This is a genomic window from Rothia sp. HMSC068E02 (assembly GCF_001813565.1).
In the GTDB taxonomy this organism is placed as follows: domain Bacteria; phylum Actinomycetota; class Actinomycetes; order Actinomycetales; family Micrococcaceae; genus Rothia.
On record NZ_KV812891.1, the window covers coordinates 4,212 to 45,405 of the forward strand.

Here is a 41,194-nt window from a genome sequence, read left to right on the forward strand (position 1 = left end):
GTCTCTGTATATTCAACGCCCGCTTGAAATGGCGAGTTATCTACAGTGATAGTGGAGGTTAGAGAACCTCAACCACCTCGACGCCCTCATCTTCAAGCTCGGCAACCACGTCGTCGAGCTTGTCCTCGTGCACGGGCGCGGTCAGGTCAAGCAGCACGCGAGTCTCGTAGCCTGCATCGACCGCATCGCGAGCGGTTGCCGACACGCAATAATCGGTGGCGATACCGACAACATCGACGAACTCGATACCGCGCTCATCCAGCCACTCCGACAGGGGAGTCTGCGGACCGTCCTCGGACGCATCCGCACCAGGCTCGTGCTCGCCGGTTGCGACTTCATCCTCGGGGGCGAGAAGCCCCTCAAAACCCGAGTAGGCTGCCTCGAAGCGGCCCTTGCGGAAGTACGCCTCAATGTAGTCGGTGTCCAGGTTCTCGTGAATCTGCGCGCCTTCGCTCTTGGCGACGCAGTGCACCGGCCAGGAGTCAACGTAGTCGGGGGTGTCAGAGAAGTGTGAACCCGGATCAATATGCCAGTCCTGGGTGGCGACAATCGCGTCGTAGCGGTGGTGGTTGTTCTCCACGTATTCGCTAATCAGCGCGGCAACGTCCGCACCGCGCTCGGTGGCGAGGGCGCCGCCGGCGCAGAAATCGTTCTGCACGTCAACAATAATCAGTGCCTTAGACATGTCTGTCCTTTACAAGTAGGAATGAGTTTTCACTCTGATTCGCCAGGTGAAGATTCGCCAGGTGAAAACAGTATCTCAGAAGGGTGGTTTAGATGAATTCGGTCGGAATGATCGGCTCACCCTCCGAGAGGCGGTGGGCAGCTTCGGGAAGCTCAGCCAGGGATGCTACGTGGCGGGCGGTTGCGCGGCGCACGCCTTCCTCGCCGGTGAAGCCGGGGAGTAGCTCGCCGTTGCGGACGAAGTCCACCATGAGCGGGCGGGTGTCTTCGAGCAGGCTCGGGTCCTCGTGGGTGCCCAGAACCTCGGCGGTCGCAATGCCCATGCCGTTGAGGCGGCGGGCCGCACGCTTGGCCCCGCCGATGGACGCCTTGCCAGCCGACGCCTTAGCGACCGGTTGCATTTCACCGGCGGAGTTCTCACGCTCAACAACCTTGTACACCATGGAGGAGGTCGGCGCGCCGGAACCGGTGACCAGCTTGGTGCCCACGCCGTAGGAGTCCACGGGTGCTGCCGCCAGGGATGCGATGGCGTACTCGTCCAGGTCGCTGGTGACGGTGATCTTGGTGTGGGTGTTGCCGAGCGAGTCGAGCAGTTCACGCACACGTGCCGCGGTGGCGACCAGATCGCCGGAGTCCAGGCGCACACCGCCGAGCTCTTCGCCAGCGAGTTCCACGCCGAGGCGGACCGCCTCGTCCACGTTGTAGGTGTCGACGAGCAGGGTGGTGCGGGCGCCGAGGGAACGCAGCTGCGCCTCGAACGCTTCACGTTCGCTGTCGTGCAGCAGGGTGAAGGCGTGGGCGCTGGTGCCGATGGTGTGCAGGCCGTAGCGCAGGCCAGCCTCCAGGTTGGAGGTGCCCGCGAAGCCGGCAATCACGGCGGCGCGTGCGGCGGAGACGGCGGCGCGTTCGTGGGCGCGGCGCGAACCCATTTCGAGGCAGGGGCGGTTGCCTGCGGCTGCGCTCATGCGGGAGGCGGCGCTTGCCACGGCGGAGTCAAAGTTCAGGATGGACAGCAGGTAGGTTTCGAGGACGCACGCTTCGGCGAAGGTGCCTTCGACCTGCAGGACGGGGGAGTGGGGGAAGAACGCTTCGCCTTCTGCGTAGCCGCGGATATTGCCGCTGAAGGTGAAGGATTCGAGGTAGGAGAGGGTCTCTTTGTTGACGATATTGCGGGAGGAGAGGAAGGAGAGTTCTTCGTCGTTGAAGCGGAAGTTAGCGAGGCCTTCGAGGAATCGGCCGGTGCCTGCGAGGATGCCGTAGCGGCGGCCTGCGGGCAGGCGGCGGGTGAAGACTTCGAAGGTGCACTTACGGTTGGCTGCGCCGGAGGCGAGTGCCGCCTGGAGCATGGTCAGTTCGTAGTGGTCGGTGAGAAGAGAGGTAGTAGCCATGTGTTTATTGTAGTGGGGTATTAGGGTATTTTTCCTCTTGAATCGGCGTGTCAATCACTACATAAAGTATTCTTGACTCTAAGTACTGTAGTATGACAAATTACCAGCACTCTGTGCGGGAGCAGTACAGGACGAACACCAGAGCAATACAGAGGCAACACAGGGGCAACACATACCCGCCCGTATAATCAAAGGGAACCGGCCGCAAAGGAAACCAATGAACACTACCGCCGTGATCCTCTCCACCGGAACCCTCGAGGACACCGACCTCGACACCGCCCTGGAGAACATCCTCGCCACAGACACCCCCTGGAACGTCATCGTCTGGAACGACCCCGTCAATCTCATGACCTACGTGTCCTACGTCTTCCGCAGCCACTTTGGCTACTCCCGCGCCCGCGCAGAAGAGCTCATGCTGCAGGTACACAACAACGGCAAGGCAATCGTCTTCACCGGCTCGCGCGAAGACGCCGAAAAACACACCCAGGCAATGCACGCCTGGGGTCTGCTGGCAACCTTCGAGAAAGTAGAAAACTAATGGCACGGCCCTTCCGCCGCACCCCCGGAGGCTACACCGCCTCCTTCGAACCCGCCGAACGTGACCTGATTCGCGAACTCGCCGAAGACGTTCGCGCGCTACTGCGCCCGGCAGATACCACCGCCGACGGCGGCACCGTCGACCCGTTGGAGGCGCTGGTCGGCATCACCGAAAACCCCACCATTCCCGCCGACAGTGCCGTAGCACGCCTGCTACCCGCCGCAAGCAGCGACGACGAGGCCGCCACCGAATACCGCCGCTACACCGAACGCGACCTGCGCGAAACCAAACGCGCGAACCTCGCCATGCTCGCCTTCGACATTGAATCCAGCGACCTGCGCCTGAACGAAGAACACGCCCGCGCCTGGGCTGCCGCGCTCGGCGATATTCGCCTGGTGCTCGCCGACCGCCTCTACATTGTGGACGAAGACACCGCAGAAGATATTGCGGCGTTCACCGACCCTTCCGAGATCGAGACCCAAGAAGAGTACATGGCTGTGGTGTACAACTTTGTCTCCTGGGTTCAGGACTCGCTCATGCTCGCCATGCTCGACGGGCTGGACGACGAAGAAGAGGAAAAGTCCGGCGGAGTATTTGGCGGGGCAAACGAGCAAGAATAGAACGAATTTTTCAAATTCCCCCTCAAACTATCGTCATATACAACCACATAATGGTGGTTCTCGACTCATCTAACCGCTCAACGGACTAAAAGGGTAACCTTAGCGAGTTAGCATAGAACGTGGTACCCGACCGATAACGAAGTGTAGGTGACACATGAGTGACAGCATCGACGCAACAAATCCCTACCGTGCCCGCACCCCCTGGGGTAGCCCCGCGCCCGCAGGCCCCACCGCCGCGGCACCCATCGGCGTCTTCGACTCCGGCGTTGGCGGACTCACCGTGGCACGCGCCATCATGGACCAGCTGCCTCACGAACGCATCATCTACGTCGGCGACACCGCCCACGGCCCCTACGGCCCCCTCAAAATCGCAGAAGTACGCGCCAATGCCCTGCGCATCATGGACGAACTCGTCGACTCCGGCGTGAAAATGCTCGTCATCGCCTGCAACACCGCCTCCGCAGCGGTGCTCCGCGACGCCCGCGAACGCTACACCCGCCAGTACGGCATCCCCGTCATCGAGGTGATTCAGCCCGCCGCCCGCCGTGCGCTCGCCGCAACCCGTAACCGCAAGATCGGCGTGATTGCGACGGAGGCGACCGTCACCTCCCGCGCCTACGAGGACACTTTTGCGATTACCCCGAACCTTGAGGTGCACTCGGTGGCGTGCCCGCGCTTCGTGGAGTTCGTGGAGAAGGGCATTACCTCCGGTCCCGAGCTGCTGGAGACCGCCCGCGAGTACCTGCAGCCGCTCAAGGACGCTGGCGTGGACACCCTCGTGCTCGGCTGTACCCACTATCCGCTGCTGGCCGGCGTGATTTCCTACATTATGGGTGAGGACGTTACCCTGGTTTCCTCCGCGGATGAGACCGCGAAGGACGTGTACCGCGAACTGCTCAACCACGCCATTGAAAGCCCGGTCCCCGAGGAAAACCCGCACCACGAATTCCTCGCCACCGGCGAAACTGAGACGTTCTCGCAGCTGGCACGCCGCTTCCTCGGCCCCGAGGTCACCAACGTGCGCCACACCAGCTCCGTGGCGGAACGCTACCCGACCGGCTCGCTGGCGGCACTCACCCCCGAAATGCTTGCGGCACACCGCAGCATCACCCTCGACGAATCGGCAGATCCTGCAGAGGCAGCACACACTGTCGCGGGCACCGAATTTTCCGGCACCACCCCTAAGGACGACACCTCATGCGTCTAACCGTTATCGGTTGCACGGGCTCCTTTCCCGGCCCCGTCTCACCGGCTAGTTGCTACATGCTCACCGCCACGGACTTCGCGGGTCGAACCTGGCGCATCATCATGGACATGGGCAACGGCTCCCTCGGCATGCTCCAGCGCCATATCGATCTGAGCGATATCGACGCGATTCTGATTTCGCACCTGCACCCGGACCACTGCATCGACCTGTCCGGTCTGCACGTGGCGGTCAAGTGGGATCCGCGCGGCTGGCCCAAGGGCCGCATTCCGCTGTACGGTCCCGCCGCGATTAACGAGTACCTTTCGGCGACTCACGGCCTGGACCCGGATCCGGGCATGAGCACCGAGTTTGAGTACCACACCTGGACTGAGGGTGAGCCCGTGCAGATTGGTCCCTTCCGCGTGGAGCCGTTCCGTGTGGTTCACCCCTCGAAGGATCCGTACGCGCTGCGCATCATCTGCAATGACCGCGAGGGTCACACCGTGTTCTCGTACTCGGGCGATACCGACCTGTGCGAGGGCCTGGTCAAGGCTGCGCGCGGTGCTGACCTGTTCCTCTGCGAGGCAGCCTACCAGGAGGGTCGAGACGAAGCCCTGCGCGGTATTCATCTGACCGGCAAGCGCGCCGGCGAGGCTGCCACGGAGGCGGGTGTGCGTAACCTGTTGCTGACCCACCTGCCCGTGTGGAACGACCCGGACATCGCTCGCGCGGAGGCGCGCAGTGCTTTCTCTGGCCCGGTCGGCATTGCCGAAATGGCGGCAAGTTACCGCATCTACCCGCGCCCGACGGAGGCTCACCCGGTCACGTCCACCCTGAACGTGGTGGAGGTGCTTGATCCGCCGCTGAACACCGCGATTGCGCTGCCCAAGCCTGAGCTAGATTAGGCGAAGCCCGAGCTGGACTAGGCTAAACCCGACCTGGGCTAAAACAAACTGGACTAGTGCAAACTGCGCTCAGCCCCGCCCACTTTTTGACATAGATTCAACAGACAGACACAGACCCCGCAGACAGATTCAAGGAGAACCCATGACTGCAACCCGCGAAGACGGCCGCGCCCTCAACGAACTGCGCCCCATCACCATTACCCGCGGCTGGTCCCGCAACGCTGAGGGTTCCGCCCTCATCGAGTTCGGCAACACCCGCGTGCTGTGCACCGCATCCTTCACCGAGGGCGTGCCGCGCTGGCTCAAGGGCGAAGGTAAGGGCTGGGTGACCGCCGAGTACGCGATGCTGCCGCGCGCCACCAACACCCGTTCTTCTCGCGAGTCGCTGAAGGGCCGCGTGGGCGGCCGCACCCACGAGATTTCTCGCCTGATTGGTCGCTCCCTGCGTGCGGTCATCAACATGGACGAACTGGGTGAGAACACCATCGTGCTCGACTGTGACGTTCTGCAGGCTGACGGCGGCACCCGCACCGCTTCTATTACCGGCGCGTACGTGGCGCTGGCAGACGCTATTTCTTGGGCGAAGGAGCAGAAGATTCTGCCCGCTAAGGCGAACCCGCTGATCGATTCGGTGTCCGCAATTTCGGTGGGCATTATTGACGGCACCCCCATGCTGGACCTGCCCTACACCGAAGACGTTCGCGCCGAGACCGACATGAACGTGGTCGTCACCGGCAGCGGCAAGTTCGTTGAGGTTCAGGGCACCGCCGAGGGCGCGCCTTTCGACCGCGACGAGCTCAACAGCCTGCTCGACCTGGCGCTGGAAGGCACCGCAGAGCTGGCTCAGATTCAGCGTGAAGCACTGGCACACTAACCCGTCCCAGTAACTAGTTCCGTCGACAAGGAGAAACTATGGCAGACGCAAAGATTGTTCTGGCAAGCCACAATAAGGGCAAGCTCAAGGAACTGCGCGAAATTCTGCGCGGACGCATTGACGGCCTGGACGTTGATACCCAGGTGGTTGACGCCTCCAGCGTGAACGCCCCCGATGTTCCCGAGACCGGCGTGACCTTCGCTGAGAACTCCCTGCTGAAGGCGCGCGCTGTTGCCGAGGCAACCGGCCTGGTCGCTATTGCTGATGATTCCGGCCTGTCGGTGGATGTGCTCAACGGCGCCCCCGGTATTTTCTCGGCGCGCTGGGCGGGTCGCCACGGTGACGATTCCGCGAACCTGAACCTGCTGCTGGCTCAGCTGAGCGATATTTCTGCCGAGCACCGCGGCGCGAAATTCTGCTGCGCGGCCTCGGTTGCCTCCCCGAACGGTTTTGATGCGGTCGAGTACGGCGAGCTGCCCGGTGAGCTGCTGACCGCACCGGCGGGGGAGGGCGGCTTCGGTTACGACCCGATTCTGCGCCCCGTGGAGCTGAACGGTGAGAACGCCCTGTACGAGGGTCAGTACGCTGGCAAGTCTTGCGCTGAGATTCCCGCCGAGATTAAGAACTCGATTAGCCACCGTGCGCGTGCTTTTGAGGCACTGATTCCTCAGATTGCTGCTGCGCTGGCGTCCTAGAACCGTCGCTGAGGCGCCAGAGCATACTCGCTGTGCCGGTCTGATGGGTGAAAACGCGGGGTTGGGTGCGATTTTTTCGTGCATCCCCCTAAAATCCCCCACAGGGATACCAATTAAAGGCACAATAGGTAAAGAAGTTTTACCTCAAGGTTAGTGACACCAAAGAAACTCGTCTGCTGAAGGTATCTTCGGCAGGCGAGTTTTGCTATTGAAGAGCCTTTCAGCGAGGCATCTGCTCGACGCTTGCTGTCACCGACCGCGGTAGAAAAACCTGCAGCGAAAGAGACACACCGATGCTCATCCTTCTTCTGCTGATGGCACTCGCCCTTGCCGCCGGATGCTGGGCGTACTCCTACGTGTGGCGCGGCCTGAACCGCCGCGTCATTGCCGCCGTGAAGGTGGTCGATCCGATGATTACGCTCGGCCCGTACGTCATGGCTGCGTGGGTGGCGTTCATGGCTCTAATCGCCACGAATATCTGGGCGACCGGAACCCTGCACACTGTGCTGACGATTATCTTCTGCGTGGTTGCCGCAGGGTGCCTCGGCTGGGCTGGATTCTGGCTACTCATGCACTGCCTGGGCGGGCAGACCCCGGGCAAACGCCCGATGTGGTGGCGCGAGGCGGTTGCCGCGAAGTTCGCCTGGCGTAACCTCTCGCGCATGCCCGCCTACCTGGGTGCTCGCACCAGCATCCTGCCGGTGGAGAACCCGCATCTGACCAAGCCGTATTCGGGGTCGTGGACTCGCCCGCTCGGTGCGACCATGCCCGGGTACAGCTCCAACGGTGAGTTTATTGAGGGCTTTGACGAGTTCGGTCGCAAGATGCCGCATATCTACCCTGTAGGCCCTGAACCGACCATTTTTGAGATGGCGCGCTGGGGTAAGTCGGTCAGCTCCGATCAGCTGCTGACGACCTTCCTGCCGACTGCTCCGTTTGAGCGTCTGCGTCTGCCCGGCACCATGACGGGCCCCTTTACCTTTGCGGGGGAGGTGCCGCACGGTGCGGTGACGAAGTGGCCTCGCCGCAGCGGCGCCAACCGCGCCTTCGGCTCCTACGCTCGTCTGGGCGAAATCACCGAACGCAAGGTGGAGCTGCTGATCGACCACCGCATCATTGCGGCGCTGCAGACCACCCGCGAAAGCTACGAACGCCGACACAGCTGGATGCTCGCCTTCACCGATATCGCAGACGGCGACTTCACGATGGACGCCGACGAGAATGGCAACCTGCGCATCACCTTCGGCATGATCACCGAGGGTTACGAGACTCCGTGGGTCTTCACCAGCACTCTGAAAGACAGCCCGCGCCTGCGCCGCAAGGTACGCCACGCCATGAGGGAACGCCGTGTGCTCAAGCAGAGCAGCGGCGAGCTGATGGACTGGTACTTCGTGCCAAAGCTCAGCGAATTCCCGCACGGCCCGGTCACGAATGAGCTTCCCGAAGAGTTTTACTTCAAGTCCAATATCATGGTCACGAACCGTCACGAGAGCTCCTCGCGCGCCTCGGGTGAAGCTCACTAGGGCAGTGCCACTGCTATGAGGCGCCCAGGGCGGACACCTCAGAAGCGACCCCTAAAAATTCAGACATCCACAGATACTCACACGCCGGCTGCTACTCCATAGGGGAGTGGCAGCCGGTGCTTTTCTGCTGTTTCATTCTCTCGGCAGCGTCTAATAACGGTACAGAGAGCCTCATGACGGCGCAGGCAGAAGCGGGCAACAAGCCACGATAGAATAGAAACTTAGAGCACTATGAGCGCAAGCCCGGGGCATTTTTTCTCCCTTCCGCAAGCTTGCCGTGCTGAATACACAGTCATCACTTGCACACAGTCATCACTTGCCGAAAGGATTCCCGTGGCGTCTTCGAACTACACCGCCCGTCACCTCTCCGTGCTGGAAGGTCTGGAAGCTGTACGCAAACGCCCGGGCATGTACATTGGCTCCACCGACTCTCGCGGCCTGATGCACTGCCTCTGGGAGATTATCGACAACTCGGTGGATGAGGCGCTCGCCGGTTTCGGCCAGTCCATCCAGGTCATTCTGTACCGTGACGGTTCGGTTGAGGTGCGCGATGATGGCCGCGGTATCCCCACCGACATTGAGCCGCGCACCGGCCTGTCCGGTGTCGAGGTCGTATTCACCAAGCTACACGCCGGCGGTAAGTTTGGCGGCGGCTCCTATAACGCGTCCGGTGGTTTGCACGGTGTGGGCGCTTCCGTGGTGAACGCGCTGTCTTCCCGTCTGGACGTGCAGGTGGACCGTGGCTCGAAGACCTACCAGATGTCCTTCCGCCACGGCATTCCCGGATTCTTCGAGTCCGGCCGCACCCCCAAGCCCGAAGATCCGTTCACTCCCGCAACCGAGGGCACTGACGCCCTGCAGATTGTGGGTCGCGCTAAGCGTGGCGTGACCGGCACCCGTGTGCGCTATTGGGCTGACCCGCAGATTTTCACCCCCGACGCTAAGTTCAGCTACGAGGACTTGGCTGCTCGTGCGCGCCAGACCGCGTTCCTCATTCCGGGTCTGCGTATTTGCATCCGTGATGAGCGCCGACTGCCCGGCACCCCCGGCGAGCTGGAACCCCACGAGGAAGTTTTCCAGTACGACGGCGGCATTAGCGAGTTCGTCGAGTTTCTGGCGCACGATGAGCGTATTACCGACACCTGGCGTTTTAGCGGCAGCGGATCTTTCACCGAGACCGTGCCGGTGCTGGGTGAGGACGGCCGCTCGCAGCTGACCGACGTGGAGCGCGATTGCGAAGTGGACGTTGCGCTGCGCTGGGGCATTGGTTACGAGACGACGGTCCGCAGCTTCGTGAACATTATTGCCACCCCCAAGGGCGGTACTCACACGACCGGTTTTGAGCAGGGCCTGCTGCGCGTGATGCGCAAGCACCTTGCCGATAATGCCCGCAAGTACAAGGTGGGTAACGACAAGATTGAGAAGGACGACGTGCTCGCCGGCTTGACCGCCGTGCTGACCGTGCGTCTTGCCGAGCCGCAGTTTGAGGGTCAGACCAAGGAGATTCTGGGTACCCCGGCGGTTCGCCAGATCGTGTCGAAGGTCGTGGGCGATGCGCTGAAGGCTCGCCTGGAGTCGACCGCCCGTGCGGAGAAGGCTCAGGCGACCGCTCTGTGTGAGAAGGTCGTCTCTGAGATGAAGACCCGCGTCTCGGCGCGCATCCATAAGGAAACTCAGCGCCGTAAGACCGCGCTGGAGTCTTCGTCCATGCCCACCAAGCTGGTGGATTGCCGTTCGACCAATGTTGAGCATTCTGAGCTGTTCATTGTGGAGGGTGACTCGGCGCTGGGCACGGCGCGTCTGGCGCGTTCTTCCTCGTATCAGGCTCTGCTGCCGATTCGCGGTAAGATCCTGAACACTCAGCGTGCTTCGGTGACTGATGTGCTCGCGAATGCTGAGTGCGCGGCGCTGATTCAGGTGATCGGTGCGGGTTCGGGTCGTACCTTTGACCTGGACTCTGCTCGCTACGGCAAGGTCATTATGATGACCGATGCGGACGTGGACGGCGCCCACATCCGTACCCTGCTGCTGACCCTGTTCTACCGTTACATGCGTCCGCTGATTGAGGCGGGTCGCGTGTACGCTGCGGTTCCGCCTCTGCATCGTGTGGAGGTGGTGCGCCGCGGCAAGCCGAACGAGATGGTGTACACCTACTCGGAGAAGCAGCTGCACGAGCTTCTGGATTCTCTGCGGGAGCAGGGGGTGTCCTATAAGGAACCCATTCAGCGTTATAAGGGTCTGGGTGAGATGGACGCTGACCAGCTGGCTGAGACGACGATGGATCCGCGTCATCGCATGTTGCGCCGTATTCGCATTGAGGATGCGGAGGCTGCCGAGCGTGCGTTCTCCTTGTTGATGGGTTCTGAGGTGGCTCCGCGTAAGGAATTCATTATTGCGGGTGCTCATCAGCTGGATGCCGAGAGCATTGATATGTAGAGCATCGATATGTAGCGTGCGGTACCTTGCGGGGCATTGCGGTGCCTTGCGGGGCAGTGGTGGCTGGCGTGTCACAATCCATGAATTTTGTGTGAGAATAGTCACGCAATTCTCGGAGATTCCGCGTAAATTCCGCATGAAACAGGCAAATTTAAGCTTTGAGCACTACTTGAAGCACCTGTCACAATCACGAAATCTGTCACCAAAATTTTGCAGAAAATATTAAAAACTGCAATATTTCACCAAGGTTCCGAAACTGCTTCTCAACCCCGCAAGGCACCATCGTGTCTCATTCCTCTCACCACCCTTGCATCGAGGGATAACGTCCAAGGTACCTTTAGCGAAACGTCAAACAATAAACGTCCATACTATGCACAGCCTACTCACAGCTTCTTAGGAAAACCCTGTACCTTAGAAGCATGAGAGACACTGTGTCAGTAACTCTCGTATGCCCTCCATCGATGGTGGACTACCCGAAATCTGGCACAAACGCACATTAAGTACACACATAGTAAGGACCTATCAATGGATCCCCTTGATTTTGGTAGGTGGCAGTTCGGTATTACCACCGTCTACCACTTCTTCATGGTTCCGCTGACTCTGGGTCTGGGCCTTGTGGTGACCTACCTGTACATTTGCTACGTTCGTACCAAGAAGGACGAATACAAGCGCATGACGAAGTTCTGGGGCAAGCTGTACCTCATTAACTTCGCTATGGGTGTGGCCACCGGTCTGGTTCAGGAATTCCAGTTCGGCATGGCGTGGAGTGAATACTCCCGCTTCGTCGGCGACGTCTTCGGCGCTCCGCTGGCAATGGAAGGCCTCTTCGCCTTCTTCGTTGAGTCGACCTTCCTTGGTCTGTGGATCTTCGGTTGGGACCGCCTCAAGCCCGCAGTCCACGCCTTCTGTCTGTTCATGGCAGTTCTCGGCTCCTGGATTTCTGCATTCTTCATTCTGGTTGCAAACTCCTGGATGCAGCACCCCGTCGGTGCAGAAATGATTGACGGTCGTCCCCGCATGACCGACATTGGCGCAGTGCTGATGAACCCCCTCGCATGGGTGACCTTCTCTCACGTCATCACCGCATCCATCCAGGTTGCCGGTGGCTTCCTGGTCGGTATTGCCTGGTACAAGCTGTGGCGTCGCCGCAAGGACGGCATCGACAAGGTCGTTGACGGCAAGGTCGTCGTTGGTGAGTCCGACAAGGGCGCACGCGACAAGAAGGACTTCCAGGTTTGGCTCAAGTCCCTGCGCCTGGGCGCAGTGGTGGGCCTCATCGGCTTCGCTGGTGTTGGCGCATCCGGCCACATGCAGGCACAGATGATGATTCACGAGCAGCCCATGAAGATGGCTGCCGCCGAGGCCGCCTGCCACGACGGTACCTCCTTCTCCGTGCTGACCGTTGGTGAGCTTGGCGCTCAGAGCTGCGACAAGATTCACACCATCATCGAGGTTCCCGGCGTGCTGTCCTTCCTGGCATACGACAACTTCAACACCCCGGTGAAGGGTATCCAGACCCTGGTTCCCGAGTACGAAGCTAAGTACGGCACCAACCTGCCCGATAACCCGCTCTACGGTGAGCGTGCAGGTCAGAAGATTGATTACCTGCCCTCCCTCGAGGTCTCCTACTGGGGCTTCCGCGGCATGATCGGTCTGGGCGCAGTCGTCGTTCCCTTCTACCTCTACGCACTGTGGGTTACCCGTAAGAAGGGCGTGGGCACCGTCCCCGAGTCCAAGCTGCTCAAGAACGTTGCCGTCTGGTCCATCCTGGCTCCCTTCTTCGCAATTGCACTGGGCTGGATCTTCACCGAAATGGGCCGTCAGCCCTTCGTGGTTGTCCCCAACCTTGAGGGCGATCCCGCAATCCGCCTGTACACCGCAGCAGCTATCTCCCCGGGTGTTTCCGGTGAAGAAATCCTCTTCTCCCTGCTCACCCTGGGCCTGCTCTACGGCGTGCTGATGGTGGTTGAGGTTTACCTGCTCATCAAGTACGTCAAGGCCGGTGTGGTTGCTGCAATGCCCGAGCTGGTTCAGTCGCACCACGAGGACGAGTCCAACGACAAGTCCAAGCGCGACGTGCTGGAGTTCGCCTACTAGGCGGGTAAGGATTGATTCACCATGAACTTTGATTTCAATATCTTTGCCGGTCAGCCTGGTCTGCCCACCCTCTGGTTTGTTGCCATTGGCGTCTTCCTCATCATGTACATGATCCTGGACGGTTTTGACCTGGGTGTCGGTATGCTGATGGGTTCCAAGTTCGCAAAGAACGAGAAGGAACGTCGTCTGCTGCTGAACATTATCGGCCCCGTCTGGGACGGTAACGAGGTGTGGCTTGTGACTGGTGGTGCAGCTCTGTTCGCTGCATTCCCCATCTGGTACGCAGCCCTCTTCTCGGCTCTGTACATCCCCCTGACCCTCGCGCTGGTCTTCCTGATTCTGCGCGTGGTCGCCATTGAATACCGCGGCAAGAAGAACGACGAGAAGTGGATCCGTAACTGGAACATCGCTCTGTCTGTTTCTTCCTTCTTTATCCCACTGCTCGTTGGTGCTCTGCTGGGTCTGACCTCCATGGGTCTGCCCATCAACGAGAACGGTGACCGCGTTGGCGGCGCCTTCGCATGGGTCTCCCTGCCGGTTCTGCTCGGCGGTCTGGGCTTCGTTGGCTTCTCCCTGGTTCAGGGTCTTGCCTTCATCGCTCTGAAGACCGACGGTGACATCCGCCACCGTGCTCGCAACATCCTGGTACGCTGGGCTCCCGTCCTGCTGCTGCCGATTGTTGCATGGGTTCTGGCACTGGACTTCACCACCGGTAACGGCATTTCCTGGCTGTGCACCATCCTAGCTGTGGTTGCTGTTCTGATTGCTTGGACCTCCGCAAAGGGTGGCCGTGAGGGTCGCGCTTTCGCAGGCCTGTCCGTGTTCCTCGCATTCGGCGCGCTGGCAATCTTCACCGCAATGTACCCGAACGTTCTGCCCTCCACCCTGGACCCGGCATACTCGCTCACCATTGCGAACGCATCCAGCTCCGAGTATACCCTGGGCGTTATGACCTTCGTGACCTGCCTTGGTCTGCCGGTCGTCTTCGTCTACCAGGCATGGACCTACTGGGTCTTCCGTAAGCGTCTGCACGTGGATCACATCCCCGACGCTCACGACGCTACCGAACTGGCTGAACTGCCGACCAAGTAGCATGTAGCTGATTGAAAATCCCCCGGATTTCTCTTTCGAGAAGTTCGGGGGATTTTTCTATGCCACCCAGAGGACTATTCCCTCAGAGGATATTCTCGCAGAGGCTGCAGCTCTCGGCAGATGAGTGGGCGCGCAAAAATTTTTGGTGCACACCCCCCCCGAAATTCGAGCGCGGCAAGGAGCAAAAAGTGTAATGTGGTGAGCAACTCACTCTTATGAAAGGTGTTCAACGATGAAGTCCCTCAACCGTAGCTCCACTGCATCCGCTCCTCGCACCGGAACTACCCCTCGCACCGGCACGCGCCGCCGCCTGCTCGCCACGGGTGCCCTGTTCTGTATCGGCATCATGCCCCTGAGCGCCTGCTCGCTCTTCAACCCGCCGCTGGAACGCGACGAAAGCGTCCACGCCATCTTCGACGCGGAACAGGACATCGTGAAGATGCCCCTGGACGATTACCTCTACTACGAGCGCACCAACTACGAATACACGGCCTTTCAGATTGCCATGAAGCAATGCTTCGCCGAACACGGGCAGAACTACACCATCCAGGCTCCCTATTCTGAAAGCGCACCCCGCGGTGATTTGGGACGAAAGTACGGTCCCTGGAACGTCGAGTACGCCCAGAAGTACGGTTTTCAGAAGCGAGACCCCAACAACGCAGCCGCCCCCATCTCCTATAACTCGGGGGAGAGCATGAGCCCCGAGGACAAGCTTCGCACCGAATGCTACCCCAAGGCCCGCGAGACCCTGGAGGCCGCGGTGCCCGAAGGCAAGAGGCCCGAGAATGAAGGGCAGTCCACATCCAGTCGTATCTCTACTGAGGCGGGTAACGCCGTTTACGGTAGCAAACTGCACCGCGAGCTCGAAGAGAAGTGGAAGCAGTGCGTCTCAGACCGCGGCCTCACCCCTCGCTCGGCAGGCTCCGTCGCCGAGGAAACCCCGCTGGCTGAGCAGCTGAGCAAGAACAACGGATTCAACGAGCCCGCCTCCGAAGAAGAGATTCGCATCGCCACCATCCAGGCCGAATGTAACCAGCAGGTCGGCATGAGCAAGCAGCTCTACGACCTGGAAGCTCAGTACCAGATGCCGCTCATCCGCAAGTACCAGTCACAGCTTGAGCAGGACCGCAAGGCAGAACGTGAGCGTGACGAGAAGTTCAAGCAGTACGTTATGGAGCACCAGTAAACCGGGACGCTGAAAGACAGCACCACAAAAGACAGCGCAAAAACAGCTCAGAAAGACACCGCCATGACCACTCACTCACAGAACCAAAACAGCGGTCACCGCTTTAGCGAGCGCATCGCCCGACCCCGCGTGCTCCTGCTGCTGGCAATCCTCGCCATCGGCTCGCTCATGCTGTCCTTCTACCTTGGCACCCGCTACGCCGCAACAGGCCCCGACCCGACCGTGCAAGCGAAAACCGTGATCCCGGTCTGGGCGAAGGTCGAAGAACGCACCGTCAGCGAGGGACTCGCCATTGCAGGAACCACCAAGGCTGGAGAGACCGCCCCGATTAGCGCACGCACCAACGGTGAGCCGGTGCTCGTCTACCAGAACCAGAAGCCCGGTAACGTACTCAAAGCTGGTGACTTCATCGGCATTATCGGTGCCGACCCCGTCTTCGTGCTGGACGGGCCGCTACCGCTATACCGCGACCTGAACCTGGGCGATAACGGCGACGACGTGCTCGCCTTCCAGAAGGCACTGAACTCCGCCGGGTACGCCACCGCTCAGAGCGGCACCGTCACCGAGGACACCCTCGACGCCGTCACGCGCCTGCACCGCGCGCACCTGACCGGCGTGCCCAGCGAAGGGGTCACCAGCATTGCCCGTAACAACTACGCGATTCTGCCCGGCGGAAGCCACACCGTCACCGCAGTTGCGGCAGTCGGCCAGCTCATTAACGACGGCAACCCCATCGCGAGTGTAGAAACCAGCGAACCCTACGTGGAATCCAGCGTTGAGCTCTCCGTTGCCAATAAGCTCAAGGCCGGCGACCGCGTTAGCCTGCGCACTTCTACCGGCAGCGTGGAGGGCACCATCACCAGCATTGGTGAGCTGCAGAACGACCCCTCCAAGGGTGCGGCGAAGAGCGTGCGATTCAGCGCCGACGACCCGAGCAAGCTCACTCCGGGGCAGAGCGCCTCCATCACCAGCAAGGGCAACACCTCAACCACCCTCGCCGTGCCGACTACCGCGGTACGCCAGGACTCCCAGGGCACCTACGTGCTCGTTGAAAAGGGCGGAAGCTCCACCTCGACCAGCAAGGATGCGCCCGCCACCGAACGAGTTAACGTTGAGGTTCTGCGCACCGCCGGCGGATACGCCGCAATCAACGCAAACCTCAGCACGGGACAGAAGGTGCTTGTCTCATGAGCCGCCGTAAGATAACCCCAGACACAAGCCCAGGACGTGCGCCTACAATTGCGCCCAACGTAGCGTCCGCCGCTACACCTGCTGCCGGGCTCGGTACCGCGCCCGCTATCGAAATGCACGGCATTACCCGTGTTTTCGAGGGGAGCGAACGAGCAGTCCTCGACCACCTCGACCTGGTGGTCGAACGCGGCGAATTCCTCGCCATTATTGGTCCGTCGGGCTCCGGTAAATCCACCCTGCTCAACGCCATTGGCCTGCTCGACACTCCCACCAGCGGAACCTACAGCCTCTTCGGCAAAAACACGGAAGGACTCAGCGACAGAGAACGCGACGAAATGCGCCGAGACCACCTCGGCTTCATCTTCCAATCCTCAAACATGCTGCTGGACGAAACCAGCACGACCAACGCCTCCATGGGCCTGCGCGTGCAGGGCGTACCCTACGGCGAGCGCCTGCAACGCACCGAAGAAACCCTAGAATTTCTGGGGTTGAGCGATCGCGCCAGCATCCGCACCCGCTACCTCTCCGGCGGCGAGAAGCAGCGCTGCGCCATTGCTCGTGCCCTCGCCACGCGCCCGCCGCTGATTCTTGCCGACGAGCCCACCGGCAATCTGGACAGCCACAATAGCGCCAAGGTCATTGAGATTCTTCAGCGCATTAACGCGACCGGCTGTACCGTGCTGGTGATTACCCACGACCCGGAGGTTGCCGCCGCCGCCCGCCGTGTGATTCGCATTGAGGATGGACGGCTACACGAGCAGAGCCGCGCCGACTTGGCTACGGTGCCGGTCGCTGAGGTGCCGGTTGCCGAGGCTGTGCCGGTTGCAACGGACACCCCGGCAGAAGCCACGGTTGGTGCCCCGGTAGATGCTACCACCAGCCTCGCACCGGGGGAGAAGCCCGCTACGCATCGCCGCGGAAGCTTCCTCACCGACGACAGCATCGAGGCAATCTCGGCGCTCACCTCACGACCGCTACGCACCCTGCTGCTGGGCCTGTCCTTCGCACTGGGCGTGGGCGGACTCATCAGCGCCTCCGGCATGAGCGAATCCGCCAGCTACCAGGTGAACCAGCGCCTGCTCGGATCCGAACAATCCACGCTCTACATCAGCGACAGGGACAATGACCAGAACATGCTCGGAACCTACCGGCAGGGCGAATCCGCGCAGAATGTTGCCGACCGCATTAGCGCGCTGGACTACGTGAAGAACACCGGATTCGTCAGCAGCGTGGCACCCGCCGACGTGCGAATCACCCGGTTCAGCCCCTACGAGGACGAACCCAAAACGGCGATTGGCCTCAGCTCCACCTCAAAGACCCGGCTCGAGCAAATCGGTGCCCGCATGAACCCCGAAACCCTGCGTGCGCTCGAACAGATGAACTCGACCCTCACCCAGCAGAACGTTGCTGACCGTGAACGCTCCGAGCAGCTCTCCGGCGCTATCGTCTCGGTCTCCGCTGCCCGCGCCCTCGGCATTATTCCCGAAGATAAGGCTGCAGATAACGCCACAACCGAGCCCCGCCCCGGCGAGCTACCCGCCGTCGAGTACGGCATTAAGCTCGGCGGACTGCCGCAGGTGGCACCCGGTGTGAGCATCTGGGTGGATGGTCAGCTGATGCCGGTCGTCGGCCTTTTCGACCCCGGCAATAGCGGCTACGAATTCAGGAATACGGTCATTGTCTCGCCGGGCACACTTCAGCGCACCGGACGCGGCCAGGTGACCTACATTACCGAAACCGAACGGGGCTACGGCAAAGCGGTCGCCAAGGCAATTCCGCTGACCCTCAAGCCCGCTGAACCCAGCCAGATCAACGTGGAAACCCCCTCCGACCTGCAGAGCCTACGCGCGTCTATCGCCTCGGATCTGGGCCTGTACGTGGGTGTGCTCTCCGGTATTCTGCTGGTGCTCGCCTCCCTCTCGGCGGCAACCGCAATGTATCTGTCCGTGCAATCGCGCACCGCAGAGATTGCGCTGCGCCGCGCCATCGGATCGAGTAAATGGCTGATTGCCCGCATCTTCCTCATGGAGGGCGTCATGCTCGGCGTGCTCGGCGGGTCCATCGGCGCCTGCTCCGGCATGATTGCGACGATTATTCTTTCGCTCGTGCAGGGCTGGCAGGCGGTTCTCTCACCCGGATTCGTGGTGCTCGGCGTGGGCGTTGGCGCCCTTACCGGTCTGGTGTCTTCGGCGTACCCGGCGTGGGTAGCGTCCCGCAAGAGCCCAGCCGATGCGATGCGCGGCTAAACCCGTGCCGGGGGAACGCCAGACCCGCCAAATCCCCGAAGTATGACCGGCCAAATAGGTATTAGCTTGCCCAAACCTTAAAATAATGGGAGGTAAAAACAGCAGAAGACTAAGGACAACACGTGAGTCGAACGCACACACCGCGTCATGCTGACAAACATCAGAATACTGAGGCACCAGAGGCGACCGACGGAAAGCGCAATGACCGCGCTGACCGCCGCCCACCTCTGGGCCCTGACGCCCGTAAAACCCTCAGCACGTTCGGTGTTATCACCGCCGTGCACACCCTCGCGACGGTGCTTTTCAGTGCCGCCTTGGCTGTGATTATTGCCCGCGCGGCACACGCCGGTTTCGCCGCTGTTGCCGCCGAGCACGCGCGTCTCAAAGAGACCAGCGCCCCGGACGTGTACCGCGCCTACATTGAGTTCTCGGGCTCCGCGCAGGCGCAGCTGGAGGCGCACGGCGGCTGGCTACTCGGCCTCGGTGGCATCTTCGGTGACGCAGATACCATCACCCCCGGCCTGATTGCGGTCGCCGTCATTGCGCTGCTCGTCCGCTCGGGCACCGACTACCTGCTGGCTGTGAGCGCGCAGCGTGCCGCCTCCGGGGCGAAGTCTCAGATTCGTTCCTCGCTGCTCAAGCGCGTGCTCGCCACCGGTGGCGCAGACACCCCCGAAGGTACCGGCGCGACCGCTGTGTTGCTTTCCCGCGGCCTGAACGCCCTGGACGACTACTACACCAAGACCCTGACCGCGTTCGTTTCCACTGCGGTTGTGCCGTTCATCCTCTGGGTCGTTGTGGCGTCCCTGGACTGGATGAGCGCCATGGTGCTGGCGTGCACCCTGCCGCTTATTCCGGTGTTCATGATTCTGATTGGTAAGAACACCCGCGACGAGACCGCAGAAGCTCAGGCTGAACTGCACCGCCTCTCCGACCATATTCTGGAGCTGGTACGCGGCCTGCCCGTCATTATCGGTCTGGGCCGTGAACGTGCACAGACTCGCGCCATGAACGCCCTCGGCCAGCGTTACCGTGAACGCACCATGCAGACTTTGCGTAGCGCCTTCATGTCTTCGCTTGCGCTGGAGCTCATCACCACCATTTCGGTGGCGCTGATTGCTGTGCTGATTGGTGTGCGCCTGGTCAACGGCACCCTGGGCCTGGACACCGCAATTCTTGTGCTGCTGTTGGCTCCCGAATGCTACCAGCCGCTGCGTGATGTGGGTGCCGCCTACCACCAATCTGAGGATGGCGTTGCCGCCCTGCGTAGCGCCCAGAAGATTATTGATGCGCCCCTGCCCGCCGCCGCTGCGGACTCGGCTGCACAGGAAACGGCAGTGCAGAAGGCTCAGCCTTCCACCATCGCTGTGGAGGACCTGTCGGTGAGCTACCCGGCGCGTCCTGCGGTGCTGACTAACCTGTCCCTGAACTTGGACCGTCGCGTTGCCACCACTCAGGGTGAAACTGCCCAGGGTGAGCGCGGTGCGGTTATCGGCGTGATGGGTGAGTCCGGTTGCGGTAAGTCCACCCTGCTGAACGTGTTCTCCGGTGCCGTGCGTGAAGGTCTGGTGCCCACCGGCTCGGAGGAGCCCGTGCACCTGACCGGTAGCGTGACCGGTCTGGGAACCACCCTGGTCATTCCGCAGTCGCCGGTCTTCACCGCACCCACCGTGCAGACCGAAATGGCTCTCTATGCGCTGAGCGCCACCGAGGCGGAGCGTGAGCGTGCAGCCACTCTGCTCGGTGAAGCGATGGACTCCAAGAAGTTGTCCGTCACCGATGCCGAGTCCGCGTTGCTGGTTGGCCCGCTGGCTCAGCTGGGCATGGAGAAGCTGACCGCCCTTGAACCCGGTGCCCTCAGTGCTGGTCAGGCGCGCCGCCTCGCCGTGGCACGTACCCTGGCTCGTGCCGAGGCTATCTACCGTGCCGGCGGTGAGCAGACCGTGCTGACCGTCCTGGTGGATGAGCCGACCGCGCACCTGGACGCCTACTCGGCATACCTGGTGACCCGCGCCCTGCACCGCCTGGCGGAACTGGGCGCAACCGTGCTGATCGTGACCCACGAGCAGGAGCTCGCCGCCGGCTGCGACACCCTCGTTCGTGCCGTGCAGACCGCCCGGGGCTACACCTGGACCGCCGAGGCGAACACCGCCCGCGTTGCGGTTCCTGCTGAAGCCCCCGCGCACCTGCTCAAGGACCGGGAAGAGTACGAGGCAGAAAGCACCGCCCCGGCGGGCGCCTCCGCTACTGCCGAGGCCGAGGAAACCGAGCCTGCCGGCCTGTTCGCAAGCCTGCGCACCCTGAAGGAACTGACAGGTATTGGTGTTCGCGCTGCAACCGGCCCGGTGATCATGGCTGCGATTACTTCCCTGATGGCTGCGGCACTGACCGCGCTGTCCGGCTGGCTGATTGTTCGCGCCGCCGAGGGCCCGGCAATGATGTACCTGATGGTCGCCATTGTGGGTGTGCGTTTCTTCGGTCTGGGTCGTGCCTGCGCCCGCTACGCTGAGCGTCTGATGACCCACTCGAAGGTTCTTGCCGCCGCAAATATTCTGCGTCTGCGCGCCTGGGTTGGCGCATGGCAGAGCGTGAGCAGCGTGCGTGCCCTGCTGCGTGGTGACGCGCTGCTCGAACGCCTCGTGGGCGGTATTGATGAGCTGCGTGACGGCGTGCCGCGCGTTATTATTCCGCCGGCTGCGCACCTGCTGGTCATGACCGCGGCGCTGATTACGACCGCGTGCATTCTGCCGCAGGCTCTGATTCCGGTCCTGCTTGCCGTGCTGGTCAGTACTTTTGTGGCTCCGTGGATTGTGCTTCGCGCCGATGCTCGTGCGGAGGCGCTGGCTCGCCGCTCCACCGCGCAGATGCTGCGCCTGGGTACCGGCATGCTCTCGGCAGCCGAGGACCTGCGCGCTAACGGCGTGGCAACCACCGCTGAGAAGGCTAACGGCGCCCTGGACGCCGAGAACCTGTCCGCCCTGCAGAAGGGCTCAACCGCTCAGGGTGTGGGCCGTACCCTCGTGACCCTCAGCTGGTTCGGTGCGGCTCTGGCGAGCGCAGTCATTGCGTACCCGCTGGCTGTTGACGGCACCGTGCGTGCCCCCGAAGCGGCGATTGTGGTGCTGCTGTGCACCGGCATGCTGGAAAGCTCCCTAGGTCATGTTGAGGCGGTCCGCTCCTGGCCCGCGTTCAGTCGTCTGCTCGCGACGATTGCCCCGAGCGTGCGCGACGTATCCCTGGAGGGCATTGTTGCCGTCTCGACCCTGAAGCGTTCCGTGCCGACCGAGGCTGAGGTGGACACCCACGTTCTGCCGCGTCGTGTTGAGCGTCTGCGTGCCCGCGCGGAGGCCGAGATGGAGGAGCTGCTGGAAGCAGACCGTCAGCGTGCTCACCGCTTTGACCGCCCCGAATCTGCGGCTGGTTCTAAGAGCGATACCCCGCGCCCGCCGAAGCCCGGCGAGCCCACCCTGGTCAGCTGCGGTACCCCGCAGGAGCTTGGCGTGAAGGTCACCGACCCCGCCCTGAGCCTGCAGGACGCTGCCGCCCGCTGGCCCGGCATGGATCACCCGGTCTTCACCGACCTGAACATGAACGCCCGCGCGGGCTCCTGGACTGCGGTGACCGGCCCCTCCGGTTCCGGTAAGTCTACGGTGCTTGCAACCGTTCTGGGCTTCTTGCCGCTGGAGTCCGGCCGTGTGCTGGCTTCCGGTGAGGTCCTGGAGGGTGAGCAACTGCGCGGCTACGCGGCGTGGTGCCCGCAGGCGGCTCACATTTTTGAGTCGACCCTTGAGGGTAACCTGATGCTGGCTCGTGACCGTTCGGATCGCCCGAGCGAGGAAGAGCTGATTGAGGTTCTGCGCCGTGTGGGTCTGGGCGAGTGGTTTGACGCTCTGCCTCAGGGTCTGCGCACCCCGGTGGGTGCTGGCGGTTCTTTCCTGTCGGGTGGTCAGCGTCAGCGTCTGGCGGTGGCTCGTGCCCTGCTGGTGAATTCGCCGGTGCTGCTGTTGGATGAGCCGACCGCGCACCTGGACGCTGAGTCTGCCCGTGCGCTGATGGCTGACTTGGATGCGGCGACCCGCTCTAGCTCCGTGGCTACGGTTCTGGTGTCGCACCGTCCCGAGGATATTGCCCGCTGCGATGAGGTGGTTCGCCTCTAAACGCAGCTGAGCGTAGCCATCGCAGGCGAGATTGAACGCAAGAAACTGCGAGGAATGCCCCGGTACTTCGTGAAAGTACCGGGGCATTCCTTTGTGCAAAATTTTCTGGGCATATTGCTCTGCGCGTTATATCTGCGCGGGTTCCCCCAGTCTTTGTAAACAACCTAAGGTCAAAAGGCCGTGAACGGCGCGCCTAGAAGAGCTTTTCACCCTCCGGGCTAACCGCCATCGCAGCAGAAACAGCCGCATAGTTCGGGCCCACAATGCCGATGCTCTGAGTGAGCATCACACCGGAACCGTCACGGGCACCGTGCTCGGTCGGCAGGGAACGAGCCACACCGCCGGAGGACGCCGCCTTCGCCGGGCCCACGCCCACCCACGCCAGAGCCAGCTGGCTCTCACCGGTGAGGAAACGGTGCGCACGCACACCGCCGGTTGCGCGGCCCTTCTGCGGGTACTCGCTCAGGGCGGTGACCTTGGCGCTCGTCAGGCCGTCCTTGCCGTTGGTGACGGTTACGACCTCCGCCGCGTCGCCGGGCGCGGTCACACCCAGGGCGATGAGGCGGTCGTCGTCGGCAAGCTTGATGCCTGCGATACCGCCGCCGGTGCGTCCCTGCGGGCGGACCTTTGCCGCGTCGAAGGTCAGTAGCTTCGCGTCGCGGGTGACGAAGGTGAGTACCGCATCGTCAGTGGGGCAGGGGGCGGCGGCTACGATTTCGTCGCCATCCTTGAGCTTCATGATGTCCCACTCGGTCTGGTTCAGCGGGTAATCCGGGTTGAGGCGCTTGATCACGCCGCCCGCGGTTGCCAGCGCCAGCACCGTGTTCAGCGGTACGAGGGCGACCAGCTTCTCACCCTTGGCGAGCTGAACCAGCTCGGCTGCCTTCACAGCAGACGTCATGGAGGGGGTGCCACCGTTCTCGTCCAGCACCGCAATGTCCATGACGGACAGGCGCACCATACGTCCAGCGGAGGTGACGGCACCAATCTCGCCGCGCGCGGTGGTCGGCACAATCGAGGTGAACACGTCGTGCTTGAAGCGCTTGCCGGGATCCACGAGCGCCTCGCGGATGGGCTTGCCGGGGGTGCGTCCCATCATGCCGGAGGCGGAGAGCAGAACCCAGCAGGAATCGTCCGCGATTTCGAGGGCGAGGCCCAGGCTCTTCTTCGCCTTGGACTGCGCGGTGACCGCCTCAATGGCGACCTGCATGTCGTCCTTGGTTTTGAGCTGGGTGCGGCGGTCGGTGCCGTAGCGTTCGGCAACCTCGGCGAGCTCGTCGGAGACCAGTTCGCGCAGTGCCGCATCGGAGCCGAGGATACGCTGCAATTCCGCAATTTCCTGCTGCAGGGTGTCGCGTTCTGCCTCGAGTTCCAGGCGGGAGTACTTGGTGAGCTGGCGCAGGCGCAGCTCCAGGATATGGTTCGCCTGGGTGTCGGTCAGATCGAAGACGACCTTCAGCTTTTCGCGTGCCTGAGCGGTCTCATCAGACTCACGGATGATCTGGATGACCTCGTCAATGTCGAGGATCGCCACGAGCAGGCCCTCCACCAGGTGCAGGCGGTCGGTGCGCTTGCCTAGGCGGAATTCGGTGCGGCGGCGGACCACGTTCAGGCGGTGGTCAATGTACACGCGCATCAGGTCGAGCAGGCCGAGGGTCTGCGGCTGACCGTCCACAAGCGCCACGTTGTTGATGCCGAAGGAATCCTCAAGCGGAGTGTGCTTGTAGAGGGCGGCGAGCACGGCCTCGGGGTTGAAGCCGTTCTTGACCTCGATGATGAGGCGCAGGCCGTGGGTGCGGTCGGTCAGGTCGACCACGTCCGAGATGCCGGTGAGCTTCTTGGAGTTGACGCCGTCCTTGATCTTTTCGATGACTTTTTCGGGGCCGACCATGTACGGCAGTTCGGTGACGACGATGCCCTGCTTGCGGGGGCTAACCTGCTCGATTGAGACCTTCGCGCGGGTCTTGAAGGTGCCTCGGCCGGTTTCGTAAGCGTCACGGATTCCGCTCAGGCCCACGATGGTGCCGCCGGTGGGCAAATCGGGGCCGGGAATGAACTTCATGATGTCTTTGAGGCTCGCCTCGGGGTGCGCGATGAGGTGGCGGGTACCGGCGATGACCTCGCGCAGGTTGTGCGGCGCCATGTTGGTGGCCATGCCGACCGCGATGCCTGTGGTGCCGTTGACGAGCAGGTTCGGGAACGCGGCGGGCAGCACGGCGGGCTGCATGAACTGGTTGTCGTAGTTGGGCACGAAGTCGACGACATCTTCGTCGAGGTCGGCGGTCAGCGCCTGCGCGGCCGGTGCCATGCGAGCCTCGGTGTATCGGGCGGCCGCCGGGCCGTCGTCGAGGGAGCCGAAGTTACCGTGACCGTCCACGAGGGGCAGGCGCAGCGCGAAGGGCTGGGCGAGGCGCACCATGGCGTCGTAGATGGCGGCGTCGCCGTGCGGGTGGAGCTTACCCATGACCTCACCGGTCACGCGGGCGCTCTTGACGTGGCCCTTATCGGGGCGCAGGCCCATCTGCTGCATCATGTAGAGGATGCGGCGCTGCACGGGCTTGAGGCCGTCGCGGGCGTCGGGGAGGGCACGCGAATAAATCACCGAGTAGGAGTACTCCAGGAAGCTGGATTCCATCTCGGCGGATACGTCGATGTCGACGATATTCTCTACCACATCCACCGGGTAGTCGCTGACGGCGGATTTGGATCGGCGAGCCATATATCTCCTCGTGTCCGTGTGTTTTCGCTCCTCCTATTTTAGCGGGTGGGAGCGGATGAATCGGGCTGGTTGGTCAGCGTCATCTGTGGGGTGTACCAAGAACGTAGCGGAGCCTTCATCAAAGCGCAGAAGGGAACGCCAACGGGGTAACGACAAACGGACAGCAGAGATATCGCGGGGTGCGTATGACGTCATATGCGCCGTCAGAGCGTGCCTAACTAGCACAGCCCGGCTGGAACCCTCTAAGGTAGAGGGGAGTAATACCTAACCGCCTTCATCGTGTGCGCCGATCGACGTCGCCTCATGAGGGCACCGCACGAAAGAGGTACGATGTACGCCCCCACCCCCGAACGCGAGCAACTGGTCGCAGACATTAAGCATGCCGGTTTCTACCCCGACCTCGTGCTGGAAGTGGTGGATGACGCTCTGGCGGGCATGAACCCGGATGCCCACTTTGTACAGCATGAAACCCACTTCTCGCGCGATGATTTTCACCGCCACATTACCGTGATGGTGCTGTGCGGTGAGCACGTCATCTTTGCGCACCTAGACGACCAGCACCTTGAGGGCGACGCGCAGGGCACCGTGGCGCATGTGAGCGTGGAGGCGGTGCACCTGAGCGCCCTGAACGCGGTCACCATCAGCTACGGTTTCAGCCAGCCGCAGGCGTACAACGCCGGTAGCACCGCCCCGACTGAGATTTCTTTCCAGATTGCGTGGACCGGCTCCCTGCACGTGGAGCTGGCGCCCGCCGGTTGCCAGGATCCGCAGTGCAACGCCGACCACGGCTACACCGGTGATGCGCGCCGCGAGGACATTGCGGTACGTGTGTCTGCGACCGCTGACGGCCCGGAGTCGGTTCAGCGTGCGCAGCATTTTGCCCGTGCTCTGCACCGTGCCCGCATGTACGCAACCCGCCGATAAGCACCACCGATAAGCACCGGTGGTAGCGCTCGCCGCACAATAACAGCCCGCACAGTATAAATCCCTCGCGGCGCCCCGTACTTTCACACACCCGCCACACCCCTGAGAGGACCTTATGACGGTACAGACCACCCTGCACGATGTTCTGGGCGCGCCGTTGCCTCCCGCGCCCGCCTACGGCAGCAATAGCATTGCCGATGTGCTGGAGTCCGCCTCCTCTCTGGTGGCTCAGCGAAGCCTGGCGCGCCCCGCGCACGCGCTAGATTCCGACCCGGCGTTCAACTCTGTTGCCGACCCGCTGAACCTTGCCGGCCGCCTCGCGGAGCAGGACGTTGATCCGGCGTCGTTCCGCCACGCCTGCGTGATCATGGTGGACGGCCTGGGCGAGCAGCTGCTCAACAGCTACGGCGGCTACGCGCCCGCCCTGCGTAAGACCCTGAACCTGGGCCCGCTGGACGCCGCGTTCCCCACCACGACCGCCGCCTCCCTGACCTCGCTGGGCACCGGCACGGCACCCGGCGCGCACGGCATTGCCGGCTACGAGGTGCGTAACCCGGCAGGTAATGGGGGAGTGGGCTCGGTCATGAACCACCTGTCCGGCTGGGATCAGTCGGTGGACCCGCACGCCTGGCAGCCGCTGCCGACCGTGCTGGAACGCCACCATACGAACCGCCGCGTGCTCACCATTTCGCTGGGTAAGTACCGCGGTACCGGCCTGACGGAGGCGGCGCTACGCGGCGGCGACTTCGTGGACGCCGTCGGCTACAACGCCCGCGTCACCTACGCCCTGGAGGCGCTCTCCAGTCGCACCCCCACCACCGTGTACCTGTACTGGGGCGAGATTGACGCGGCGGGCCACCGCTACGGCGTGGGCAGCGACGAATGGCTACAGCAGCTGGAGGAACTGAACTCGGCGCTGAAGCGTCTGGCGGAGCGCGCCCCGGCGTGGGCGGCACTCTTCGTGACCGCCGATCACGGCATGGTGAACGTGCCCGAGCATCAGCGCATCGACTACTCTGGCGTGGAGGAGCTGACCCGCAATATCGCCATGACCGCCGGTGAACCGCGCGCCGTGCACCTGTACCTCGAAGACACCTCGGAGGCGGCACGCACCGCCACCGCTCAGCGTTGGGCGCAGTACTGGGGCGAGCGCGCCTGGGTGATTGACTCTCGCGAGCTGATGCGTGCCGGCTACTTCGGCCCGGTCATCACGGATGCGGCGCGCGGCCGTATTGGCGACCTGATGGTGTGCGCTCGCGATGACTGGGCGCTGTACGATATGCGCCACTACCAGGAGCGTGCCCTGCACATGGTTGGTCAGCACGGTTCGCTCACGGACGCTGAGCGTCTGGTGCCGTTGCGCATGCTCAAGACCTTCTAAGATTCGGAAGAGCCCCGCTCAGCGGATACAGGCTGAGAAGATAGAAAAGCCGCCGGTTATTCACGCGAATAACCGGCGGCTTTCGTATGTCTAGATGCTCTCGTCTTGATGCCTCTATCGGGCGGCGCGAGGGCGGTCGCTTACTTGCGGCCGCCGAAGATGATGTCGTCCCAAGCGGGAACGCTCACGCGCTGCTTCTTCGAGGAAGACTTGGGCTTCTCCGATGCGGGAGCTTCAGCAGCTTCTGCGGGTGCGGATTCAGCCGGTGCTTCAGCAGGCTCTTCGGCGGGTGCGTGCTCGCTGTAATCTTCCGGTGCCGGATGCGCCGCGGGGGTGTGTGCGGCGGGTGCACCGGTCAGCGGGCCGCGGGCAGATGCAGCCTCGGCGGGCGCTTCAGTAGCGGGTGCTGCGGGTGCCGCAGGCTCTGCAACCGGTGCGGGTTCTTCAGCCTTCGGAGCTTCTGCCGGTGCAGCCGGTGCTACAGGCTCAGCGGACTCGCGGTGTACGAACACCTCGGGCTCTTCAACCTGCGCCGGGCGCACCGAGCGGGCGCGTTCCAGGAGCTCCTTGAGCTTACGCTCATCGGCGCTTTCAGAGGAAGTAAGGGGTGCCGGTGCGGGCTCGGGTGCCTTCGGCAGGCGGGCGGGAGGAACCTCCACGGGAGCCTTCTTCGCGGCGGCGGCAACAGCATCCTCACTATTGCCCATCAGGAAGTACGCCGCCTCATTCGATGCGTACAGGCCCTGGTTCGCCGGGTTGTACACCCAACGTGCGGGGAAGACGACCTGCGCGGGCAGGTTCTGACGCACCGAATCCTTCAGCGCAATATCAACCTCAACGCGCCACTGGCCGTTCTCCTGCTGGCGGGTGGTCCAGTCCTGAGTTGCATCCTCAAAACCGTAACGCTCGGAGACTTCCTCAATGCGGGCGCTCAGGGTCACGGGAATCTGTGCGGTACCCGAAGCGGAGCTGCGGCGACCAATCTTCACGCTCTGAGCGGCACGAATAATGTGGGCACGCTCAGCAACGATCGGCCACTCGTAGCGGCGCACGCGCTCCGGCTCCCAACCGGACTCTTCAGCGATTTCCTCAACGGAGGCACCCTGACGGAAACGGGTCTGAATATCGCGCGGACCGTAGGTGCCCTTAGCGCCCAGACCGCGGGCGGGCTGAATACGGCGAGCCTTGGTGATGCTCGTGCGCAGGTTCGCGTCAATCGGCAGCAAGAAGCGGGTGCCGTCAGCAGACTCAAGCACCAGATTTTCGCCGTCATCGTGAACGCCAATCAGACGCAGTTCAAGCATGAGAACCTCCATAGGTGAACCGGACGCGTTCGTGAATGTGTTGCACGGAACGCAAACTACCTTCCAGGGTACCGTGAAAGCGCGGTAAATCAGTAGCGGAGGCGGGATTTTCCCCAAAAAAAGATGTACTTTTCGGACCGAAAAAGCTAGAATGTGACGCCTAAACCGTCCAAAGCCTACCCAGGATTAGACAAATAGGGTGCCAATGGTGAACAATACCTGGCATGCCGTCGGGGTTAAATCCTCACCAGCGGCACCTAGAGCACTCATTAAACCAGCGTGGCCTAGTTCAACACACAGCCACAGAACCAACGGAGCGTGAAAGTTTGGCAACTGATTACGATGCACCTCGCAAGCAGGACGAAGAGCAGAACGAAGAGTCCTACGAGGAGCTGAACGCCCGCCGTTCCGAGATGCAGTCCGGTGCGGTGGACGAAGACGAAAACAGCGCAGCAGAAAGCTTCGAGCTGCCCGGTGCTGACCTCTCCAACGAGGAGCTGAACGTTGTTGTTCTGCCCGCTCAGGACGACGAGTTCACCTGCGCATCCTGCTTCCTGGTGCGCCACCGCTCGCAGATTGCACGCGAAGAGGGCGGCCTGTCCTACTGCATCGAGTGCGAGGGCTAAAACTTTAGGGAAGGGCTAACACCCACCCGACATACACCTCATGACGGGGCGAGTGCCGAGTGCACCCGCCCCGTTGAGTATGTGAAAGCCGCGCACGCAAGAACAGCGCCGCGTCGCACCCAACACGGCACGCCGCGGCACGCGCTGAACGCGAACACGCAACGAAAACACCCCGCAGTAGAGCCTCAACACAGCGCGAGGTGATGGCACAGACACCCGCGAAAGGTTAGAGTATTGACCATGATGACCCCCGTAAACGTCCACATTAAGCTGCTCGACCCCGAGCTGCCCGCACCCGCCTACGCAAAGCCCGGCGACGCCGGCGCTGACCTGCGCTCCCGTATCGACTTCGAACTGGAACCGGGCGAACGCGCCCTCGTACCCACCGGCGTGGCAATCGCCCTGCCCGAAGGTTACGTTGGCCTGGTGCACCCGCGCTCCGGCCTGGCAACCAAGAACGGTATCACCATTGTGAACGCACCCGGCACCGTTGATTCCGGCTACCGCGGCGAGCTGATGGTCACCCTGCTCAACACTGACAAGACCAAGTCCTTCCACGTGCAGCGCGGCGACCGTATCGCCCAGCTGATCATTCAGAAGTACGAGCACGCAACCTTTACCGTGGTGGACGAACTGGATCAGACCGAACGCGGCTCCAGCGGCTTCGGCTCCAGCGGAATCCACTAGTCTGCTCTCACCGCGAAAACCGCACGAGAGAAGAGAAGAAACCCCCGCACCCTGCGTGCGGTGAAAGTAGGAATACCATGTTCGGATTTGGTAAGAAGAAGCACGCCGAGGAGGCTGAAAAGGCCGCCATCGACAAGGCTGTCGCCGAAGAGATTGAGGAGACCAACGTCGAGGTTGAGGAGCTGAAGGAAGAGGAGAACTCTCCCGAGGTCATCAAGTACGACCGCGTCAACGGCCCGCACGATATTGAAGAAGTCACCGCCGAAGACCTCGAAGACTACGTCGACCTGGGTGCGCTGCGCATCAAGCTGCTCGACGGCATGAACCTGCGCCTCGAAACTGACGACGCAACCGGCGCGGTGATCGCCGCAACCATCACCCGTGACGGCGCAACCTTGCAGGTGCAGGCATTCGCCGCACCGCGCACCACCGGCATCTGGGACGACATCCGTCACGACCTGACCGAATCCGTCAAATCCCAGGGCGGCATCGTCGACATCTACGCCGGCGTATTCGGCGCCGAGATGCTGACCCGCCTGCCCGCCGTCACCCCGGACGGCCAGCCCGGCGAGCGCATCGCCCGCTTCGTGGGTGTGGACGGTCCCCGCTGGTTCCTGCGCGGCGTCATCTCCGGCGCGGCTGTGCTCGGTGACGATAAGGCTGCCGCCTCCGTGGAGGAAGTCTTCCGCACCGTCGTGGTGGACCGTGGTGACGAGCCGCGCCCGCCGCGCGAGCTGCTGCCCATGACTCTGCCCGCCGACCTGATCGTTGCGGCTGAGGAAGAGCCCGCCGTGGAGGAAGAAACCGAGAACGAGCACAGCAAGCTGCGCCCGATGCCTCGCCGCGGCCCTGAGATTACCGAGATTGGCTAATGCCTGAGTTCTCGAACTACCCGAGTGCGCTCGCGGTTCCTGAGGAGCAGATTCTTGCTCCCGGGTACCCCGAGCGCTTTCGCGTACGCCTTGCCGGACGCGTGGAGCAGGTATGGTTGCCTGCGCTGCAGGATAAGCCGATGTACCGTGCCGAGCTGGTGGTGGCTAAGTCGAAGCCCCTGCAGTGGTCGAGTCCGCTGGCGCTGATTGGTATGCCGATTGTGGAGCCGCCCGGTGAGGACTTCGAGGAGGAACCCGAGGACCCTGAGAAGCAGCACCATCTGAACACGGCGTCTTTGGCGACCGTGGCGGTGCAGGAGCCTCACGAGGTGTCTTTCCCGCCGTATGCGCCGTTCAACCCGGGAGATAGGGTGCTACTGAAGTGGCAGGGGCAGCGGATGGTGCCCGGAGTGCTTGCCGGTGCGTTGTTGCGCTGTTCCGGTGTGGTGTCGGTGAGGGCTCATCAGCCGGTGATTTATAACCCGCGCTATGAGATCGTGCCGCAATTCTTTGCTGAGAAGGGAAAACATGAGCGCTGAGCAGTCTTCGACCCAGCCCGATCCGAACGCTAACCCCGCAACTAGCCCGGCTGCTGACCCGGCGCGGGAGGAAAATCAGCTGGCGCAGAGCCTGAGCGCCTCCATGGGTGCGAATATGCGCCGCACCGCCAACGGCGATGTGGATATTCTGCACGCTATCGGCGGCTGGCGCGGCCTGGTGGAATCCTCCCTGCCCGCGGTGGCGTTCCTGGTGCTGTTCACCGTGACGAAGGAACTGAACCTGTCCCTGATTGCGGCGCTGGCTGCGGCGGGCGTGTTCACGCTGATTCGTCTGGTGCAGGGCTCTAAGCTGGTGAGTGCGCTGACCGGTCTGGTGGGCGTGGCAATTTGTGCGTTTGCCGCGTACCGTACCGGTAATGCGAGCGACTACTTTGTGGTGGGCTTCTGGACGAACGGCGTGTACATCCTGGCGTATCTGCTGTCGATGCTGGTGCGTTGGCCGCTGATGGGTCTGATTTTTGCGGTCATTCGCGGTGAGGCGCTGAGCTGGCGCCAGAACCCGGTACGCCTGCGCCAGTACATGCTGGCGACCTGGATTATTACCGTGCTAATGATGCTACGCCTTGCCGTGCAGGTGCCCCTGTATTTTGCGAATAATGTGGAGGCGCTGGGCGCGACCCGCCTGATCATGGGTCTGCCGCTGTACGCTTTGGGTGTGTGGCTGGCGTGGCGCGTATCGGCACCGGAGGAGGCGCTGACGGGCGAGGAATCCGAGGCTACTGAAGCTGAAGCATCTGCCGCTACCGAAGCTGACGGTTCAGAAAGCCGCTAACCCACAACTTCATATGTAGAAGAACTTCATAGAAGTACGCGAAAGCCCCGGTACCCGTAACCGGGGCTTTCGCCTACCCAAAAGCTTGCGCATAAACGCTTAGGCGAACAGCGCGCGGATCTGGTCCTCACCGGCAATGGTCGTGATGAAGAACAGCTCGTCGCCGCTCTCAATCGCCACATCCGCGCTGGGCGGGATTGGCGCGCCGTCACGCAGGATTGCGGTGAGCACCGTATCGACGGGCCACTGCACGTGGTCCACGCGGTAACCAATGACGGGGTGGTCATCCGGCACGGTGTACTCGGCGAGGGTCGCGCCGCCAGCCTGCAGGGTCAGCAGGCGCACCACGTCGCCGACTTCCACGGCTTCCTCGACGAGGGCGGTCATCAGACGCGGGGTAGACACCGCAACATCCACACCCCAGGAATCGTCAAAGAGCCACTCATTACGCGGGTTGTTCACACGCGCCACGGTACGCGGCACACCAAACTCACTGCGAACCAGCAGGGAGACCATCAGGTTTGCCTTATCGTCACCGGTTGCGGCAACGACCACATCCGCCTTGTTCGGGTGCACCTGGCGCAGTACGGACAGTTCGCAGGCATCACCAATATGCCAGCGCACACCGGGCAGATCGGCGCGCTTCTTAACTTCCGGTTTGGAATCGATGATGGTCACGTCGTGGCCGTTCATCATGAGCTCTTTAGCGATAGAGGCGCCCACGGAACCGGCACCAACAATGAGGACCTTCACTTACTTCTCACCTTTCGAGGAATCACGATGGCGGCCGATGAGTTCGAGGGGGTCGGGCAGATCCGGGGGAGTGTCACCGAGGTGAAATTCATGCTCGATAACGGGGCCGTCGTTGTGCGCCTGCTCGGCGGGTTTCTTCGGGGCGTGGGGGTGCTTGCGGTGGCCCGAGGCGGGGGCGTACTCCGCTTCCATTTCTTCGTCTTCAACGCGCGGCGGGCGGGAGAGGATGCGGGTTACGTCCGCAACGTCGTCGGTGCGCATCATGACGTGCACGCTATCGCCCTGCTGATAGGCGCTATCGGGGCGGGGGAGCATGCCCTCACCGAATCGGGTGATGTAGGCGATGCGCACCCCGGCGGCACTTTCGATACTGGTCAGGGCGTGGCCTGCCCAACCGTCGTCGAGCGGAATCTCGGTGAGCATGAGGCGGCCCGAGGGTTCACGGAAATCACCCTTGAGCGCCTGCTCGGGCAGCAGGCGGCGCAGCACCTGGTCGGTGGACCAACGCACCGAAGCGACCGTGGGAATGCCCATGCGCTGGAAGAACTCGGCGCGGTTCGGGTCGTACACACGCGCCACAACGTTCTTCACCTTGAACATTTCGCGTGCCACACGGGCGGCAATAATATTCGAGTTATCGCCCGAAGAAACGGCGGCAAAAGCGTACGCCTCGGTAATGCCGGCACGCTTGAGAGTGTCCTCATCAAAACCGACGCCGGTCACCAGGCGGCCCTCAAAGCCTTTACGCAGCGGCTGGAAAGCACGTTCGTCCTGGTCAATGACGGCGACCGTATGCCCCGAAGCTTCCAGAGTGCGCGCCAGCATGACGCCCACGCGTCCGGCACCCATAATGACGAAGTGAGGCATACATCCCTCCGAGTGTTGATGTTTTACGGTGATAAGGCGTTACCGCCTACCTCTACCAGTGTAATGGGCGGGTGAGCCTCCACGCCGATGCTCCGTGATATTCCGCTCGCCATGCCCACTATTCGGCTGAATAAAATTGAGCTTTGAAGCCGCGACCGATAGCCTTAACAGCGTGAGGAATCGTTGGGATAGGATGCGCATCGCCCTGACCGGTCAGCCGGTCAGCACGCGAAATCTTTCGGCAGTCGCGCTGCCGAAGCGCTACGCCCTGCCTCTTTTCGGTGCCGACGGCATCTCTTCGGTCGCCTACGCCGCCGACCAGATGATTTTGACCCTTGCCGCCGCGGGTGCGTCTGCGCTCGCTTTTTCGCCCTGGATTGGTTTGGGTGTGGCGATGGTGGGTCTGCTGGTCATTGGCACGTACCGCTACAACATTAATCAGATTGCTTCTGAAGGCGATATTCAGCTGGTGCACCGCAAACTGGGTGCGCTGCCGTCGATTGTGATGGGTGCATCCTCGCTGATGGACTATACGCTCACGGTGGCGGTGTCGATGTCTTCGGCGTCCTCGTTTTTGGTGGCGTTGTATCCGCAGATTCAGGATTGGCGCACGCACATTGCGGTGCTACTCATTGTTGCGCTGACGTTGTTTGCGCTACGTGGCGTGCAGTTGCTGGGCAAGATTGCGTACTGGCCGCTGTATGTTTTCTTGGCACTGTTGGGAGCGACCCTCATTGTGGGTTGGATTCGTGCCGCGACGGGTACCCTGCCGCTGGCTGAGTCGGCGACCTACGTGATTGCCCCCGAATACCACGATCATGCCCTGGAAGGCTTGGCGCTGGTGCTGCTTCTGGCGCGTTCGTTCTCCGCCGGCTTGGTGGCGTTCTCGGGTGTTTCTACGATTTCTAATTCGGTGAAGTATTTCCGCCGCCCGAAGAAATATAACGCGGCGGTCACCATGATGCTGATGGGCCTGATTACCTCGGTCCTGCTGGTGAGCCTGCTCGGTTTTGCGGCGGCAACCCGCGTTCACATGGTGCACGATACGACCCGTTTCTTGTTCATTGACGGGCACACGCCGGGGGAGTACTTCCACCAGAAACCTGCGCTGTACCAGGTGGCGTTGGCAATTTATCAGGGCGTGCCGTTCTTCGCGCAGCTGCTGGTATTCGCCACGGTGGGCGTGCTGATTATTGCCTCGCTGACCGCGTTTACCGGCTTCCCGGTGATTGCCTCGTCGCTGGCTGATTACCAGTACCTGCCGGTGTTCTTCCGCAGCATGGAATCACGCGGCCTGTATGCGAACGGTGTGCTGGCGCTGTCGGCGATTTCGATTTTCCTCACCACCGTTTTCAACTCGGACGTGTACTCACTGATTCAGCTGTACATCGTGGGCATGTGCCTGTCGATGGTGCTGGTTCAGCTGGCGGTGGTGCGCTACCGCATGCGTCTGCTGCGCATCACCCTGGCGCAGATGCCGCGCCGCGCCCTGCTGCGCGATATTGCGGTCTCCGCGGTGGGCGTGGTCGTAACCGCCGCGGTGCTGGTCATCGTCGTGGTGACGAAGTTCGCCGCCGGTGCGTGGCTCTCCCTTGGAATGATTGCCCTGATGGTTGGAGGTATGGTTGTGACTCGCCGCCACTACGATGCGGTGGATGCCGCCCTGGACATCCCCCTGAACGCTGAATCCGTTGCGGATGTGGCGGCCCTGCCTTCGCGTGTGCACGCCATCGTGTATGTGGAGCGTGTGCGCCGCCCGGCGGTTCGCGCCCTGTCCTATGCGCGTGCCGGTCGCCCCTCCACGATTGAGGCGCTGACGGTCAACAACGACCGCGCCGCCCTGGAAGTCGTGAAGAAGCGCTGGTACGCCCTGGGCATTCCGGTGCCGCTGTCGGTGATTGATTCGCCGTACCGTGACACGGTGGATGCTGTCGTCTCGTATATTCGCCGCCGCCGCAAGAAGTCACCGCGCGATATTTTGGTGGTCTACCTGCCGGAATTCGTGGTGGAGCACTGGTGGCAGCGTCTTCTGCACCGCCGCACGGTGCGCCGCCTCAAGCAGGCGCTTCTGCATGAGCCAGGCGTTATGACGGCAACCGTGCCCTGGGCGATGCACGAGGATGAGGTGTATGATGAGATTTTTGATCAGCGTTTACAAAGCGAAGAATCAACGGTAGAAGCAGAGGACCCAACGGCAGCTGTCGCCCCGAAGATTACTCGTTCAGCCGGTGGCGGCCGCGAACTGATTCAGAGTAACCGCCACGCGGTGTACCGCGGCCGCCTGCACGAGGCGGACGCTGTGGCGCGCGAGAAGAAGCGCTAGCCGTATCGGCTAAGCCGATTTCTGAGCCTCCGTACACCCCGTACGTAGCCTCGTACATCCCCTCGAATAGCGCCTGGACTTTGCCCTTTACGCCCTATTCGGTACCCCTAGCGGGGCGTCGGAATCGGAATAAAGATACAAACCGGTGTAAAATAGTTCACATTAAGTGATTCTTTAGGAGACAATGCTGTGACTCACACTGCTACCACGCCTGCCGCCTCTAAAAAAGTAGACGGATACAGCGTCGGGCAGACCCTCACCGTCACCTGTGAGGCACCCGCACACGGCGGCGCCTTCGTAGCGCGCACCGAACAGGGCGTCATCTTTGTGCGTCACGGCATCGTCGGCGAACAGGCTGAAGTGCGCATCACCGCAATCGGCCCCAAGCGCCGCTTCTACTTCGCGGACGTTATTTCCGTACCCGTACCCTCCCTGGCGCGCCGTGCCCACCCCTGGATTCAGGCGGATGCGCTCGCCACCGAAGAGGAACGCGCCGCAGCAACCGGCGTACCCGAACTACTCGGCGGCATGGAGTACGGCCACATCAACCTGGATGAGCAGCGACGCTACAAGACCGATATCGTCCGCACCCAAATCAACCGCCTGGGCGGCCTGCCCCTCGAATCGCCGTTGCTGACCAACCTCATGGTTGAAGAGCTGCCCCTGCGCGATAACAACGAGGGTCTGTCCTGGCGTAGCCGCGTGCGCTACAACGTGACCAAGGTCCGCGCGCACAATAGCGAAGAGCAGAACGGCGGCAAGAAGAGCCCTGCCGTCACCTGGCGCGTCGGCATGCACCCGTACCGCGCCTCCCAGCCCGTACCGGTCGTCGACTTTCCCCTCGCCGCCACCGAGTTGCGTAACCTGCAGCTTGAACAGCTGAACCTGCGCGGCGTACGCGAAGTCGAGGCGACCGTCTCCTCCCGCGGTAGGGTCCTGCTGCAGTTCATCGTCGACCCGCGCTTCTCCGTCGAGGAGGTCGCTAAGGACATCGAACAGCAGGCATCCGACGCCTGGGGTCTGCTCGCCAAGCGCAAGATTTCGCTGTTCTTTACCCCGCAGTCCACCTCCAACGGCAAGCCCAAGCGCCGCCGCCCCGGTTCCGCCCACAGCCCCTACCGCCGCGTACCCGAAGGCGACCAGCTGCTCGGCGCGGGCCTGCGCTCCGTCACCGAAGAAGTCACCTTCGGCTCCCGCCGATTCAGCTACCAGGTATCCGCCGGCGGCTTCTGGCAGATTCACCGCGCCGCCCCCTCCACCATGGTCGGAACCATGCTCACCATGCTCCGCCCGCAGGAAGGCGAATGCACCCTCGACCTGTACGCTGGCGCGGGCCTGTTCACCGCCGCGCTCGCGGACGCCGTGGGCGCAACCGGTACCGTGGTCAGCATTGAGGGCTCCCCGGTGACCCATAAGGATGCGCGCTCGAACTTCGCGCCGGATGGTTGCTCCCGCACCGAGAACTCTGCGGACACCCGCATTGAGGTGATTCGCGGCGATGTGGCACGCCACCTGGTCGATTTGAAGACCGCCCTTGAGTTTGGCGAAATCCCCGCCATTGATGCGGTGGTCCTTGACCCGTCCCGTGAGGGCGCGAACCGCACCACCCTGGAACGCCTGGATGCGCTGGACCCCAAGCGTATTCTGTACGTGGCGTGCGATCCGGCATCCCTGGGTCGTGACACCGGTATTTTGCGTGAGCTGGGTTGGGATATGGTGCAGCTTCGGGCGTTTGATATGTACCCGAATACGCATCATGTGGAGACGGTTGCGCTTTTTGAGCGTGCCCCGGCGAAGCCTCGTCCGCGCCGCCGCCGCACCAAGTAGTGCGGAGAGTAGCGCGAGGCTAGTAGCCGTAACAAAGCAGCAAATAATCGCCGTGTTGGACGGGTTGGGCTGTTCACCAGCCTGCCCACTAGGGGTTATTTCAGGCCGTTTTCGCTCAACCCGGTGCGTCTTGCTCTGCGGGCACATAAATCTGCTTTTTGGCATCGTAAACGGTAGAATCATTGAAGAACCAACGCACGGAATGAGCCGTGCCCCGACCTTGAGGAGTGTGGGTGTATGTCCGCTGAAAACGCATTGCCGCAGGAGGAGACCCCGAATAGCGCCGCCGGTGGCGCACCCACCGCCGACTACAGCATTGGCGATGGTGCCACTGCCAAGTTGCTCCCGGGTATTCAGTCCCCGGCGGACCTGCAGAACCTCAGCTACGAGCAGCTGGAGGAGCTCTCTAAGGAAATCCGCCAGTTCATCGTGACGAACGTGTCGGCGACCGGCGGTCACCTGGGCCCGAACCTGGGCGTTGTGGAGCTGACCCTCGGCATTCACCGTGTCTTCGAATCTCCCAAGGACAATATTCTTTTCGACACCGGCCACCAGTCCTATGTGCATAAGCTGGTGACTGGTCGTCACGCGTTTAAGACTCTGCGTCAGAAGGGTGGCCTGTCGGGTTACCCGGATCGTGGCGAGTCTGAGCACGACATTATCGCGTCTTCGCACGCCTCCAGCTCGATTTCGTGGGCTGACGGTATTTCTCGCGCGCACAAGCTCAACGGTGAAGATGACCGCTACACCGTGGTCCTCATTGGTGACGGCGCGCTGACCGGCGGCATGGCGTGGGAGGCTGTGAACAATATTGCTGCCGACCGCACCCGCAAGGTCGTGATTGTGGTCAACGATAACGGCCGCTCCTACGCGCCGACCATTGGCGGTTTCGCGAACCAGCTCTCTGAGCTCAAGCACGGTGTGCAGCAGCATGTGGATCGTGTGCGCCTCGATCACCGCTACGACAATGCTCTGGATGCGGTGCGCATCGGTCTGCAGCGTGGCGGCCCCGTCGGTCAGATGGTGTACCGCGGCCTGCACGGCATGAAGGCGGGCATTAAGGACGTCGTCGTACCCAAGGGCATTTTTGAAGACCTGGGCATGAAGTACGTGGGCCCGATTGACGGCCACGACCAGCAGGCTGTGGAGAACGCACTGACCGCGGCGAAGAACTATGCCGGCCCGGTGATTGTGCACGCCATTACCGAGAAGGGCCACGGCTACGCGCCCGCCCGCGCGAATGAGGACGACCAGTTCCACGCGGTGGGCCAGATTGACCCGCTGACCGGTGAGGATGTTTCGACCAGCACCTCCGAGTCGTGGACCGGTGTCTTTGGCAGCGAAATTGCAGATATTGCGGATGAGCAGGAGAACGTCGTCGGTATTACCGGCGCGATGCTCATTCCCGTGGGTCTGCGCGAATTTCAGAAGCGCCACCCCGAGCGCGTTATTGACGTAGGTATCGCTGAGCAGCACGCCGTGGCGATGAGCGCCGGCCTGGCGTACGGCGGCATGCACCCGGTGGTTGCCCTCTACGCAACCTTCCTGAACCGCGGCTTTGACCAGTTGCTCATGGACGTTGCCCTGCACAAGGCGGGCGTGACCGTTGTGCTGGACCGCTCCGGCATTACCGGCCCGGACGGTGCAAGCCACCACGGCATGTGGGATTTGGCGATGCTGCAGTTCATTCCGGGCCTGCACCTGGCGGCTCCGCGTGATGGCGCGACCCTACGCGAAGAGCTGCGTGAGGCTGTAGCTATTAACGATGCACCGACCGTGATTCGCTACCCGAAGGGCTCCGTGGGCGAGGACATTCCCGCCCTGGAGCGCCGCAGCGACGGCGTGGACGTGCTGGCACGCACCGGTGAACCCCACCCGGAAACCGGTCAGCGTGACGTGCTGTTCGTTGCCGTGGGCGCTATGGCCCGCGTGGCTCTGGAAGCCTCCAAGGTGCTTGCCGCCGAGGGCATCCAGTCCACCGTGGTTGACCCGCGCTGGGTGATGCCGGTGCCGTCTTCGGTCGTTGAGCTGGCTCGTGATCACCGCATTGTGGTGACCATTGAGGACGGCGTGCGTTCCGGCGGCGTGGGTTCGCGCATCCGCCAGGAAATGCGTGCGGCTGGCGTAGATACCGCGCTGAGCGAGCTGGGTCTTCCGGCGGAGTTCATTCCGCACGCTTCTCGTGAAGAGATCCTGGAAGAGGTCGGCCTGACTGCGGAAACCATTATCGCGGATTTGCGTGCGCAGCTTGCTGGCGATAAGGTGCCGTTCGCTCGTGAAGAGGGTCAGAAGCCGCGCCACACCCGCTAAACGGTCGTACCTGAAATGTGCCGCCTGAGCTTCTCTCAATAGCGCGCCGCAATAGCAGGCGCTTAGCGACGGACACAGTATAGACATTAACGCCCCGCCCATCGATTGTGAACTGCGCCCCGAAACTTGGACGCATTAAATACTAGCCGCTACACGGCTTCCCTCAGGGCCTGATCCCGGTACTCTACCGGGGTCAGGCCCTTAAGCTTTACCTGGCGCCTTACCGTATTCCAGTGCATGATATAGGCGTCAAGGTCGGCCTTGAAACTCTCAAAGCTCTGCCAGTCCTGGCCACGAAAAAACTCGTCCTTCAGGTGTCCGAAGACTTGCTCAGTAGCACCGTTATCGATACAGTTGCCTTTACGTGACATACTCTGGATAAAACCATTATCAGCAAGCGTCCTGATATAGGTCTCATGCTGATACTGCCACCCCATATCCGAATGCAAAA

Annotated in this window: 31 protein-coding genes; 24 read left to right on the forward strand and 7 right to left on the reverse strand. The window is 62.2% G+C overall.

The window, feature by feature from the left end; translation table 11 throughout:
* Window positions 1-58: 58 nt before the first annotated feature.
* Both HMPREF2919_RS07080 and HMPREF2919_RS07085 read right to left on the reverse strand, forming a co-directional pair.
* On the reverse strand, window positions 59-685 hold the full coding sequence (locus HMPREF2919_RS07080) for an isochorismatase family protein (RefSeq protein ID WP_070600355.1): 627 nt from the start codon (window positions 683-685) through the stop codon (window positions 59-61).
* Window positions 686-773: 88 nt separating this feature from the next.
* Window positions 774-2,072 carry a nicotinate phosphoribosyltransferase gene (locus tag HMPREF2919_RS07085; protein ID WP_070666979.1) on the reverse strand — a complete coding sequence of 433 codons (1,299 nt, stop codon included), beginning with the start codon at window positions 2,070-2,072 and terminating at the stop codon, window positions 774-776.
* Between the two features lie 217 nt (window positions 2,073-2,289).
* On the opposite strand from HMPREF2919_RS07085, the gene clpS reads away from it, so the two are divergent.
* From clpS to HMPREF2919_RS07155, 14 genes are all read left to right on the forward strand, one after another.
* On the forward strand, window positions 2,290-2,610 hold the full coding sequence (gene clpS, locus HMPREF2919_RS07090) for an ATP-dependent Clp protease adapter ClpS (RefSeq protein ID WP_070666980.1): 321 nt from the start codon (window positions 2,290-2,292) through the stop codon (window positions 2,608-2,610).
* A complete protein-coding gene (locus HMPREF2919_RS07095; RefSeq protein WP_070593486.1) occupies window positions 2,610-3,230 on the forward strand; it encodes a DUF2017 domain-containing protein in 621 nt (206 codons plus the stop codon). Before clpS ends, HMPREF2919_RS07095 begins: the two co-directional genes overlap by 1 nt.
* Before the next feature lie 154 nt (window positions 3,231-3,384).
* Complete coding sequence (gene murI, locus HMPREF2919_RS07100) at window positions 3,385-4,437, forward strand: glutamate racemase (protein ID WP_070604655.1); 1,053 nt, start codon at window positions 3,385-3,387, stop codon at window positions 4,435-4,437.
* A complete protein-coding gene (locus HMPREF2919_RS07105) occupies window positions 4,428-5,321 on the forward strand; it encodes an MBL fold metallo-hydrolase (protein ID WP_070604656.1) in 894 nt (297 codons plus the stop codon). The genes murI and HMPREF2919_RS07105 overlap by 10 nt, the downstream gene beginning before the upstream one ends.
* 142 nt (window positions 5,322-5,463) lie before the next feature.
* Window positions 5,464-6,195: a ribonuclease PH gene (rph, locus tag HMPREF2919_RS07110; RefSeq protein ID WP_005506419.1), complete on the forward strand. Its 732-nt coding sequence runs from the start codon at window positions 5,464-5,466 to the stop codon at window positions 6,193-6,195.
* A gap of 38 nt (window positions 6,196-6,233) precedes the next feature.
* A complete protein-coding gene (locus HMPREF2919_RS07115) occupies window positions 6,234-6,890 on the forward strand; it encodes a non-canonical purine NTP pyrophosphatase (RefSeq protein WP_070506615.1) in 657 nt (218 codons plus the stop codon).
* Window positions 6,891-7,183: 293 nt separating this feature from the next.
* Window positions 7,184-8,413: an RDD family protein gene (locus tag HMPREF2919_RS07120; RefSeq protein ID WP_070604658.1), complete on the forward strand. Its 1,230-nt coding sequence runs from the start codon at window positions 7,184-7,186 to the stop codon at window positions 8,411-8,413.
* A gap of 333 nt (window positions 8,414-8,746) precedes the next feature.
* The gene (locus tag HMPREF2919_RS07125; RefSeq protein ID WP_070543255.1) at window positions 8,747-10,849 is read left to right on the forward strand and encodes a DNA gyrase/topoisomerase IV subunit B; all 2,103 of its coding nucleotides are present in this window, start codon (window positions 8,747-8,749) and stop codon (window positions 10,847-10,849) included.
* 525 nt (window positions 10,850-11,374) lie between these two features.
* Complete coding sequence (locus HMPREF2919_RS07130; RefSeq protein WP_070666982.1) at window positions 11,375-12,946, forward strand: cytochrome ubiquinol oxidase subunit I; 1,572 nt, start codon at window positions 11,375-11,377, stop codon at window positions 12,944-12,946.
* Window positions 12,947-12,967: 21 nt separating this feature from the next.
* Window positions 12,968-14,038, forward strand: a complete 1,071-nt coding sequence (cydB, locus tag HMPREF2919_RS07135; RefSeq protein ID WP_049350307.1) for a cytochrome d ubiquinol oxidase subunit II — start codon at window positions 12,968-12,970, stop codon at window positions 14,036-14,038.
* A 232-nt stretch (window positions 14,039-14,270) separates the two neighbouring features.
* The gene (locus HMPREF2919_RS07140; protein WP_049340615.1) at window positions 14,271-15,224 is read left to right on the forward strand and encodes a hypothetical protein; all 954 of its coding nucleotides are present in this window, start codon (window positions 14,271-14,273) and stop codon (window positions 15,222-15,224) included.
* Between the two features lie 63 nt (window positions 15,225-15,287).
* Window positions 15,288-16,415 carry an efflux RND transporter periplasmic adaptor subunit gene (locus HMPREF2919_RS07145; RefSeq protein ID WP_070666985.1) on the forward strand — a complete coding sequence of 376 codons (1,128 nt, stop codon included), beginning with the start codon at window positions 15,288-15,290 and terminating at the stop codon, window positions 16,413-16,415.
* Window positions 16,412-18,661 (forward strand): ABC transporter ATP-binding protein/permease, encoded by a 2,250-nt coding sequence (locus tag HMPREF2919_RS07150; RefSeq protein WP_070666987.1) that lies wholly within the window; start codon window positions 16,412-16,414, stop codon window positions 18,659-18,661. The genes HMPREF2919_RS07145 and HMPREF2919_RS07150 overlap by 4 nt, the downstream gene beginning before the upstream one ends.
* Before the next feature lie 122 nt (window positions 18,662-18,783).
* Window positions 18,784-22,818 (forward strand): thiol reductant ABC exporter subunit CydD/CydC, encoded by a 4,035-nt coding sequence (locus HMPREF2919_RS07155; RefSeq protein ID WP_070666989.1) that lies wholly within the window; start codon window positions 18,784-18,786, stop codon window positions 22,816-22,818.
* A gap of 193 nt (window positions 22,819-23,011) precedes the next feature.
* On the opposite strand, the gene HMPREF2919_RS07160 is transcribed toward HMPREF2919_RS07155, so the two are convergent.
* Window positions 23,012-25,537, reverse strand: a complete 2,526-nt coding sequence (locus HMPREF2919_RS07160) for a DNA gyrase/topoisomerase IV subunit A (protein WP_070666991.1) — start codon at window positions 25,535-25,537, stop codon at window positions 23,012-23,014.
* Window positions 25,538-25,867: 330 nt separating this feature from the next.
* On the opposite strand from HMPREF2919_RS07160, the gene HMPREF2919_RS07165 reads away from it, so the two are divergent.
* A complete protein-coding gene (locus HMPREF2919_RS07165; protein ID WP_070635381.1) occupies window positions 25,868-26,461 on the forward strand; it encodes a DUF5998 family protein in 594 nt (197 codons plus the stop codon).
* A gap of 115 nt (window positions 26,462-26,576) precedes the next feature.
* The gene (locus HMPREF2919_RS07170; protein ID WP_070666993.1) at window positions 26,577-27,842 is read left to right on the forward strand and encodes an alkaline phosphatase family protein; all 1,266 of its coding nucleotides are present in this window, start codon (window positions 26,577-26,579) and stop codon (window positions 27,840-27,842) included.
* 140 nt (window positions 27,843-27,982) lie between these two features.
* On the opposite strand, the gene sepH is transcribed toward HMPREF2919_RS07170, so the two are convergent.
* Window positions 27,983-29,146, reverse strand: coding sequence for a septation protein SepH (sepH, locus tag HMPREF2919_RS07175; protein WP_210398968.1), 1,164 nt, complete (start codon window positions 29,144-29,146; stop codon window positions 27,983-27,985).
* 326 nt (window positions 29,147-29,472) lie between these two features.
* Here sepH and HMPREF2919_RS07180 point away from each other — a divergent pair, with 326 nt between their 5' ends.
* From HMPREF2919_RS07180 to HMPREF2919_RS07200, 5 genes are all read left to right on the forward strand, one after another.
* On the forward strand, window positions 29,473-29,772 hold the full coding sequence (locus HMPREF2919_RS07180; protein ID WP_005506382.1) for a DUF4193 domain-containing protein: 300 nt from the start codon (window positions 29,473-29,475) through the stop codon (window positions 29,770-29,772).
* Window positions 29,773-30,012: 240 nt separating this feature from the next.
* On the forward strand, window positions 30,013-30,459 hold the full coding sequence (gene dut / locus HMPREF2919_RS07185; protein WP_049354821.1) for a dUTP diphosphatase: 447 nt from the start codon (window positions 30,013-30,015) through the stop codon (window positions 30,457-30,459).
* Between the two features lie 77 nt (window positions 30,460-30,536).
* Window positions 30,537-31,331, forward strand: a complete 795-nt coding sequence (locus HMPREF2919_RS07190) for a DUF3710 domain-containing protein (RefSeq protein ID WP_070604669.1) — start codon at window positions 30,537-30,539, stop codon at window positions 31,329-31,331.
* Entirely contained in the window at window positions 31,331-31,870 is a 540-nt protein-coding gene (locus HMPREF2919_RS07195) for an asparaginase (protein ID WP_070666997.1), read from the forward strand. Before HMPREF2919_RS07190 ends, HMPREF2919_RS07195 begins: the two co-directional genes overlap by 1 nt.
* Complete coding sequence (locus tag HMPREF2919_RS07200; RefSeq protein ID WP_070600323.1) at window positions 31,860-32,663, forward strand: DUF3159 domain-containing protein; 804 nt, start codon at window positions 31,860-31,862, stop codon at window positions 32,661-32,663. The genes HMPREF2919_RS07195 and HMPREF2919_RS07200 overlap by 11 nt, the downstream gene beginning before the upstream one ends.
* A gap of 99 nt (window positions 32,664-32,762) precedes the next feature.
* Here the strand turns inward: HMPREF2919_RS07200 and HMPREF2919_RS07205 are convergent, their stop codons facing one another.
* Window positions 32,763-33,416: a potassium channel family protein gene (locus HMPREF2919_RS07205; protein WP_070666999.1), complete on the reverse strand. Its 654-nt coding sequence runs from the start codon at window positions 33,414-33,416 to the stop codon at window positions 32,763-32,765.
* Window positions 33,417-34,283, reverse strand: coding sequence for a potassium channel family protein (locus HMPREF2919_RS07210; RefSeq protein ID WP_070667001.1), 867 nt, complete (start codon window positions 34,281-34,283; stop codon window positions 33,417-33,419).
* Between the two features lie 193 nt (window positions 34,284-34,476).
* Here HMPREF2919_RS07210 and HMPREF2919_RS07215 point away from each other — a divergent pair, with 193 nt between their 5' ends.
* The 3 genes from HMPREF2919_RS07215 (at window position 34,477) to dxs (ending at window position 40,743) form a co-directional block, all read left to right on the forward strand.
* The gene (locus HMPREF2919_RS07215) at window positions 34,477-36,606 is read left to right on the forward strand and encodes an APC family permease (RefSeq protein WP_070667003.1); all 2,130 of its coding nucleotides are present in this window, start codon (window positions 34,477-34,479) and stop codon (window positions 36,604-36,606) included.
* A 189-nt stretch (window positions 36,607-36,795) separates the two neighbouring features.
* Entirely contained in the window at window positions 36,796-38,433 is a 1,638-nt protein-coding gene (locus HMPREF2919_RS07220) for a class I SAM-dependent RNA methyltransferase (RefSeq protein WP_012903711.1), read from the forward strand.
* Between the two features lie 237 nt (window positions 38,434-38,670).
* Entirely contained in the window at window positions 38,671-40,743 is a 2,073-nt protein-coding gene (dxs, locus tag HMPREF2919_RS07225; RefSeq protein WP_083311124.1) for a 1-deoxy-D-xylulose-5-phosphate synthase, read from the forward strand.
* Between the two features lie 149 nt (window positions 40,744-40,892).
* Here the strand turns inward: dxs and HMPREF2919_RS07230 are convergent.
* Window positions 40,893-41,194, reverse strand: a 302-nt coding sequence (locus tag HMPREF2919_RS07230) for an IS3 family transposase (protein ID WP_141754854.1), incomplete at its 5' end; no start/stop codon positions are given.

What these genes read in the sequence shown, in the direction of transcription:
- HMPREF2919_RS07170 (WP_070666993.1), top strand. Translation starts at nt 26,577, where the DNA reads ATGACGGTACAGACCACCCTGCACGATGTTCTGGGCGCGCCGTTGCCT.
- clpS (WP_070666980.1), top strand. Translation starts at nt 2,290, where the DNA reads ATGAACACTACCGCCGTGATCCTCTCCACCGGAACCCTCGAGGACACC.
- dxs (WP_083311124.1), top strand. Translation starts at nt 38,671, where the DNA reads ATGTCCGCTGAAAACGCATTGCCGCAGGAGGAGACCCCGAATAGCGCC.
- HMPREF2919_RS07215 (WP_070667003.1), top strand. Translation starts at nt 34,477, where the DNA reads ATGCGCATCGCCCTGACCGGTCAGCCGGTCAGCACGCGAAATCTTTCG.
- dut (WP_049354821.1), top strand. Translation starts at nt 30,013, where the DNA reads ATGATGACCCCCGTAAACGTCCACATTAAGCTGCTCGACCCCGAGCTG.
- HMPREF2919_RS07165 (WP_070635381.1), top strand. Translation starts at nt 25,868, where the DNA reads ATGTACGCCCCCACCCCCGAACGCGAGCAACTGGTCGCAGACATTAAG.
- HMPREF2919_RS07145 (WP_070666985.1), top strand. Translation starts at nt 15,288, where the DNA reads ATGACCACTCACTCACAGAACCAAAACAGCGGTCACCGCTTTAGCGAG.
- HMPREF2919_RS07130 (WP_070666982.1), top strand. Translation starts at nt 11,375, where the DNA reads ATGGATCCCCTTGATTTTGGTAGGTGGCAGTTCGGTATTACCACCGTC.
- HMPREF2919_RS07120 (WP_070604658.1), top strand. Translation starts at nt 7,184, where the DNA reads ATGCTCATCCTTCTTCTGCTGATGGCACTCGCCCTTGCCGCCGGATGC.
- murI (WP_070604655.1), top strand. Translation starts at nt 3,385, where the DNA reads ATGAGTGACAGCATCGACGCAACAAATCCCTACCGTGCCCGCACCCCC.
- HMPREF2919_RS07190 (WP_070604669.1), top strand. Translation starts at nt 30,537, where the DNA reads ATGTTCGGATTTGGTAAGAAGAAGCACGCCGAGGAGGCTGAAAAGGCC.
- HMPREF2919_RS07150 (WP_070666987.1), top strand. Translation starts at nt 16,412, where the DNA reads ATGAGCCGCCGTAAGATAACCCCAGACACAAGCCCAGGACGTGCGCCT.
- HMPREF2919_RS07105 (WP_070604656.1), top strand. Translation starts at nt 4,428, where the DNA reads ATGCGTCTAACCGTTATCGGTTGCACGGGCTCCTTTCCCGGCCCCGTC.
- sepH (WP_210398968.1), bottom strand. Translation starts at nt 29,146, where the DNA reads ATGCTTGAACTGCGTCTGATTGGCGTTCACGATGACGGCGAAAATCTG.
- HMPREF2919_RS07195 (WP_070666997.1), top strand. Translation starts at nt 31,331, where the DNA reads ATGCCTGAGTTCTCGAACTACCCGAGTGCGCTCGCGGTTCCTGAGGAG.
- HMPREF2919_RS07085 (WP_070666979.1), bottom strand. Translation starts at nt 2,072, where the DNA reads ATGGCTACTACCTCTCTTCTCACCGACCACTACGAACTGACCATGCTC.
- HMPREF2919_RS07080 (WP_070600355.1), bottom strand. Translation starts at nt 685, where the DNA reads ATGTCTAAGGCACTGATTATTGTTGACGTGCAGAACGATTTCTGCGCC.
- HMPREF2919_RS07115 (WP_070506615.1), top strand. Translation starts at nt 6,234, where the DNA reads ATGGCAGACGCAAAGATTGTTCTGGCAAGCCACAATAAGGGCAAGCTC.
- HMPREF2919_RS07210 (WP_070667001.1), bottom strand. Translation starts at nt 34,283, where the DNA reads ATGCCTCACTTCGTCATTATGGGTGCCGGACGCGTGGGCGTCATGCTG.
- HMPREF2919_RS07095 (WP_070593486.1), top strand. Translation starts at nt 2,610, where the DNA reads ATGGCACGGCCCTTCCGCCGCACCCCCGGAGGCTACACCGCCTCCTTC.
- HMPREF2919_RS07160 (WP_070666991.1), bottom strand. Translation starts at nt 25,537, where the DNA reads ATGGCTCGCCGATCCAAATCCGCCGTCAGCGACTACCCGGTGGATGTG.
- rph (WP_005506419.1), top strand. Translation starts at nt 5,464, where the DNA reads ATGACTGCAACCCGCGAAGACGGCCGCGCCCTCAACGAACTGCGCCCC.
- HMPREF2919_RS07200 (WP_070600323.1), top strand. Translation starts at nt 31,860, where the DNA reads ATGAGCGCTGAGCAGTCTTCGACCCAGCCCGATCCGAACGCTAACCCC.
- cydB (WP_049350307.1), top strand. Translation starts at nt 12,968, where the DNA reads ATGAACTTTGATTTCAATATCTTTGCCGGTCAGCCTGGTCTGCCCACC.
- HMPREF2919_RS07140 (WP_049340615.1), top strand. Translation starts at nt 14,271, where the DNA reads ATGAAGTCCCTCAACCGTAGCTCCACTGCATCCGCTCCTCGCACCGGA.